Below are 57,671 nucleotides of genomic sequence, written 5' to 3' on the forward strand. Positions count from 1 at the left end.
TAACTGTACCTTTACGGATAGCAGCTTTTAATTCATCAGTAGTGATTTCCTCACCACCAAGATATTTTTCCATTAACTCTTCATCAAGTTCAGCTACAGCCTCAACCAATTTCTCATGGTATTCTTCTGCTAACTCTCTGTAGTCTTCTGGAATTTCACGTTCTTGAATATCTGTTCCTAGGTCATTTCCGTAGAAAGTTGCTTTCATTTCAACTAAGTCAATGATACCTTCGAATTGATCTTCAGCACCAATTGGTAGTTGAATTGCATGAGCGTTTGCTTGTAAACGTTCATGTAAAGTTTTTAATGAATAAAGGAAGTCTGCACCGATTTTATCCATTTTGTTTACGAATACTACACGAGGTACACCATATGTTGTAGCTTGACGCCAAACTGTTTCTGTCTGTGGTTCAACACCAGATTGTGCATCAAGTACTGCAACAGCACCATCAAGTACGCGTAGGGAACGTTCAACTTCAACAGTGAAGTCTACGTGTCCTGGAGTATCGATGATGTTTACACGGTTACCTTTCCATTGTGCAGTTGTTGCTGCTGATGTGATGGTAATTCCACGCTCTTGTTCTTGCTCCATCCAGTCCATTTGAGATGCACCTTCGTGAGTTTCACCAATTTTGTGGATACGACCAGTGTAGTAAAGTACACGCTCAGTTGTAGTCGTTTTACCAGCATCAATATGTGCCATGATACCAATATTACGAGTGTTTTCTAAGGAGAACTCTCTTGCCATTTGGTCTTTCTCCTTTCATAATGAAAGTATTTTTGTAAATTATAATATTACCAACGGTAGTGAGCAAACGCTTTGTTCGCTTCTGCCATTTTGTGTGTATCTTCACGTTTCTTAACTGATGCACCAGTGTTGTTAGCTGCATCTAAGATTTCGTTAGCTAATCTCTCTTCCATTGTTTTCTCTCCGCGAAGACGAGCATAGTTAACTAACCAGCGAAGACCTAAAGTAGTACGTCTTTCAGGACGAACCTCCACTGGAACTTGATAGTTAGAACCACCAACACGGCGTGCTCTTACTTCAAGAACTGGCATGATATTCTTTAATGCTTGATCAAATACTTCAATCGCTTCTTTTCCAGAACGCTCAGCAACGATTTCGAATGCTGAATATAGGATAGCTTGCGATTTCCCTCTTTTACCATCAATCATCATTTTGTTGATTAAACGAGATACAAGCTTTGAATTGTAAATCGGATCTGGTAATACGTCTCTTTTTGCTACAGGACCTTTACGTGGCATTTGATTTCCTCCTTTCAATTATGCTATAAATTCTATTTTATTATTTTTTTGCTGCTTTTGGTTTTTTAGTACCGTATTTAGAACGACCTTGCATACGGTTGTTAACTCCAGCAGTATCAAGCGCACCGCGTACGATATGATAACGTACCCCCGGTAAGTCTTTTACACGTCCTCCACGGATTAGTACAACACTATGTTCTTGTAGGTTGTGACCAATACCAGGAATGTATGCTGTTACTTCGATACCGTTTGTTAAACGAACACGTGCATATTTACGTAATGCAGAGTTTGGTTTTTTCGGTGTCATTGTACCAACACGAGTACATACCCCACGTTTTTGAGGTGAAGATACGTTTGTTTGTGCTTTTTTGAAACTGTTATAACCTTTGTTTAACGCAGGAGACTTCGACTTCTCTTCAGTAGATTGACGAGGCTTGCGCACTAATTGGTTAATTGTTGGCATTTCTTTTTCCTCCCTTCCTTTATGTTTGAAGCCCACACATCCAGGTGGTTCATATTAGGGCAAAAACAAAGTTCTCATGGTTAATTCCATAAAAACAGTTTTAAATAATTATGGCAACAGTTGCTGCGCCTACTTCTATTCCGCATGATTCGCCAAGCTTCTTCATGGATTCAACAAGTATAATAGGAATATTCACTTCTTCAGCTACCTCAGATACCTTTCTAATGATCATCGGATCGGCATCCTCTGCAACGATAACCTCAGTTGCAATCCCTTTTTTTAACGCTTTTACTGTTTGCTTTGTTCCTACTACTATTTTACTTGCCTGTCGTACTTTTTCATAAGACATTTTTATATCCTCCAAAGCAACAGGTGAATAGGAGCACCTTTGATATAGTATCATCTATAAAATTAGATGTCAATTATTTTCCTAAAAAACTTTCCTTTAATACCTAGATCTGTTTATCAAAGCTATGGATGTTGACCTATCTATTAATTCATAAATGATAGATAGGTCAACATAATAACCATATGCCTTTTTAGGAAAGATTCTAATTTATCGCTATTACTCTACAGTAACAGACTCTTCTGTCAGTTCTTCTGCAGTAATAGGTTCAGCATGACGATATCTTGGCATACCAGTACCAGCAGGAACTAATTTACCAATAATTACATTCTCTTTCAATCCTAGTAATTCATCGCGTTTACCTTTAATCGCAGCATCTGTCAGAACTCTTGTAGTTTCTTGGAAAGATGCAGCTGATAAGAATGAATCTGTTTCCAGAGATGCTTTTGTGATACCAAGTAATACTGGTCTTCCTGTTGCAGGAAGTTTTCCTTCTCTTAAAGCTTTTGCGTTTGCATCAGTGAATTGGTGAATATCTAATAGAGTACCTGGTAATACATCTGTCTCACCAGCGTCTACTACTCTGATTTTGCGAAGCATTTGGCGAACCATTACTTCTACGTGTTTATCACCAATTTCTACCCCTTGCATACGATAAACCTTTTGTACTTCACGAAGTAGATATTCTTGTACTGCTGTAACGTTTTTCACTTTAATTAATTCTTTCGGATCAATAGAACCTTCTGTTAATTCCTGCCCTTGCTCTACTACATCATCAACTTTTACTTTAAGCCTTGCTGTATAAGGAGCAGTATATGTTCTAGTTTCTAATTCACCTTGAACAACAATCTCATGTTGACGGTCTCTGCCTTCGTTGATACCAACAACAACCCCTGCCATTTCCGTAATAACCGCTTGCCCTTTTGGATTACGAGCTTCGAATATTTCTTGGATACGAGGTAAACCTTGTGTGATATCGTCTCCAGCAACCCCACCAGTATGGAATGTACGCATTGTTAACTGTGTACCCGGTTCCCCGATAGATTGTGCTGCAATAATACCAACAGCTTCTCCTACTTCCACTTCTTGACCAGTTGCTAGGTTGCGACCATAACATTTTTTACATACACCATGACGAGTATTACATGTAAACGCAGAACGGATCCATACTTCTTCGATATTAGCTTCAACAATTTCTACTGCTAAATCTTCTGTAATAAGTCCGTTTTCTGGAACAATAACTTCATTCGTTTCTGGGTGTTTAATTGATCTTCTTGCATATCTTCCGATTAAACGCTCATCTAGTGATTCGATAATTTCTGTACCTTCTTTAAGCGCAGAAACTAATAATCCTCTGTCCGTACCACAATCATCCTCACGAACAATGACATCTTGTGCTACGTCAACAAGACGACGAGTTAAGTAACCAGAGTCTGCTGTTTTCAGTGCTGTATCGGCAAGACCTTTACGCGCACCATGTGTAGAGATAAAGTACTCTAATACAGTTAAACCTTCACGGAAACTTGAGATAATCGGTAATTCGATGATTCTACCAGCCGGGTTGGCCATCAAACCACGCATACCAGCAAGCTGTGTGAAGTTAGATGCATTACCACGGGCTCCAGAGTCACTCATCATAAAGATTGGATTACGTTTATCTAAAGATTTCATCAGTTTTGCCTGGATAGTATCTTTTGCAGCACTCCAGATAGAAATAACGCGATCATAGCGCTCTTCTTCTGTGATTAATCCACGTCTAAACTGTTTCATTACATTATCTACTTTACTTTGTGCTTCTTCGATAATTTCTTGTTTTTCGCCTAATACTACAATGTCAGCTACACCAACAGTAATACCAGCTTTAGTAGAATGCTTAAATCCTAAGTCTTTCATTCTGTCCAACATCTTAGAAGTTTCCGTTATCTTGAAACGTTTAAATACTTCAGCAATTATATTACCTAAAATTTTCTTTTTGAACGGTTCGATAATTGGCAGCTCCCTAATTGCGGCAGGTACATCTACACCTGGCTCAACAAAGTATCTTTCAGGAGTTTTTTCTTCTAAGTTTGTTTTCGTTGGTTCGTTAATGTACGGGAAAGATTTTGGTAAAATTTCATTGAACACTAACTTACCTACTGTTGTTAATAACAATTGTTTATTCTGTTCTTCTGTAAATGTTTCGTTATTTAAAGAACTAGCACGTACTGCCACACGAGTGTGTAGATGCACGTAACCATTTTGATAAGCTAATAAAGCCTCATTTGTATCATTGAAGATCATACCTTCTCCAACTGCACCTTCACGCTCTAATGTTAGGTAGTAGTTTCCTAATACCATATCTTGTGAAGGAGTAACAACTGGCTTACCATCTTTAGGGTTCAAGATGTTTTGAGCCGCAAGCATAAGTAAACGAGCTTCTGCTTGTGCTTCAGATGATAATGGAACGTGAACCGCCATTTGGTCTCCGTCAAAGTCCGCGTTGTAAGCTGTACATACTAACGGATGAAGACGAATTGCACGGCCTTCTACTAGTGTTGGTTCAAATGCTTGAATACCTAATCTGTGTAAAGTCGGTGCACGGTTAAGTAAAACAGGGTGATCCTTAATAACTTCCTCCAGCACATCCCAAACTTCCGGTTGAAGTCTTTCGATTTTTCTTTTCGCAGATTTGATATTGTGAGCAATACCCTTTTCTACTAACTCTTTCATTACGAAAGGCTTAAATAATTCAATCGCCATTTCTCTAGGCAGACCACATTGATACATCTTTAAGTTCGGACCTACAACAATAACAGAACGACCAGAGTAATCAACACGTTTTCCTAATAAGTTTTGACGGAAACGTCCTTGTTTACCTTTAAGCATATGTGACAATGATTTAAGTGGTCTATTACCAGGACCAGTTACCGGTCGTCCACGACGGCCATTATCAATCAACGCATCTACAGCTTCTTGAAGCATACGTTTTTCGTTTTGCACGATAATGCTTGGTGCACCTAAGTCTAATAATCTTTTCAGACGATTATTACGGTTAATAACACGGCGGTATAAATCATTTAGGTCAGAAGTCGCAAAGCGGCCACCATCTAATTGAACCATCGGGCGCAATTCTGGAGGAATCACTGGAAGTACGTCAAGAATCATCCAAGAAGGCTCATTCCCAGAACCACGGAACGCTTCTAATACTTCTAGTCTTTTAATCGCACGAGTTCTTCTTTGCCCTTGTGCCGTTTTTAATTCTTCCTTTAAAGCATCTACTTCTTTATTTAAATCAATATCTGATAATAACTTCTTAATAGATTCAGCACCCATTGAAGCTTGGAACTTCACACCGTATTTATCACGGTATGCTCTATACTCTTTCTCTGAAAGAAGTTGTTTCTTCTCAAGAGCAGTGTCACCTGGATCTGTTACAACATAAGAAGCAAAGTAAATAACTTCTTCCAGTGCACGTGGAGACATATCTAACACTAGACCCATACGGCTTGGGATTCCTTTGAAATACCAAATATGTGATACTGGAGCCGCTAATTCAATGTGTCCCATACGTTCACGACGAACCTTTGCACGGGTAACTTCTACTCCACAACGGTCACAGACTACTCCTTTGTATCTAACACGCTTGTATTTACCACAGTGACATTCCCAGTCTTTTGTAGGACCAAAAATACGCTCACAGAACAAGCCATCTTTTTCCGGTTTTAAAGTACGATAGTTAATTGTTTCTGGCTTTTTAACTTCACCAAATGACCATGAACGGATTTTATCTGGCGAAGCTAGGCCTATTTTCATATATTCAAAATTATTAACATCCAACAAGGGTCCTACCTCCCTTTCGATCTTCAGGCTTTTGCCTTACTTAAAAACTTCTAAAAACTTATATAATCAAAGACAGGCCGTCACAAAAGGGTCTGACTTCACTTGAATAATCTATTTTAAAAGATATAAAAGGATCTTCTATTTAGATGTCTTCGCAGTGGAGTCTGACCCTTTCGTTTTTAGACAGGCCATGTTCATTACTTTATTATTCTTGCATGCCTACCTTTTCTGACTCAGGCTCTTGTGTTTCGGAAACAATTGTCAGAGATTCAGCTTGATGAATATCATCATCATCGTCTGTGTCTCTCATTTCAATTTCTTCTTCCGTGCTAGATAAGATTTTTACATCTAACCCTAAACTTTGCAACTCTTTCATTAATACGCGGAATGATTCAGGAACTCCAGGTTCTGGAACGTTTTCTCCTTTAACAATAGCTTCATATGTTTTCACACGACCAACAACGTCATCTGATTTAACAGTAAGAATTTCTTGTAAAGTATAAGCAGCTCCATAAGCCTCAAGCGCCCAAACCTCCATCTCTCCAAAACGCTGACCACCGAATTGAGCTTTTCCTCCTAGTGGTTGTTGCGTTACTAAAGAATATGGTCCTGTTGAACGAGCATGTAGCTTATCATCAACCATATGAGCAAGTTTGATCATATACATAACTCCAACGGATACACGGTTATCAAAAGGTTCACCTGAACGTCCGTCATATAGTACTGTTTTCGCATCTTGCGCCATTCCGGCTTCTCTAATTGTTTCCCATACATCTTCCTCACGAGCACCATCGAATACTGGAGATGCAACATGGATATTTAAGCTTCTTGCAGCCATTCCAAGATGCAATTCTAACACCTGACCGATATTCATACGTGATGGTACACCTAGTGGATTTAACATGATATCAACTGGTGTTCCGTCTGGTAAGTATGGCATATCTTCTTCAGGTAGAATTCGGGAGATAACCCCTTTATTACCGTGACGACCTGCCATCTTATCGCCTTCATGGATTTTACGTTTTTGAACAATATATACACGTACTAATTGGTTAACACCTGGTGGTAATTCGTCTCCATCTTCTCTATTGAAGACTTTAACATCGTGGACGATACCGCCGCCACCATGTGGAACACGTAAACTTGTATCACGTACTTCACGTGCTTTTTCACCAAAGATAGCATGTAATAATCGTTCTTCTGCCGTTAATTCAGTTACCCCTTTAGGTGTAACTTTACCAACAAGCAAGTCACCATCTTTTACTTCAGCACCGATGCGAATAATTCCGCGATCATCTAAGTTGCGTAAAGCATCTTCTCCGACATTCGGAATATCACGCGTAATTTCTTCCGGTCCTAATTTTGTATCACGAGATTCTGATTCATATTCTTCAATATGAATAGAAGTATAAACATCATCTTTTACCAAGCGTTCGCTCATGATAATAGCATCCTCGTAGTTGTATCCGTCCCATGTCATAAAGGCAACTAATACGTTACGTCCAAGGGCTAATTCACCAAGTTCCATAGAAGGACCATCAGCTAAAACCTCGCCTTTTGTTACTTTATCACCTACAGCAACAATCGGGCGTTGATTATAACAAGTACCTTGGTTTGAACGAACAAACTTAAGCATTTTATATTTATCAAGATTTCCTTTTACTTCTTGACCATCTACTTCAGAAATACGTCTAACCCACACTTCACGTGCTTCTACATGTTCAACAATACCAGGATGCTTACAGATAACAGCTGCACCTGAGTCTTTTCCTGAAACATATTCCATTCCAGTTCCTACTCTTGGAGCTTCCGGCTGCATTAAAGGTACTGCTTGACGCTGCATGTTCGCACCCATTAAGGCACGGTTAGAGTCATCATTTTCTAAGAATGGGATACACGCTGTCGCAGCAGATACAACCTGCTTTGGAGATACGTCCATATAGTCTACACGATCACGCTTAACAACAACGTTCTCATCACGGAAACGTGCTACAACATCTTCATCTAAGAAGGAACCATCTTCACCTAAACGAGCGTTCGCTTGGGCAACAACATAGTTATCTTGTTCATCAGCTGTTAAATAATCTATTCGCGACGATACTTTACCTGTCTCAGGATCAACACGTCTGTACGGTGTTTCGATAAATCCGAAACGATTTACTTTTGCATAAGAAGATAAGGAGTTAATCAAACCAATGTTTGGCCCCTCAGGTGTTTCAATCGGACACATACGGCCATAGTGAGAATAGTGAACGTCACGAACTTCCATTCCTGCACGCTCTCTTGTTAAACCACCAGGTCCTAACGCAGACAAACGACGTTTGTGTGTTAATTCTGCTAATGGATTTGTTTGGTCCATGAATTGAGAAAGCTGAGAGCTTCCAAAGAATTCTTTGATAGATGCAATAACAGGTCTGATATTAATTAGCTGCTGCGGTGTAATAGTATTCGTGTCTTGAATAGACATTCTTTCGCGAACAACACGCTCCATTCTAGATAAACCAATACGGAATTGGTTTTGCAACAATTCGCCTACAGAACGAAGACGTCTGTTACCTAAATGGTCAATATCATCTGTTAGACCTACTCCATGCAATAAATTAAAGAAATAACTGATAGAAGCAATGATATCTGAAGGAGAGATGTTTTTCACAGCTTCTTCTACATATGCATTACTAATAACATTAATTTCTTTATCCCCTTCATCTAGTGGTGAATAAATTTTCACCGATTGTACAACAACATCATCTTCTAATACTCCGCCATATGGGCTCAGCTTTTTAAAGCCGATATTGTTTTCTAGATTAGGAATAATACGGTCAAGCGCACGGCGATCTAAAAGAGTTCCTTTTTCAGCGATAATCTCGCCAGTTTCAGGATCCACTAATGTTTCTGCTAAACGCTGATTAAATAATCTATTTTTAATATGAAGCTTTTTATTAATTTTATAACGACCTACATTCGCAAGATCGTATCTTTTTGGATCGAAAAATCTTGATACCAATAAACTTTTTGCATTTTCCACAGTAGGTGGTTCTCCCGGACGAAGACGCTCATAAATTTCTAATAGCGCTTTGTCTGTTCCTTCTGTGTTATCTTTTTCTAAAGTGTTACGCAAATACTCATTGTCACCAATCAATTTAATAATCTCTTGATCGGAACCAAATCCTAAAGCGCGTAACAGAACAGTAACAGGAAGTTTACGTGTACGATCAATACGTACATATACTACATCCTTTGCATCTGTTTCATACTCTAGCCATGCTCCACGGTTAGGAATTACTGTAGCAGTAAATCCTTTTTTACCGTTCTTATCAAGTTTTCCATTATAATAAACACTTGGAGAACGTACTAATTGAGAAACGATAACCCGTTCCGCACCATTAATAACAAAAGTACCAGTTTCAGTCATAAGCGGGAAATCACCCATGAATACATCTTGGTCTTTTACTTCTCCTGTTTCTTTATTCACAAGACGAACCTTCACACGCAAAGGTGCAGAATATGTAACATCTCGCTCTTTCGATTCTTCCACTGAATACTTAGGATCTCCTAAGCTATAATCAATGAAATCAAGTGATAAATTGCCAGTAAAATCTTCAATAGGTGAAATGTCCTGGAACATTTCTCGCAATCCCTCATCTAAAAACCATTGATAGGAAGAGGTTTGGATTTCAATAAGATTTGGTAATTCTAAAACCTCACTAATTCGTGCGTAGCTTCTCCGCTGGCGGTGTCGTCCATACTGAACAAGTTGACCTGTCAACTGATTCACCCCTCAAATCAAACGTTATAGTACATCTATTAACATCTTATAAAAAAGGATATTAGACCCATTTTTATAAGACAAAAAGAAAAAGGGTTTTCCAATCAAAAAACCACATTTTCATATTTCTAATATTATTCTGTTAGTTTTTCCTTCTTACACCAATTTTATACAGTAACTTAGATAAAATTGCGAGTTTCAGAAAAATATTATATTGGCATTATACAATGCTATCACAACAAAAAGGACTAGTCAATCTTTTTTGCTTGAATTATAAAATAGCCTTTTTTCTTTTCTACTACGTTTACCTCTTTAAAGAATTCTTCTAATTTTGCAATAGCAGAGGGTGCTCCTTGTTTCTTTTGAATCACAACCCATAATTCCCCATTAGGTACTAAGCAGTCATAGCTTTGCTCAAAAATATCATGAACTACTTTCTTCCCCGCTCTTATTGGCGGATTGGTTAAAATAGAGGCAAATTTTTTTCCCTTTACACGAAGAAGTCGATCACTTTCATAAATACGAACATTTTCAACGCCGTTTTGTCTGGCATTTTCTTCTGCTAATTCAATAGCACGTAAATTAACATCAACCATATGGACCATTCTATTTGGGGAAGTCTTCGCAATAGATAAACCTATCGGGCCATATCCACAACCTACATCTAATATATCTCCATCTAAATCAGGCAAGGTATACGTCTCTATCAATAATCTGGATCCAAAGTCCACTTCCTTTTTAGAAAAGACTCCATTATCTGTTTTAAAACGTATTGTATTACCTTTAAGCGTAAAATTCCAGTAATTTGGATCGCTATTTACATTTTGGGTTCGGGAATAATAATGTTCCGTCATACGAACACCTCCTTAGGAGAATTTATTTAAGGAAGACTACTTGAGGATTGACTACAAAACTTAGATTGTAATCAATAAAAAAGCGCAGACGACTTATCCTAAAGCTATCATATACCAACAGTAGCTTATTTAGAGACTCCTTAGAAGATAATTCTCCCAGCAGTTCATATTTCACTTCTAACTTGGTAAATTGCGGCTAACTTTTCTTAAGTCCTTCTCACTTTCAGGAAAAAAAAGCCCGCTAAAATAGCGAGCTTCTTTTTAACTAACATTACTTAACTTCAACGTTAGCTCCAACTTCTTCAAGTTTAGCTTTGATTTCTTCAGCTTCTTCTTTAGAAGCTCCTTCTTTAACTGCTTTTGGAGTGTTGTCAACAAGTTCTTTTGCTTCTTTAAGACCAAGACCTGTGATTTCACGTACAACTTTGATAACTTTGATTTTTTGATCTCCAGCAGATGCAAGAACTACATCAAACTCAGATTTTTCAGCAGCAGCTTCTCCGCCACCTGCAGCTACAGCTACAGGAGCAGCAGCAGTTACTCCAAATTCTTCTTCAATTGCTTTTACTAAATCGTTTAATTCTAAAACAGTCATATTTTTAACTGCTTCTAAGATTTGTTCTTTAGACATTATATGTTTCCTCCTTGTTTTTTGGGGTTTTATGATACGTTTCCGTATAAAAGATTATGCGCCTTGTTCTTCTTTTTGATCTGCAACTGCTTTTGTAGCAAGAGCAAGGTTGCGGATTGGTGCTTGAAGAACGCTGAGTAACATAGAAAGTAAACCTTCGCGTGATGGAAGTTCAGCTAGAGCTTTTACTTCTTCAACTGTTGCTAAGTTCCCTTCGATTACTCCCGCTTTAATTTCTAATGCTTCATGGTTTTTAGCGAAGTCATTTAGAATTTTTGCTGGTGCAACAACATCCTCATTACTGAACGCAATAGCGTTTGGACCAGTTAAGGATTCGTTTAAACCTGCTAATTCAACAGATTCTGCAGCACGGCGAGTTAAAGAGTTTTTGAAAACTTTAAACTCGATTCCTGCATCACGAAGTTGTTTACGAAGTTCAGTTACTTCTGAAACAGTCAAACCACGGTAGTCAACAACGATAGTTGATTTACTTGCTTTGAATTTCTCCGCAATATCAGATACTATTTGTTTCTTTTGTTCGATTACGCTGCTCATCTTTACACCTCCTGTAGAATTTCTACATTCATACCGACAAATAAAATCCTCCATATCTTTCAGACATGGAGGTGTATACAATAGTCGTTCTCACAACTGATCAAATAATCTATCGTATTACCTCGGCAGGGAATTAAGCTAAAAAATTAGCACCTACTGTCTACGGTACAAATGTTATTTATTTTTTCAACAAGATGAAGTATATGCTATCCATCTTATTTTGTCAAATACCAATTTTTATCAAACAGTAGATGGATCTACTTTTACGCCAGGTCCCATTGTTGAAGTAACAGATACGTTCTTCATGTAAGTACCTTTTGCAGCAGCTGGTTTTGCTTTTGACATTGTATCAAAGATAGTTTTGAAGTTCTCAACTAGTTTAGTTTCATCGAAAGAAACTTTACCGATTGGAACATGTACGTTACCAGCTTTGTCTACACGGTATTCTACTTTACCAGCTTTGATTTCGTTAACTGCTTTTGTTACATCAAATGTAACTGTACCAGTTTTAGGGTTTGGCATTAAACCTTTAGGTCCTAATACACGACCAAGTTTACCAACTTCACCCATCATATCTGGAGTTGCAACGATTACGTCAAAATCAAACCAACCTTGTTGGATTTTATTTATATATTCAGCATCGCCTACATAGTCTGCACCTGCTGCTTCTGCTTCTTTTAATTTTTCACCTTTAGCGAAAACTAAAACGCGTTGAGTTTTACCAGTACCGTTTGGAAGAACTACTGCTCCACGGATTTGTTGGTCTGCTTTCTTAGGGTCTACTCCTAGACGGAAAGCAACTTCAACTGATGCATCAAATTTTGTAGTGCTAGTTTTTTTCACTAACTCAATTGCTTCTTGAATTGGGTAAGCTTTAGTACGATCAACAAGTTTGATAGCTTCTAAATACTTCTTACCTTTTTTAGCCATAACTATATTTCCTCCTTGAATTGTGGTTTTAGCGGAATTACCTCCCACGAATAAAGGTTGCGACTAAAGATTCACCGTCGTCACAACCTTAATCAACACTAACCATATATAGGTTTAGTCTTCAATAACAATACCCATGCTGCGGGCAGTACCTTCAACCATGCGCATAGCAGATTCAACACTAGCTGCATTTAAATCAGGCATTTTTGTTTCAGCAATCTCGCGTACTTTATCACGCTTAACAGTTGCTACTTTATTACGATTTGGTTCACCAGAACCAGACTCGATACCAGCTGCTTTTTTAAGTAAAACTGCAGCAGGTGGAGTTTTTGTAATAAATGTAAATGAACGGTCTTCGAAAACCGTAATCTCAACAGGAATGATTAAACCAGCTTGTTCAGCTGTACGAGCGTTAAACTCCTTACAGAATCCCATAATATTTACGCCAGCTTGACCCAATGCAGGACCAACTGGTGGTGCCGGATTCGCTTTAGCTGCTGGGATTTGCAATTTAACAACTTTAATTACTTTTTTAGCCACGAGACACACCTCCTTAAAGTCCGTGATGTGGTAATAGGGGTTTCCCCTCCCACTCAACTTATCGTCTTTATATGAAATAAAGAAATTTGACAATATCTTATCTCTTTATGAGATATACTGACCTATGAAATAGTAACACTTTTTCAATACCATTTCAAGTTTTCTAGTTAAAATTTTTCAATTTGTGTAAAATCGAGCTCTACAGGAGTATCTCTACCAAACATATTTACTAGTACTTTAACCTTTGCTTTATCCTTATCAATTTCCTCAACTGTACCAGTGAAATTAGCAAATGGACCTTCATTTACTTTTACTGTTTCTCCTAATTCAAACTCAATTTCAATTCTTTGTTCTTCTACGCCCATTCTTTTCAGAATTACTTGGACTTCTTCTGGTAAAAGCGGCGTTGGTTTTGATCCAGACCCAGCGGAACCAACGAATCCAGTTACACCAGGGGTATTACGTACGACATACCAAGAATCATCGGTCATAACAATTTCTACCAACACATAACCTGGGAATACTTTTCTTTTTACTACTTTTGTTTTACCGTTTCTGATATCTGTTTCTTCTTCTTCAGGTACAACCACGCGAAAAATTTTATCTTGCATCGCCATTGTTTCTACCCGTTTTTCTAAATTAGCTTTCACCTTATTCTCATATCCAGAGTACGTATGCACTACATACCAGTTTTTTTCCATAAAAGAGGACTACTTCGTCCGTCCCTCCCTGCAACATTATTTTTTTCGTGCTGTTTTTTATAGTATCTGTAAGGAACAAGTCATTTATTTTTCAGCAAATGAAAAAACCCGTTACCGGGCTTTTGTAAATGTTTCCTATCGTTTTACCATTATACCATGAGTAGACAACTGTTATTCAAGTATTAAACGAATAAGTTCGGAAATTCCTAAATCAACAACAGCAAAGAAGATAGCAAAAAAGACAACTGTCACAAGGACTGTGAGTGTATAATTAGTTAACTCCTTTTTTTTCGGCCAGCTAACTTTCTTTAATTCTCTACCAACTTCACGAAAATACTTAACAGCACTTTGCATTTTTGTTACCTCCATCTTTAAGAGCGGGCATTATCCAAAATCATTATTTTGTTTCTTTATGAACAGTATGAGCATTACAATTTTGACAAAATTTCTTTACTTCTAAACGTTCTGTACCATTGTTACTCACAGTAGAATAATTTCTTGACCCACATTTTTCACATGCTAATACAATCTTTTTTCTCATTCGACCTACACCTACTACGTCCTTTATATCTTCTCAAACTGTATCATGGACAGGCGTAAGATGTCAATATCAGTAAATATTTGCTATTTCAACCTTTTACGCTTATAGCGAGAATTCTCTTATTTCTAAATACCGCTCCAATTTTCTTTTCACCCGCTGAAGGGCATTATCAATAGACTTCACATGCCTATTCAATTCCTCAGAAATTTCTTGATAGGATTGACCATCAAGATATAGAGACAATACTTTTCTTTCTAAATCACTCAATAATTCAGACATTTTGATCTCAATGTGATCATATTCTTCCTGATTAATGATCAATTCTTCTGGATCAAGAACCTTTGCTCCAGAGATAATATCCATTAACGTTCGATCAGATTCTTCATCGTAAATGGGCTTGTCCAAAGAGACATAAGAATTTAAAGGAATATGCTTCTGCCTAGTGGCCGTTTTGATCGCAGTAATGATTTGTCTTGTTATACACAATTCAGCAAATGCCTTAAAGGAAGAAAGCTTGTCCTCTTTAAAATCGCGTATTGCCTTATAAAGGCCGATCATTCCCTCTTGCACAATATCTTCTTTGTCCGCTCCGATTAAGAAATAGGATCTGGCTTTAGCTCGCACAAAGTTACGATACTTTTGAATTAAATAATCCAAAGCATCACTTTCCCCTTGATGCACCAATTCCACCAACACTTCATCTTCAAGTTCCATATAATTTCCAATATACTTGTTACTCTTAGTCCAGCTGTCAGTACTCATACAGATCCCCCCGACCGTGCAATCATGGATAAATCCATTATACTCTAGCCTTTTTTTGAGCGTCAACAACTCATTTCTCTCCACGTCGCCATTTTTCGAAAATTTCTTCCACTTCTCTTGAAAGCGGAATCTTTGCAGCTGGTTTTTTTTCTTTAATTTTTTTTACTTTCTTTCCGATTTCCTGTTCCATCCCAGCCATTTCTAACAATAATTCGCGCGCTGATTTCCGCAGGGCACCTTGTCCAAAAATAGCCCATTGCTCTGTAAAATCTGAAGTTGCAACATGAATTTGTGTTTTTCTGTTATTTAGTTCAATAGCTAGTTTTTCGATACGCTCGTCAGCCGTTTCATTTTCACGGGTAAAAATGACTTCCACCTTGTAATCTTTATATTTTTTCTCTGTGCCTTTTACATAGTATGCATCAAAAACAACCATTACTCTGTATCCGGAATAGCCCTGATATTCTGCCATTTTCGCTACTAAAGCATCTCTTGCTGCTGCAAGGTCTCTATTCTTTAGTGCATTTAATTCTGGCCAAGCACCAATAATGTTATAGCCGTCAACAATAAGAATGTCCATTATTATCCCTCAAGCGGATGGCGTTTCCGATATACCTCATACATTAAAAGTGCCGCTGCAACAGAAGCATTTAAAGACGTAACAGCTCCAGCCATTGGTAAATGAATAAGAAAATCGCATTTTTCCTTAATCAATCTTCCCATGCCTTTTCCTTCACTGCCAATCACTAATCCTAATGGTATCGTTCCATCAAATTTGCGATAATCTTCACTTCCTTTTGCATCCGTTCCTGCAATCCATATTCCTCTCGTTTTAAGTTCCTCTATCGTCCTTGCCATATTTGTTACTCGTGCAACGGGAATATGCTCGATAGCACCAGTAGATGCCTTTGCAACTGTAGCTGTTAACCCAACCGCTCTTCTCCGTGGAATAATAATTCCATGAGCACCCACCGCATCAGCCGTTCGCATGATGGATCCTAAGTTATGAGGATCCTCAATTTCATCAAGCAACAAGAAAAAAGGCGTTTCCTGCTTCTTTTCTGCTAGTGCAAATAAATCATCTATTTCAGCATATTGATAAGCAGCAACTTGTGCTACTACACCTTGGTGATTTGCGTCTACTAAGCTATCCAATTTCTTTTTAGGAACAAACTGAACAAGCACATTTGCTTGTTTAGCTAAACCAATTACTGTTTGCATTTGACCTTTTTGGGAACCTTCCGCAATAAGTATTTTATTTACATCTCTTTCTGATTTTAACGCTTCAATAACAGCATTTTTTCCAACAATAAAGTCACTTGACACTTTTGCTCCTCCTATTTGCTTTCAATGATAGAAAAAGCAGCTTTGATTATTTCCTCAAGACGCTCTTCTCGCTTCGCTAAATATAAATAACCCAAAACCGCTTCAAAACCAGTACTATATCGGTAGGTTTGCACATCGGTATTTTTAGGAATTGTGCCTGATTTCGCATTTCGCCCTCGCTTTAATACCGCAATCTCTTCTTCAGAGAAAAATCCTTTTTCCAAAAGACCATGCACTACCTTTGCCTGTCCCTTCGCTGAAACATATTTTGTCGCTTCTCGATGAAGTTGATTAGGCTTCACCTTTCCGCTATACAATAAATGCCTTCTTACATATATTTCAAGAACAGCATCGCCCATATAAGCAAGGGCAAGGCTGTTCAATTGTTTTTCATCTACTTTTTTATCATAGAGGAGCATCTTTTACCCTCTTTTCCATCGTATACCTTGTGCGGTGTCTTCTAAAATGATGTTCATTGCTTTTAATTGATCCCTAATTTGATCGGCAAGCACAAAATCCCTATCCTTTCTTGCTTGCGTTCTTTTTTCTATTAGCGCCTCGATTTCATCATCTAATAATTCCTCATTCGCAGATAAAGATAAACCAAGCACTGCAAATAATTCTTCAAACTCATTCATAAAAGCATGAATAACAGCAGGAGAGGTGGTTTTTTCAAGCAGGTAATAATTTGCTTGCTTCGATAGTTCAAAAAGAACAGAAATACCATTCGCTGTGTTAAAATCATCATCCATACTATCAACAAATTGTTTTCGAAGATCGGTAATTTTTGCAATCCATTCCTCATTTGTATCTGTAAGATCCGTACTCGCGATACTGCGATGTTTTAAATTTTCATAAGATGTTCTGATTCTCTCTAACCCTGCTCTCGTATTTTCCAATACTTCTTCGCTATAATTAATTGGATTACGGTAATGCACAGAAAGCATAAAGAATCTTAACACTTGTGGATCATGAATCTTAATAATATCGTTTACAGTAATAAAATTCCCTAATGATTTAGACATCTTTTCATTATCAATATTAATATAACCATTATGCATCCAATAATTAGCAAAGGTCTTACCTGTTAATGCTTCAGACTGAGCAATTTCATTCTCATGATGTGGAAATGCTAAGTCCTGCCCACCTGCATGGATATCAATTGTATCACCTAAATATTTGCGCACCATCGCAGAGCATTCAATATGCCAGCCTGGACGCCCTTTCCCCCAAGGACTCTCCCAGAAAATCTCGCCATCTTTTGCCTTCTTCCATAGGGCAAAATCTAATGAATCTTGTTTCTTCTCCCCAACTGCAATTCTTGCACCTGAGCGAAGTTCATCAATAGATTGATGAGAAAGCTTTCCATATCCATCAAAAGCTCTAGTGTGATAATACACGTCACCATCTGACTCATAAGCAAACCCTTTATCTATTAATGCTGCAATAAAATCGATAATAATATCCATATTTTCTGTTACACGCGGATGAGAATCAGCCTTTTTGCAGCCTAACGCGGAAACATCTTCAAAATATGCGTCAATAAAGCGGTCAGCGATAACCGGCACCGTTTCTCCTAGCTCATTGGCCGCTTTTATTAACTTATCATCTACATCGGTAAAATTAGATACGAATTGTACATCGTATCCACGAAACTCTAGATAACGGCGCACAGTATCAAAGACAATTGCTGGGCGAGCATTTCCAATATGGATATAGTTATAGACAGTTGGTCCACATACATACATTTTTACCTTTCCCTCTTCTAGCGGAACAAAATCCTCCTTTGCTCGTGTTAATGTGTTATATATTTGAATAGGCATTACTTATAACTCCTTTCTTCCTGTAATTCTTTTAGTTGTTCTCTTAAATAGCTAATTTCCAATTCCATTTCTTTCAGTCGATCTGCAATCGGATCTGGTAAATCACAATGATTTAAGTCTTTCTTTATTTTAATACCATCTTGTACTTTAACTCTTCCTGGAATACCTACTACAGTCGAATTTGCAGGAACATCTTTTAATACAACTGATCCTGCACCAATTTTGGCATTTTCCCCAATTACAATAGATCCTAATACTTTTGCACCAGAGGCAATAAGAGCATTATCTTTAACGGTTGGATGCCTTTTTCCTTTTTCTTTTCCCGTTCCCCCAAGCGTTACTCCCTGAAAAATAGTGACATTATCCCCTATCTCACAGGTTTCCCCTATCACCACACCCATACCATGATCAATGAATAGACGATTGCCGATCTTTGCTCCTGGATGTATTTCCACCCCTGTCATAAAGCGGCTAAATTGCGAGATAACTCTTGCTAAGAAAAAACGATTGTGTCTAAAAAAGAAATGAGCAATTCTGTGAAACCATATAGCATGCAACCCAGAATAAGTTAAAATAACTTCTATCGAGCTCCTTGCAGCAGGATCTTGTTCAAACACTACAGCAATATCCTCTTTCATGCGCCGAAACATACAAATCTCCCCCCCTGTTTTGCAACTCCAATGCTGCTTTCTAGCAATCATCACACTCGTAAAAGATGTCATTTCCTTTACCACTGTTTCCCTTTAAATGTCTATATATCTTATATACAAGAAAAACATTTTAATCCCTATTTTTTACTACTCCATTTTTATCCCAAAACTCCAGCCAAAAAAGTAAAACTACTGCGTCTCTTCCCCTTGATCTCACCGAAGCTTTTTATCCATATAAAAAGCGTCTCTGTCTAAAAGACAGAGACGCTTATTTAGGCGCGGTTCCACTCTGTTTAGATTACTGCTTTTAAGCAATAATCTCCACTCATCCCTGTTAACGGATAGGTTCCGCCTCTATCTACTAAAATAAATTCTTTTTCGATACAGGACTCTGAGGCGCACTTCAAAAAAGAGGTTACTTGAATCACTTTCAGCCGGGTGATGATTCTCTCTAATAAGCTTCTCCTTTTTTACTTTTCCTCATCTTCGTTTTTTCTATATAGCTTTCCTACTACTATATTATATTTTCTCCAAAATGTTAACTAATTAATGCTGTTAATCGCGCATCAATTTTTTCTTTACCTAATAGCTCGATCGCTTTTGGTAAATCAGGACCATGTGTCTGACCTGTTGTAGCCACGCGTATCGGCATAAATAAGTTTTTGCCCTTTTGACCAGTAGCTTTTTGAACCACTTTAATAGCGGCTTTAATTTGCTCTGCACTCCACTCTGACATTTCAGCTAATGCTTCTTTAAATGCTTGGACTACAGCCGGAACATGTTCACCAGCTAAAACCTCTTTTGCCTCTTCATCATATTGCAATTCATCACTGAAGAATAACGTAGATAAGTTTACAATATCAGCACCGCAGCTCATTTGCTCTTGATATAAACCAACCAAATTATTTACCCATGCCTCTTCATCAGCTGAGCGATTTTCACTTACTAAGCCTGCTTTCTCTAAATGAGGAACAGCTAGACGAACAACCGTTTCTAAATCAGCCTTTTTGATATATTGATTATTCATCCATGCTAATTTATTTTGATCAAATAACGCAGGAGACTTAGACAACCTTGCTGGATCAAAGATGCGGATAAATTCTTCTATAGAGAATAATTCCTCTTCTCCCTCTGGAGACCATCCTAATAAAGCAATGAAATTGAACAATGCTTCAGGCAAATAGCCTAATTCTTCATATTGCTCAATAAATTGAATAATGGATTCATCCCGCTTACTCAATTTCTTTCTGCTTTCATTGACGATTAAAGTCATATGTCCAAAAATAGGTCTGTCCCAACCTAGTGCATCATAGATCATTAATTGTTTTGGTGTATTGGTAATATGATCATCTCCACGCAATACATGTGTGATATCCATTAAATGATCATCAATTGCTACTGCAAAATTATAGGTAGGAGTACCATCCTTTTTCACAATAACATAATCGCCAATTGTTGCTGATTCGAATGAAACTTCTCCTTTAACCATATCATTAAATTCATAAACAACATTTTCAGGAACACGAATTCGAATACTCGGCTGTCTTCCTTCCGCTTCTAATGCCGCTTGCTGTTCCTTTGTTAAATGACGACATTTGCCAGAGTACTTAGGTGTTTCCCCTCTACTTACTTGTTCTTCTCTTTCTGCTTCAATTTCCTCTTCTGTACAGTAACACTTATAAGCAAGTCCCTTTTCTAGTAATTCTGTGTAATACTTCTTATAAATGTCATTTCTTTCAGATTGACGATACGGACCGTATTCTCCACCCACATCCGTACTTTCATCCCAATCCATTCCAAGCCATTTTAAATATTTTAATTGGCTTTCTTCTCCACCTTCAATATTTCTTTTTTTGTCCGTATCTTCAATTCGGATAATAAATTTTCCGCTTTGACTACGTGCAAATAAATAATTAAATAACGCTGTACGCGCATTCCCTATATGCAAATGCCCTGTTGGACTTGGAGCATAACGAACACGAATTTCGTTAGACATGCTTGTGCCTCCTTGATTACTTACGCTTTTTTCTAATCTATTCTATCACTTTGCTTTTTCCTTTAAAAGGTGTTCGCCTCTATAATTGGTTATCATTTATACATTTCTTTTTTGGAGCAATACAACTGCTTGGGAAGCAATCCCTTCTCCTCTTCCGGTAAATCCTAATTTCTCTGTTGTTGTTGCTTTTACATTAATATTATCTTGTTCTGTCTCCAGCAATTCTGCAATTCTCGCTTGCATTGCTTGAATATGTGGCGCCATTTTCGGCTGTTGAGCCATTATCGTACAATCAGCATTCACTAATTCATAACCCTTTTCCTTTACTATTTGCCATACATGCTGCAATAATTTTGCAGAATCAGCATCTTTAAAGGCTTCATCTGTATCAGGAAAATGTTTTCCGATATCTCCTTCACCAATAGCACCCAAACAAGCGTCAGCAATCGTATGTAGTAAAACATCTGCATCAGAGTGTCCTAGAAGACCCTTTTCATATGGTATCTCTATCCCTCCGATAATCAGTGGCCTTCCACTTACTAATTGATGAACATCAAACCCTTGTCCTATGCGAAACATCTTTAACTCCTCCATTCATTTGCTTATGTTAAAACTTTTCAAAACTTATTTATTACTATCTGCTATATTTTCTTTTCGCTTTGCCACAATTGCTTCGGCAAAGTATAAATCTTCTGGTGTCGTTAATTTAATATTGTCATAGTTTCCTTCTACGATTTGAACAGCTTGTCCTAATCGTTCCACCAAACTAGCATCATCTGTACCTATATATGTATCGACAATCGCCTTTTCATGTGCTTCTTTTAAAATGGAAACGCGAAAAGCTTGTGGGGTCTGAATCGCCCACAAGCTTGAACGCTCAACTGTTTCCACTACCAAATCACCATCAACTTTTTTGATCGTATCTTTAATTGGTACTGCTAAAACAGCTGCGCCGCTTTCTACTGCAACCTTTGTTAATCTAGCTATTTGCTCTGTTTGAATAAAAGGTCTCGCCGCATCATGAACAAGAACAATTGTATCGTCCGATAATTCCTTTACTGCATGGTAAACACTATGCTGTCTTTCTGTACCACCCTCAATAAGAGCAATAACCTTTGTAATTGCATATTTTTTTACTAGTTCATTCATTTCTTTTTTATCATCTGAACTAACTACCAACCAAATTCCATTACAGTTTGGATCATTTTCGAAAACAATTAAGGTATGAATAAATACTGGTAAACGGTCTAGCTCAAGAAATAATTTGTTTTTTCCTAGTCCCATTCGTTTCCCTTGTCCTGCTGCCGGAATAATGACTTCATAAGTCATATAACTAACCCCTATTCTTACAATGCTTTTTCTAATAATTTTGGTTTTGCAAAGATCATTCGACCTGCAGACGTTTGCAATACGCTCGTTACGAGAACATCTATATGTTTTCCAATATAATTGCGACCTTCTTCTACTACAATCATCGTGCCATCATCTAGATAGGCAACACCTTGATTATGTTCTTTTCCATCTTTAATAATTTGTATTTTCATTTCTTCCCCTGGAAGAACCACTGGCTTTACAGCATTTGCCAAATCATTAATATTAAGAACAGCAACCTTCTGCAGTTCACAAACTTTATTTAAATTAAAATCATTTGTAACAACAACACCATTTGTTAATTTAGCTAATTTGACTAGTTTACTATCTACTTCCGTGATATCTTCAAAATCACCTTCGTAAATTTCTACTTTAATCGCTAATTCCTTTTGAATTCGATTTAGAATATCTAGCCCTCTTCGTCCACGATTACGTTTTAGCGCATCAGATGAATCTGCTATATGCTGAAGTTCTCCCAGTACAAATTGCGGAATAACAATTGTGCCCTCCAGGAAACCTGTTTGACAAATATCAGCTATTCTTCCATCAATAATAACACTAGTATCCAATATTTTTAAATTACTTTTCTCAACTTTTGTGGGTTCCTCTTCCACTACCTTCTTCTTTCTAGTTGTGAAGAGTGTTAATAGCTCATCTCTCTTTTTAAACCCAACTTGAAAGCCTAAATATCCAAAAAGTAATGATAAAAGGATTGGAGCGACAGTATTAAGCACAGGAACAGATGTTAATGCATAGCCTACTAAAAAGGCTAGAGTTAACCCAAATCCTATTCCAAGACTACCGAAAATTATATCCGTTATCGGAGCCTTTACAATTGATTCTTCTAAAAACTTAATAAAGTTAACAATATAATCAATCGCCCAAAAAGTAATAAGATAAAAAATAATGGCACCAAGTATTGCAGACACATATGCGTTATTAATAAGATCATGATCGATAGACATTACCGAGAATAAATCAGGAATAAATAAAAACCCGATTGTTCCTCCAATAATTAAAAAACAAACTTGAACAATGCGTTTTAACAATACTTCCACCTCCTCTTTCACATTATAAACAAATTCCCAGTTTTGAAACCTAATATTACAGGAATTTTTTATTTGTAATGAAAAAGTTATTTTTATAGATATGATGACTATGTCATATACTAGTGTTAAAAATGCCCTTTTTCCATTGCTCGGGAAATAATGCCCGATTATCTATATTCAATAGAAACATTTAATAATAACTCAGCAAAAATCCTTAAACCCTTACAAAAATGGAAATATAACACAGACAAAGAGATAAATACCTATTTTATTTATAAAACTAGATTAGCATTAAAAATAAACGCAAGTCAAATAATTAAATATTACATTTTAACACAACTAAAAATTCACATCAATGTATTTTTTCCAAAAAGCTAATCACCTAAAGCCGCTTTTAAAGCATCCGCAACCGTATGAACGCCAACGACCTCTAAGCCCTTTGGAGCCTTCAAACCACTTAAATTATTAGCTGGAATAATAACACGCTCAAAACCTAATTTAGCAGCCTCCTGCACCCTTTGCTCAATACGGGATACTCTTCTAACTTCTCCAGTTAAGCCAACTTCCCCAATAATACAATCAGTTGCTCTTGTCGGTTTATCTCTAAAACTCGAGGCAATGCTTACAGCAATCGCCAAATCAATGGCAGGCTCATCTAGTTTTACACCACCAGCTACTTTTAAATAAGCATCTTGATTCTGCAATAACATACCAACTCTTTTTTCTAATACCGCCATTAACAACGGCACTCTATTATGATCTATGCCCGTTGCCATCCTTCGTGGATTCCCAAAACTAGTCGGTGAAATCAATGCTTGGATTTCAACCAGAACTGGTCTTGTTCCTTCCATTGATGCTACAACAGTGGAACCAGCGGCACCCTGTGATCGCTCTTCTAAGAAAATTTCAGAGGGATTCTCTACCTCTTCCAGTCCAAATTCCTTCATCTCAAAAATACCCATCTCATTAGTAGAGCCAAAACGGTTCTTTACAGCGCGTAAAATACGATATGTATGATGTCTTTCTCCTTCAAAATACAGTACAGTATCAACCATATGCTCCAATAATCTTGGTCCTGCAATCGATCCTTCCTTTGTGACATGTCCTACAATAAAGATTGCTATTCCTTTTGTTTTTCCTATCCGCATTAATTCTGCTGTACATTCTCTAACTTGAGAAACACTTCCTGGGGCAGAGGTGACCTCCGGATGATAGATTGTCTGAATCGAATCAATAACCACAAATTCCACATTCGTATTTTCAATGGTTCTACTTATTTCCTCTAGATTGGTTTCTGAATACACAAGCAAATGATCGGAAACTACACCCAATCGGTCTGCTCTTAACTTTGTCTGCTTTTGCGATTCTTCTCCAGAAACATATAAGACAGAATGTTTCTTATGTGCTAACTGCGAGGATACTTGTAAAAGAAGCGTTGATTTTCCAATCCCGGGATCTCCACCTATTAATACAAGAGAACCACGCACGACTCCTCCGCCAAGAACACGGTTTAACTCCATTAAGTCGGTATATATTCTTGGCTCATTAACCGTTTCAATGCTTGTTATAGGAATAGGCTTTGCTGCAACAGTACTAGCTGCAGTGTGAGCAAACGCACCTTTTCTTTGAACAGCACTCTTCTCTACTTCTTCCACCATTGTATTCCAGTTTCCACAACCAGGACATTTCCCCATCCATTTTGCTGATTCATATCCACATTCCTGGCAAAGAAACTTTGTTTTTCTTTTGGCCATATTCAGCCTCCTTCCCCTTTTATTACTAACGTCTCCAACCCAAACAATAGATATTTAATTTTTTCTATTTTATCTTAAATAAAGAAAGGACACACGTAAAGCTGTAATACGTGTGTCACTTTATAATTGTTCTTGGTATTATTTTTGTAGATTTACCGCTGGCTCTGCACCGTTCACCTTCACAGTAAACTCACCATTTTCGACATCCAATTCAATTTGCTGACCAGTTAATACTGTGCCCTTTAGAAGTTCTTCAGATAATCGATCTTCTATATGTTTTTGTATTGCACGACGAAGTGGTCTCGCTCCATACTCCGGATCATAGCCTTCTTCCGCAATTTTTTCTTTGGCCGCTTCTGTGATAGTCAATTGAATATCCTGTTCTGTTAGACGTTTAACTAACTGATCTGCCATTAAAGTAACAATTTCTTTTAAATGCTTCTTCTCTAATGCATGGAAAACGATTGTTTCATCGATACGGTTTAAGAACTCTGGACGGAATGCTCTTTTCAGCTCTTCCATTACTTTGCCCTTCATATCTTTATAATCTTGATCTCCATCTTGCACATTAAATCCAACATATTTATTTTGTTTTAATGCAGAAGCTCCAACGTTGGAAGTCATAATTAATACAGTGTTTCGGAAATCAACCGTTCTTCCTTTCGAATCTGTTAGACGGCCATCCTCCAGCACTTGAAGTAAAATATTAAATACATCGGGATGCGCTTTTTCAATTTCATCTAAAAGAACAACAGAATATGGTTTTCTTCTAACCTTCTCTGTCAATTGTCCGCCTTCTTCATATCCTACATAACCAGGAGGAGATCCAACCAATCTAGAAGTAGAATGTTTCTCCATATATTCAGACATATCAATACGGATCATGGCATCTTCATCACCAAACATGGACTCTGCCAGCGCTCGAGCAAGTTCAGTCTTCCCTACCCCAGTAGGACCAAGGAAAATAAAGGAACCTATTGGTCTCTTCGGATCTTTTAAACCAGCTCTTGCACGTCTTACTGCTTTAGAAATAGCAATAACTGCTTCTTCTTGACCAATTACGCGATTATGAAGGATATTTTCCATGTTCAGTAATTTATCGGTTTCTGTTTGCGCAAGCTTAGATACAGGGATTCCAGTCCAGCTAGATACTACACTCGCAATATCTTCTACTGTCACCTCTGTATTTTCTTGTCCTTGCTTCTCTTTCCAATTTTTCTTCGTTTCTTCTAACTGTTCTCTTAATCTTTGTTCTGTATCCCGTAAAGAAGCAGCCTTTTCGAACTCTTGACTTTGCACAGAAGCATCCTTCTCTTTACGTACTTCTTCTAACTTCACTTCTAATTCTTTCAAGTTTGGTGGAGTTGTATAAGATCTTAATCGAACCTTAGAACCAGCTTCGTCAATTAAGTCAATTGCTTTATCTGGTAAGAAACGATCTGAAATATAGCGATCAGATAATTTTACAGCTGCTTCAATTGCATCGTCTGTAATTGATACCCGATGGTGCGCCTCATAACGGTCTCTTAAGCCTTTTAAAATTTGAATAGATTCATCACTAGTAGGTTCATCAACCGTGATCGGCTGGAATCTTCTTTCTAACGCTGCATCTTTTTCAATATATTTACGATATTCATCTAATGTTGTGGCACCAATACATTGAAGCTCTCCTCTAGCTAAGGATGGCTTTAGAATATTTGAAGCATCAATAGCACCTTCTGCACCACCTGCACCGATTAATGTATGCAGCTCATCAATGAAAAGAATGATATTACCAGCCTGGCGAATTTCATCCATCACCTTTTTCAAGCGATCCTCAAATTCACCACGGTATTTCGTACCAGCAACAACTGTTCCCATATCTAATGTCATTACACGTTTATCTCTCAAAATTTCTGGAACTTCATTTTGAACAATTTGTTGTGCAAGACCTTCCGCAATAGCAGTTTTACCAACACCAGGTTCCCCTATTAATACAGGATTATTTTTTGTCCGTCTGCTTAATACTTCAATAACACGTTGGATTTCTTTGCTTCTCCCTATAACAGGATCAAGACTTCCTTCTCTTGCAATAGCAGTTAAATCTCGAGCTAAACTATCAAGCGTTGGTGTATTAGCACTAGCAGCAGAGCCGCCTGGATGGTTTCCTGATTCACTACTGCCAAGCAACTGGAGGACTTGTTGACGCGCTTTATTTAGGCTTACACCTAAATTATTTAATACTCTGGCAGCTACCCCTTCACCTTCTCGAATTAAGCCTAAAAGAATATGTTCTGTGCCCACATATGAGTGACCTAATTTTCTTGCTTCATCCATGGATAGTTCAATCACTTTTTTTGCTCTTGGTGTATAATGTGGTACGGTTTGCGTTGAATCTTGACCACGACCAATTAAGTTTTCTACTTCCTCTTGGATTTTTTCAGCACCTAATCCAAGTGCTTGCAATGCCTTTGCAGCAATTCCCTCTCCTTCACGAACTAATCCTAATAAGATATGCTCTGTACCAATATTATTGTGACCTAATCGAATTGCTTCTTCCTGGGAAAGTGCTAATACTTTCTGCGCTCTTTCTGTAAATCGGCCAAACATCATACTTTCATCCTCCTTAGAATCTCTATTCTGTTTCCAATTTTAATCTTTCTCTTATTAAGACTGCACGACGAATATCGCGTTCATTTGGATTCATCTCTTCTCCAGCATATAGTTGTAAAAATCCAGGCTGGGTAAGAATCATTAATTCATTCAGGATGCTTTTCGATATATTTTTTATATATCCCATATCAATTCCTAACCGAACATCGGATAGACATTTAGCTGCTTCCTTTGTTTCCATAATACGACTATTACACAGTATACCGTATGAACGAAAAACCCTATCTTCTAATTGTATGTTTGAGGTTTGCGCTAATGCATTCCTTGCTTCTTTTTCTTGCTCAATTAATTGAGTAACAACGCTTTTTAGTTCCTCGATGATGTCTTTTTCTGATCTACCTAGTGTTATCTGATTAGAAATTTGAAAAATATTTCCGAGGGCTTCGCTGCCTTCTCCATAGATTCCTCTAACTACTAATCCAAGCTGTTGAATCGCTGGAATAATTCGGTTCATTTGCTGGGTTAATACCATTCCCGGTAGATGCATCATAACAGAAGCTCTTAATCCTGTTCCGATATTAGTTGGACAGCTTGTCAGATATCCCATTTCTACATGGTAAGCATAATTGACCTTTTTTTCTAATAAATCATCAATTGTATTAGCTTCTTTAATCGCTTCTTCTATTTGAAGACCAGGCTTTATACACTGAATACGAATATGATCTTCCTCATTAATCATAATACTTACTTCTTCATCCTCTGATAAGATGGCTGCTCCATTAGGAGACTGCTCTGCCAGCTGAGGACTAATTAAATGTTTCTCCACAAGGACTCTTTTTTCCAATGTATTTAAATTATTCATCGAAAGAAGTTCCAATTGACCAAAAGGTTGATTGGACTCATTTATGATTGCACCCTCAACCTGTTGAATCACATTCTCAGCTTCTTCTTTTGAAAATAAAAGAGGAAATTTCACGCCCTCTATATTCCTTGCTAATCGGATTCGAGAGGTAAGAACGATTTCAGAATCAGGACCATCGGAACACATCCATGAAGTTCGTGCTTTACTTATAAATTTTTCTAAAGACACGTTACTCCCCTCCCTCAGTAAAAGAAGTTAACTGCTTTTCTTTATCTTTTATTTCATCTCGAATGACTGCTGCCTTTTCAAATTCTTCGTTGTTTATTAGTTCTTTTAACTCTATTCGCAACTGCTCAATTTCCTTTTTAATGAGAAAATGGCCTCCAATACGCTCTGGAATTTTTCCTTTGTGCTCAATATTCCCACCATGGAGCCGCTTTATAAATGGCAGCAGCTGGTCTTTAAATGTATCGTAGCAATGAGGACAACCTAGTTTACCCAATTTCCTGAATTGAGAAAATGTCATATTACACTCTTTGCACTGTAAAGGCTGCTGTCTCTTATAGGTATCTTCTGTGATATGTTGAAAACTTGGCTCTATATTTAATAACCCAGCTAATAAACTATTCAAAGATAAACCAGATGAGCCATTCGTCATAAATATATCACCATTTTCCTTTGCACAATGCTCACACAAATGAAACTCTGTTATTTTGCCATTGATATTTTTAGAAAAATGTAAAGTAGCTGGTCTTTGATTACATTCGGAACACATCATAATCCTCACCTCAATTTATGCACAGGGATATTATTTATATTTTAATGAAGTTAACATCGCCTTTAATAATCTTGCTCTTAATTCATCTCTATATGGTAATTCTAAATATAATACAGAACGATCAATTACGCTTAACATTATCTTCGCTTCTCGCTTATTGATAACATCTTCTTCTACTAATCGAAGAATTAAATCTTCTGCACTATTTTGAGGTATCCGACTTTGAATAAGGGATAGTAATTGGTCAATTAAATGGGCATGATCATATGTTTGGACTTTCATAATTCGAATAAAACCACCGCCACCACGTTTACTTTCCACCACATACCCTTTTTCTATCGTAAAACGAGTATTGATTACATAATTAATCTGTGATGGTACGCACTCAAATTTATCAGCGATTTCACTTCGTTTTATTTCTACTAATGATTTTTCGCTCATTTCTAATACTTCTTTTAAGTAATTCTCAATTATATCCGAAATATTTCTCACCAAGCCTCCCCCTTCTGACTTTGACTATATTTGACTATAATTATACACGATAAAAATATTATTTAGCAAGGAAGACGTTTTATTAATTTTCCCATTTTTTAGTTATTCCAAACCTGCTATCCCCATTCTTTCATGGAAGAAAAAGCATATGTTTAAAGATTATATTAACTATAGTCTGATTTATTGCAATTTTCAAGTTTAATAATTTGTGTAATGTATATCTTTTAGTGTGATAAAAAAGAGAGGCTTTTTTACATAGTATGGGGGAATTGAAAGAAAGTCATTTATCGATAAAAGCAATAAAAAAAGCCCTAAAAGCTTAACGCTTTTAGAACTTTTTGGCAGCCTGGCGACGTCCTACTCTCACAGGGGGAGAACCCCCAACTACCATCGGCGCTGAGAAGCTTAACTTCCGTGTTCGGTATGGGAACGGGTGTGACCTTCTCGCTATCGCCACCAGACTATTTATTTTTGAGGTTATTCCCTCAAAACTAGATTATGAAGTAAAAGAAAGAATGAGTAATCTTTCTTAGCTTACGCTAAGATTATTTTAGTTAAGTCCTCGATCTATTAGTATCAGTCAGCTCCACATGTCGCCACGCTTCCACCTCTGACCTATCAACCTGATCATCTTTCAGGGATCTTACTAGCTTGCGCTATGGGAAATCTCATCTTGAGGGGGGCTTCATGCTTAGATGCTTTCAGCACTTATCCCTTCCGCACATAGCTACCCAGCGATGCCTTTGGCAAGACAACTGGTACACCAGCGGTGCGTCCATCCCGGTCCTCTCGTACTAAGGACAGCTCCTCTCAAATTTCCTACGCCCACGACGGATAGGGACCGAACTGTCTCACGACGTTCTGAACCCAGCTCGCGTACCGCTTTAATGGGCGAACAGCCCAACCCTTGGGACCGACTACAGCCCCAGGATGCGATGAGCCGACATCGAGGTGCCAAACCTCCCCGTCGATGTGGACTCTTGGGGGAGATAAGCCTGTTATCCCCGGGGTAGCTTTTATCCGTTGAGCGATGGCCCTTCCATGCGGAACCACCGGATCACTAAGCCCGACTTTCGTCCCTGCTCGACTTGTAGGTCTCGCAGTCAAGCTCCCTTGTGCCTTTACACTCTACGAATGATTTCCAACCATTCTGAGGGAACCTTTGGGCGCCTCCGTTACTTTTTAGGAGGCGACCGCCCCAGTCAAACTGCCCACCTGACACTGTCTCCCACCCCGATCAGGGGTGCGGGTTAGAATGTCAATACAGCCAGGGTAGTATCCCACCAATGCCTCCACCGAAGCTGGCGCTCCGGCTTCCAAGGCTCCTACCTATCCTGTACAAGCTGTACCAAAATTCAATATCAGGCTGCAGTAAAGCTCCACGGGGTCTTTCCGTCCTGTCGCGGGTAACCTGCATCTTCACAGGTACTATAATTTCACCGAGTCTCTCGTTGAGACAGTGCCCAGATCGTTACACCTTTCGTGCGGGTCGGAACTTACCCGACAAGGAATTTCGCTACCTTAGGACCGTTATAGTTACGGCCGCCGTTTACTGGGGCTTCAATTCAGAGCTTCGCACTAACGTGCTAACCCCTCCTCTTAACCTTCCAGCACCGGGCAGGTGTCAGCCCCTATACTTCGCCTTGCGGCTTCGCAGAGACCTGTGTTTTTGCTAAACAGTCGCCTGGGCCTATTCACTGCGGCTCTCGCAGGCTTGCACCCGCAAGAGCACCCCTTCTCCCGAAGTTACGGGGTCATTTTGCCGAGTTCCTTAACGAGAGTTCTCTCGCTCACCTTAGGATTCTCTCCTCGCCTACCTGTGTCGGTTTGCGGTACGGGCACCCTAAATCTCGCTAGAGGCTTTTCTTGGCAGTGTGGAATCAGGAACTTCGGTACTATATTTCCCTCGCCGTCACAGCTCCGCTTATGTGGTAATGGGATTTGCCTCATTACCAGCCTAACTGCTTGGACGTGCTAATCCAACAGCACGCTTACCCTATCCTCCTGCGTCCCCCCATTGCTCAAACGATTTAAAGGTGGTACAGGAATATCAACCTGTTGTCCATCGCCTACGCTTTTCAGCCTCGGCTTAGGTCCCGACTAACCCTGAGCGGACGAGCCTTCCTCAGGAAACCTTAGGCATTCGGTGGATGAGATTCTCACTCATCTTTCGCTACTCATACCGGCATTCTCACTTCTAAGCGCTCCACCAGTCCTTACGGTCTAGCTTCAACGCCCTTAGAACGCTCTCCTACCACTGACATCATAGATGTCAATCCACAGCTTCGGTGATACGTTTAGCCCCGGTACATTTTCGGCGCAGAGTCACTCGACCAGTGAGCTATTACGCACTCTTTAAATGGTGGCTGCTTCTAAGCCAACATCCTGGTTGTCTAAGCAACTCCACATCCTTTTCCACTTAACGTATACTTTGGGACCTTAGCTGGTGGTCTGGGCTGTTTCCCTCTTGACCACGGATCTTATCACTCGTAGTCTGACTCCCAAGAATAAGTATTTGGCATTCGGAGTTTGTCTGAATTCGGTAACCCGATGGGGGCCCCTAGTCCAAACAGTGCTCTACCTCCAATACTCTAAATCTTGAGGCTAGCCCTAAAGCTATTTCGGAGAGAACCAGCTATCTCCAAGTTCGATTGGAATTTCTCCGCTACCCACACCTCATCCCCGCACTTTTCAACGTGCGTGGGTTCGGGCCTCCATCCAGTGTTACCTGGACTTCACCCTGGACATGGGTAGATCACCTGGTTTCGGGTCTACAACCACATACTATTTCGCCCTATTCAGACTCGCTTTCGCTGCGGCTCCGTCTCTTCAACTTAACCTCGCATGTAATCGTAACTCGCCGGTTCATTCTACAAAAGGCACGCTATCACCCATAAATGGGCTCTAACTACTTGTAGGCACACGGTTTCAGGATCTATTTCACTCCCCTTCCGGGGTGCTTTTCACCTTTCCCTCACGGTACTGGTTCACTATCGGTCACTAGGGAGTATTTAGCCTTGGGAGATGGTCCTCCCTGCTTCCGACGGGATTTCTCGTGTCCCGCCGTACTCAGGATACACTCAAGAGGGAACGAAGTTTCGACTACAGGGTTTTTACCTTCTACGACTGACCTTTCCAGATCGATTCGTCTACCCCGTTCCTTTGTAACTCCATATAGAGTGTCCTACAACCCCAAGAGGCAAGCCTCTTGGTTTGGGCTAATCCCGTTTCGCTCGCCGCTACTCAGGGAATCGCGTTTGCTTTCTCTTCCTCCGGGTACTTAGATGTTTCAGTTCCCCGGGTCTGCCTTCAGTACCCTATGTATTCAGGTAAAGATTCTATCCCATTACGGATAGAGGGTTTCCCCATTCGGAAATCTCTGGATCAAAGCTTACTTACAGCTCCCCAAAGCATATCGGTGTTAATCCCGTCCTTCATCGGCTCCTAGTGCCAAGGCATCCACCGTGCGCCCTTTCTAACTTAACTAATTGGCTTAAAAGCCTTAGTTTTTTTAATTCTTCTATTTAAAATAAAGAATCTAAGATGGCGATTACTCGGTTTCTTTCTTGGTTCTTACTTTTCATAATCTAGTTTTCAAGGAACAATCAGGCTTATTCAGCCTATCATTTTGAGGAATTGCTCCCTCAAAACTGAACAATCAAATCGTCAACAATCTTTGATGGAATGTAAATTCCATTTTCCTTAGAAAGGAGGTGATCCAGCCGCACCTTCCGATACGGCTACCTTGTTACGACTTCACCCCAATCATCTATCCCACCTTAGGCGGCTGGCTCCAAAAGGTTACCCCACCGACTTCGGGTGTTACAAACTCTCGTGGTGTGACGGGCGGTGTGTACAAGGCCCGGGAACGTATTCACCGCGGCATGCTGATCCGCGATTACTAGCGATTCCAGCTTCATGTAGGCGAGTTGCAGCCTACAATCCGAACTGAGAATGGTTTTATGGGATTTGCTCGACCTCGCGGTTTTGCTGCCCTTTGTACCATCCATTGTAGCACGTGTGTAGCCCAGGTCATAAGGGGCATGATGATTTGACGTCATCCCCACCTTCCTCCGGTTTGTCACCGGCAGTCACCTTAGAGTGCCCAACTGAATGCTGGCAACTAAGATCAAGGGTTGCGCTCGTTGCGGGACTTAACCCAACATCTCACGACACGAGCTGACGACAACCATGCACCACCTGTCACTCTGTCCCCCGAAGGGGAACGTCCTATCTCTAGGAGTGTCAGAGGATGTCAAGACCTGGTAAGGTTCTTCGCGTTGCTTCGAATTAAACCACATGCTCCACCGCTTGTGCGGGCCCCCGTCAATTCCTTTGAGTTTCAGCCTTGCGGCCGTACTCCCCAGGCGGAGTGCTTAATGCGTTTGCTGCAGCACTAAAGGGCGGAAACCCTCTAACACTTAGCACTCATCGTTTACGGCGTGGACTACCAGGGTATCTAATCCTGTTTGCTCCCCACGCTTTCGCGCCTCAGCGTCAGTTACAGACCAAAGAGTCGCCTTCGCCACTGGTGTTCCTCCACATCTCTACGCATTTCACCGCTACACGTGGAATTCCACTCTTCTCTTCTGCACTCAAGTCCCCCAGTTTCCAATGACCCTCCACGGTTGAGCCGTGGGCTTTCACATCAGACTTAAAGGACCGCCTGCGCGCGCTTTACGCCCAATAATTCCGGACAACGCTTGCCACCTACGTATTACCGCGGCTGCTGGCACGTAGTTAGCCGTGGCTTTCTGGTTAGGTACCGTCAAGGTACAAGCAGTTACTCTTGTACTTGTTCTTCCCTAACAACAGAGTTTTACGATCCGAAAACCTTCATCACTCACGCGGCGTTGCTCCGTCAGACTTTCGTCCATTGCGGAAGATTCCCTACTGCTGCCTCCCGTAGGAGTCTGGGCCGTGTCTCAGTCCCAGTGTGGCCGATCACCCTCTCAGGTCGGCTACGCATCGTCGCCTTGGTGAGCCGTTACCTCACCAACTAGCTAATGCGCCGCGGGCCCATCTGTAAGTGACAGCGTAAACCGTCTTTCAGCTTTTCCTCATGAGAGGAAAAGGATTATCCGGTATTAGCTCCGGTTTCCCGAAGTTATCCCAGTCTTACAGGCAGGTTGCCCACGTGTTACTCACCCGTCCGCCGCTAACTTTAAAAGCAAGCTTTTAAAGTCCGCTCGACTTGCATGTATTAGGCACGCCGCCAGCGTTCGTCCTGAGCCAGGATCAAACTCTCCAATAAAGAGTTGATTAGCTCATTGCTAAACTCTAGCCTTTTATTACTTTTTTTGTTTTACAACATTCGTTATAAAACGATTATTGTTGACGTTTGTTTGTTCAGTTTTCAAAGAGCAATTTATCGTTGCATCAGAGGCAACTTTTATATAATAACAGTTATAAATAAACCTGTCAATATATTTTTTGGTGGAGCCTAGCGGGATCGAACCGCTGACCTCCTGCGTGCAAGGCAGGCGCTCTCCCAGCTGAGCTAAGGCCCCATATAATGAAAATAATGGTCGGGAAGACAGGATTCGAACCTGCGACCCCTTGGTCCCAAACCAAGTGCTCTACCAAGCTGAGCTACTTCCCGAAATATAATGGCGCGCCCGAAAGGAGTCGAACCCATAACCTTCTGATCCGTAGTCAGACGCTCTATCCAATTGAGCTACGGGCGCATTAATATAAAAACAATGGTGCCGAGGACCGGAATCGAACCGGTACGGTAGTCACCTACCGCAGGATTTTAAGTCCTGTGCGTCTGCCAGTTCCGCCACCCCGGCATTGTTTTATGGAGCGGAAGACGGGATTCGAACCCGCGACCCCCACCTTGGCAAGGTGGTGTTCTACCACTGAACTACTTCCGCATCTATTTAATCGATAGTAAATTGGTGCGGGTGAAGGGAGTCGAACCCCCACGCCTTGCGGCGCTAGATCCTAAGTCTAGTGCGTCTGCCAATTCCGCCACACCCGCAGACAAAAATAAGATGAGCCATGGAGGATTCGAACCTCCGACCCTCTGATTAAAAGTCAGATGCTCTACCAACTGAGCTAATGGCTCATAAAGTGGTGCCGGCTAGAGGACTTGAACCCCCAACCTACTGATTACAAGTCAGTTGCTCTACCAATTGAGCTAAACCGGCGTAAATATAGTTGTCCAATAATAAATGGTGGAGGATGACGGGATCGAACCGCCGACCCTCTGCTTGTAAGGCAGATGCTCTCCCAGCTGAGCTAATCCTCCATTTATAACGCCTGGCGACGTCCTACTCTCACAGGGGGAGAACCCCCAACTACCATCGGCGCTGAGAAGCTTAACTTCCGTGTTCGGTATGGGAACGGGTGTGACCTTCTCGCTATCGCCACCAGACTATTTATTTTTGAGGTTATTCCCTCAAAACTAGATTATGAAGTAAAAGAAAGAATGAGTAATCTTTCTTAGCTTACGCTAAGATTATTTTAGTTAAGTCCTCGATCTATTAGTATCAGTCAGCTCCACATGTCGCCACGCTTCCACCTCTGACCTATCAACCTGATCATCTTTCAGGGATCTTACTAGCTTGCGCTATGGGAAATCTCATCTTGAGGGGGGCTTCATGCTTAGATGCTTTCAGCACTTATCCCTTCCGCACATAGCTACCCAGCGATGCCTTTGGCAAGACAACTGGTACACCAGCGGTGCGTCCATCCCGGTCCTCTCGTACTAAGGACAGCTCCTCTCAAATTTCCTACGCCCACGACGGATAGGGACCGAACTGTCTCACGACGTTCTGAACCCAGCTCGCGTACCGCTTTAATGGGCGAACAGCCCAACCCTTGGGACCGACTACAGCCCCAGGATGCGATGAGCCGACATCGAGGTGCCAAACCTCCCCGTCGATGTGGACTCTTGGGGGAGATAAGCCTGTTATCCCCGGGGTAGCTTTTATCCGTTGAGCGATGGCCCTTCCATGCGGAACCACCGGATCACTAAGCCCGACTTTCGTCCCTGCTCGACTTGTAGGTCTCGCAGTCAAGCTCCCTTGTGCCTTTACACTCTACGAATGATTTCCAACCATTCTGAGGGAACCTTTGGGCGCCTCCGTTACTTTTTAGGAGGCGACCGCCCCAGTCAAACTGCCCACCTGACACTGTCTCCCACCCCGATCAGGGGTGCGGGTTAGAATGTCAATACAGCCAGGGTAGTATCCCACCAATGCCTCCACCGAAGCTGGCGCTCCGGCTTCCAAGGCTCCTACCTATCCTGTACAAGCTGTACCAAAATTCAATATCAGGCTGCAGTAAAGCTCCACGGGGTCTTTCCGTCCTGTCGCGGGTAACCTGCATCTTCACAGGTACTATAATTTCACCGAGTCTCTCGTTGAGACAGTGCCCAGATCGTTACACCTTTCGTGCGGGTCGGAACTTACCCGACAAGGAATTTCGCTACCTTAGGACCGTTATAGTTACGGCCGCCGTTTACTGGGGCTTCAATTCAGAGCTTCGCACTAACGTGCTAACCCCTCCTCTTAACCTTCCAGCACCGGGCAGGTGTCAGCCCCTATACTTCGCCTTGCGGCTTCGCAGAGACCTGTGTTTTTGCTAAACAGTCGCCTGGGCCTATTCACTGCGGCTCTCGCAGGCTTGCACCCGCAAGAGCACCCCTTCTCCCGAAGTTACGGGGTCATTTTGCCGAGTTCCTTAACGAGAGTTCTCTCGCTCACCTTAGGATTCTCTCCTCGCCTACCTGTGTCGGTTTGCGGTACGGGCACCCTAAATCTCGCTAGAGGCTTTTCTTGGCAGTGTGGAATCAGGAACTTCGGTACTATATTTCCCTCGCCGTCACAGCTCCGCTTATGTGGTAATGGGATTTGCCTCATTACCAGCCTAACTGCTTGGACGTGCTAATCCAACAGCACGCTTACCCTATCCTCCTGCGTCCCCCCATTGCTCAAACGATTTAAAGGTGGTACAGGAATATCAACCTGTTGTCCATCGCCTACGCTTTTCAGCCTCGGCTTAGGTCCCGACTAACCCTGAGCGGACGAGCCTTCCTCAGGAAACCTTAGGCATTCGGTGGATGAGATTCTCACTCATCTTTCGCTACTCATACCGGCATTCTCACTTCTAAGCGCTCCACCAGTCCTTACGGTCTAGCTTCAACGCCCTTAGAACGCTCTCCTACCACTGACATCATAGATGTCAATCCACAGCTTCGGTGATACGTTTAGCCCCGGTACATTTTCGGCGCAGAGTCACTCGACCAGTGAGCTATTACGCACTCTTTAAATGGTGGCTGCTTCTAAGCCAACATCCTGGTTGTCTAAGCAACTCCACATCCTTTTCCACTTAACGTATACTTTGGGACCTTAGCTGGTGGTCTGGGCTGTTTCCCTCTTGACCACGGATCTTATCACTCGTAGTCTGACTCCCAAGAATAAGTATTTGGCATTCGGAGTTTGTCTGAATTCGGTAACCCGATGGGGGCCCCTAGTCCAAACAGTGCTCTACCTCCAATACTCTAAATCTTGAGGCTAGCCCTAAAGCTATTTCGGAGAGAACCAGCTATCTCCAAGTTCGATTGGAATTTCTCCGCTACCCACACCTCATCCCCGCACTTTTCAACGTGCGTGGGTTCGGGCCTCCATCCAGTGTTACCTGGACTTCACCCTGGACATGGGTAGATCACCTGGTTTCGGGTCTACAACCACATACTATTTCGCCCTATTCAGACTCGCTTTCGCTGCGGCTCCGTCTCTTCAACTTAACCTCGCATGTAATCGTAACTCGCCGGTTCATTCTACAAAAGGCACGCTATCACCCATAAATGGGCTCTAACTACTTGTAGGCACACGGTTTCAGGATCTATTTCACTCCCCTTCCGGGGTGCTTTTCACCTTTCCCTCACGGTACTGGTTCACTATCGGTCACTAGGGAGTATTTAGCCTTGGGAGATGGTCCTCCCTGCTTCCGACGGGATTTCTCGTGTCCCGCCGTACTCAGGATACACTCAAGAGGGAACGAAGTTTCGACTACAGGGTTTTTACCTTCTACGACTGACCTTTCCAGATCGATTCGTCTACCCCGTTCCTTTGTAACTCCATATAGAGTGTCCTACAACCCCAAGAGGCAAGCCTCTTGGTTTGGGCTAATCCCGTTTCGCTCGCCGCTACTCAGGGAATCGCGTTTGCTTTCTCTTCCTCCGGGTACTTAGATGTTTCAGTTCCCCGGGTCTGCCTTCAGTACCCTATGTATTCAGGTAAAGATTCTATCCCATTACGGATAGAGGGTTTCCCCATTCGGAAATCTCTGGATCAAAGCTTACTTACAGCTCCCCAAAGCATATCGGTGTTAATCCCGTCCTTCATCGGCTCCTAGTGCCAAGGCATCCACCGTGCGCCCTTTCTAACTTAACTAATTGGCTTAAAAGCCTTAGTTTTTTTAATTCTTCTATTTAAAATAAAGAATCTAAGATGGCGATTACTCGGTTTCTTTCTTGGTTCTTACTTTTCATAATCTAGTTTTCAAGGAACAATCAGGCTTATTCAGCCTATCATTTTGAGGAATTGCTCCCTCAAAACTGAACAATCAAATCGTCAACAATCTTTGATGGAATGTAAATTCCATTTTCCTTAGAAAGGAGGTGATCCAGCCGCACCTTCCGATACGGCTACCTTGTTACGACTTCACCCCAATCATCTATCCCACCTTAGGCGGCTGGCTCCAAAAGGTTACCCCACCGACTTCGGGTGTTACAAACTCTCGTGGTGTGACGGGCGGTGTGTACAAGGCCCGGGAACGTATTCACCGCGGCATGCTGATCCGCGATTACTAGCGATTCCAGCTTCATGTAGGCGAGTTGCAGCCTACAATCCGAACTGAGAATGGTTTTATGGGATTTGCTCGACCTCGCGGTTTTGCTGCCCTTTGTACCATCCATTGTAGCACGTGTGTAGCCCAGGTCATAAGGGGCATGATGATTTGACGTCATCCCCACCTTCCTCCGGTTTGTCACCGGCAGTCACCTTAGAGTGCCCAACTGAATGCTGGCAACTAAGATCAAGGGTTGCGCTCGTTGCGGGACTTAACCCAACATCTCACGACACGAGCTGACGACAACCATGCACCACCTGTCACTCTGTCCCCCGAAGGGGAACGTCCTATCTCTAGGAGTGTCAGAGGATGTCAAGACCTGGTAAGGTTCTTCGCGTTGCTTCGAATTAAACCACATGCTCCACCGCTTGTGCGGGCCCCCGTCAATTCCTTTGAGTTTCAGCCTTGCGGCCGTACTCCCCAGGCGGAGTGCTTAATGCGTTTGCTGCAGCACTAAAGGGCGGAAACCCTCTAACACTTAGCACTCATCGTTTACGGCGTGGACTACCAGGGTATCTAATCCTGTTTGCTCCCCACGCTTTCGCGCCTCAGCGTCAGTTACAGACCAAAGAGTCGCCTTCGCCACTGGTGTTCCTCCACATCTCTACGCATTTCACCGCTACACGTGGAATTCCACTCTTCTCTTCTGCACTCAAGTCCCCCAGTTTCCAATGACCCTCCACGGTTGAGCCGTGGGCTTTCACATCAGACTTAAAGGACCGCCTGCGCGCGCTTTACGCCCAATAATTCCGGACAACGCTTGCCACCTACGTATTACCGCGGCTGCTGGCACGTAGTTAGCCGTGGCTTTCTGGTTAGGTACCGTCAAGGTACAAGCAGTTACTCTTGTACTTGTTCTTCCCTAACAACAGAGTTTTACGATCCGAAAACCTTCATCACTCACGCGGCGTTGCTCCGTCAGACTTTCGTCCATTGCGGAAGATTCCCTACTGCTGCCTCCCGTAGGAGTCTGGGCCGTGTCTCAGTCCCAGTGTGGCCGATCACCCTCTCAGGTCGGCTACGCATCGTCGCCTTGGTGAGCCGTTACCTCACCAACTAGCTAATGCGCCGCGGGCCCATCTGTAAGTGACAGCGTAAACCGTCTTTCAGCTTTTCCTCATGAGAGGAAAAGGATTATCCGGTATTAGCTCCGGTTTCCCGAAGTTATCCCAGTCTTACAGGCAGGTTGCCCACGTGTTACTCACCCGTCCGCCGCTAACTTTAAAAGCAAGCTTTTAAAGTCCGCTCGACTTGCATGTATTAGGCACGCCGCCAGCGTTCGTCCTGAGCCAGGATCAAACTCTCCAATAAAGAGTTGATTAGCTCATTGCTAAACTCTAACTTTTTATTACTTGTTATCATTCTATAACGTTAGTTATAAAACGATTTATTGTTGACGTTTGTTTGTTCAGTTTTCAAAGAGCAATTTCATCGTCGTCATCGGCGACTTTTTAATATTACCAGAAGCCATTTTCGATGTCAACACTTTTTTCATTTTCTTTTTTGTTTCATCGTCGCTTGTTTCAGCAACGAATATTAATATACCACCGTTTAACTCTCTATGCAACTACTTTTTAAAAGAAAAAATATTCTTATTATTCTTCTGCGTATTCTCTCTTTATTCAGATAATATAATAAGCGATAAATAAGTTCTCCTGCTAACCTTATACTATTTTTCTTATCCCTTTCCCCCTCCCTTCTATATAGTTCAACATCATTACTAATATAAAAATACGGCACCTTTTAAGGGTGCCGTATCCTATTTAGCGATGTCTCATTAACGGGAATAATAGTACATCTCTAATAGAAGGAGAATTTGTTAACAGCATTACTAGGCGGTCAATACCAATACCTAATCCACCTGTTGGAGGCATCCCATATTCTAATGCCTCTACAAAATCCTCATCCATTAAGTGTGCTTCATCATTTCCTTGCTCACGTTCTTTTAATTGTGCTTCAAATCTTTCACGTTGATCAATAGGATCATTTAATTCAGTGAAGGCATTTGCATGCTCTCTTCCTACTATGAACAGTTCAAAACGATCTGTAAAACGAGGATCTTTTTCATTTTTCTTCGCTAATGGCGAAATCTCTAAAGGATGACCATAAATGAAAGTAGGCTGAATTAATTTTTCTTCTACTCTTTGCTCAAAAAACTCATTAACAATATGGCCATACGTCATATTTTCATTAATTTCAATATCATTTTCTTTCGCTAATCTCCTAGCCTCTTCCACACTCATCTCTGGCCAGAAGTCTACACCTGTGTATTCCTTAATCGCATCTACCATATGAAGTCTTGTCCATTCTGGTTTTAAATCAACTTGGTAGTCTCCGTATGTTACAGTTGTAGAGCCATGGATTTCTTGTGCAATATGAGCAACTAAGTTTTCTGTAAGACTCATAATATCACGATAATCAGCATAAGCTTCGTAAAGCTCAATCATCGTAAATTCTGGATTATGTCTTGTTGATACTCCTTCATTACGGAATACGCGGCCAATTTCGTATACTTTTTCTAATCCGCCAACTATCAATCTTTTCAAATGAAGCTCAATAGCGATACGCATATATAAAGGCATATCTAACGCGTTATGATGTGTAATAAACGGACGTGCAGAAGCTCCACCTGCAATAGAATGCATCATTGGCGTTTCTACTTCTAGATAGCCATGGCTATCTAAATAACGGCGCATGGATTGAATGATCTTGCTGCGCAGAATAAATGTATTCTTACTTTCTTCACTTGAAATTAAGTCTAAGTATCGTTGGCGATAACGTTGCTCAATATCTTTCAAACCATGGAATTTATCAGGTAAAGGACGAAGAGCCTTTGTAAGTAAAGTAAAATCTTGAACCTTAACAGAAAGTTCCCCTACGTTCGTTTTAAATAAAACACCTTCTACACCAACAATATCTCCTAAATCCACAGAGTTAAAAATAGCGTATTGCTCTTCGCCTACATTGTCTTTACGAACATACAGTTGAATTTGTCCTTCAAGATCTTGAATATGAGCAAATCCAGCTTTCCCTTTTCCTCTTTTTGTCATTACTCTTCCCGCAATAGAAACAGAGATATTCTTTTCCTCTAGTTCTTCTTTATCTAGAGATTCATATTGTTTTTTTAAAGCTTCAGATAAATGAGTTCTATCAAAACGTTTACCAAACGGATCTATTCCTTGTTCACGCAACTCATTCATTTTGTTACGTCTAACTAGTAATTGGTCATTTAAGTTTAATTCTTCATGACTCATGCTTAATCATCTCCAACATCTTTTTTATGTATGATCACCTAAAAAAGGAATCGTTCAATTTATACATACTTTATTATTCTACACAATGTCACGAATACAGACACTAAAAAAGAAAAAAAACTGTTAGATTTTTTGTCTAACAGCTTTATTTTTACACATATTACAGGAAATTTAAACAGTTACGTTCAAAATTAACCTACTTCGATTTCAGAATGTCCTCTTGCTTCTACTTCCAAGACTAATGCATTCAAGATCGTTACTAATTGTTCCCTAGTCTCACATTCATTAATAGCACTTCTTGTTTTCGCATTTCCTTTAATGCCCTTCAAATACCAAGCAGCATGTTTTCGCATTTCTCGAACGGCTACATACTCCCCTTTTAAATGGATTAACCGATCTAGGTGCAAGATGCATACATCCATCTTCTCTCGAACCGATGGATCACTAACTAACGCACCCGTTTCTAAATACTTAACCGTACTATAAATCATCCACGGATTTCCAAGCGCAGCTCTTCCAATCATAACACCATCACAGCCAGTTTCATCTAACATTCTTTTCGCATCTTGGGGTGTATTTACATCTCCATTCCCCATTAAAGGAATATTGATTGATTGTTTTACTTCACGAATAATATCCCAGTTTGCAGTCCCTTCATAAAGCTGGACACGAGTTCGGCCATGCAGGGCAACCGCCGCTCCACCTGCGCGTTCAACCGCTTGAGCATTTCTTACTGCATATATATGGTCTTCATCCCAGCCCATACGCATTTTAACCGTTACTGGTTTACGAACATTTTCTACAACAGCAGAAACCATATCATAAATTTTATCCGGATCTAACAGCCATTTAGCCCCTGCATCACATTTTGTAATCTTTGGAACCGGACATCCCATGTTAATATCGATAATATCTGCATTGGTATTCTGATCAACAAATTGCGCCGCTTCTACTAATGTTTCCTTTTCTCCGCCGAAAATCTGTAAACTCATTGGATTTTCACGCTCATCAATATAGAGCATGTTCATTGTTTTTTTGTTTTTTAAAACAATCCCTTTATCACTAATCATTTCCGCACAAACAAGACCCGCTCCAAATTCCTTCACTGTTAGACGAAAAGCAGAATTTGAAATACCAGCCATTGGCGCAAGAACAACACGGTTACTAATTTCAACATTTCCTATTTTAAACAATCTTTTACCTCCCTGATGAACCGTGCTTATTTATTTTGAAGTGGATCTAACTCTTCTCTCGTTATCTTTAGCACATCTACAATAGAATCAATCATTTCTTCTGAAGGCATCCGATTACCTCGCTCAATCTCTCCTAAAATAGAAACTGAAACGAGTAACTCTTTTGCTAAACCTTCCTGTGTATATCCTTTTAGCTTCCGAAAAGCCCGAATACGTCTTCCCCATTTTTCCGTTGTTTCCATACCCTTACTCCTTCTCTATCTCGCAAAAGCTGCAAACTTTCTTTTAAAAGTATTGGTTTATTTGGTAACTTTATGTCTGGAGCAACTTCTATTAATGGCACTAAAACAAATGCTCTCTCTTCTATTCTTGGATGTGGAATAATCAGCTTCTCTGATACTATATTTTCTTGATTATACAATAAAATGTCAAGGTCTATTGTTCTTGGCCCCCATCTAATTATCCTTTTTCTTCCAAGTTCACTTTCGATATTTTGACATTGTTCTAATAAGGAACATGGATTTAAGGAAGTTTCAACCTGTATGACAATATTCAAAAATAGTGCTTGTTCCTCATATCCAACTGGATCCGTCTCATAAACAGATGAAATATTTACCACCTTTATCTCTTCCTGATTATGTAGCATTTGTACAGCTTCATGTATATATTCCAACCGATTTCCTATATTCGACCCTAAAGATAAATAAACTTTATTCATTCTTTTCTTTTCCTTGTGATTTCTACCGCAACTGATTTATAGTGTCCTGGAATCGGTGGATCTGGCTTAATGATCCGAACTGTTAAACCTTCAATAAGAGAGTAGGATTCTAATAATTTCTTTGCAATATTCTCCGCTACCGCTTCAATCAATTTATATGGCTCCCCTTCCACAATCTCCTTTACATCGAAGAATAGCTGGCCATAATTAACCGAATATTGTAAGTCATCTGTTGCTCCCGCTTTTGCTAAATCTACATCTGCTTGTAAATCCACTATAAAACGCTGGCCTAACTTAGTCTCTTCTTTAAACACACCATGGTAACCATAGAACTCCATTTGGTTTAATATTATTTTATCCACTGTACTCACCCTTTCCCATCAAAGCATCCATCATCCGCGCCATTCTTGTCATTTCTTTCACATCATGAACGCGAATTAACTGACATCCTTTTTGAATGCCATAGCATATAGTTGCACCTGTTCCTTCTAATCGTTCGCTAACAGGTAAATTTAATACATGGCCAATCAATGATTTCCTCGAGGTTCCCAACAAGACAGGATAGCCCATTTCAACAAGCTTATCTAAGCCGCGCATCATGTCCAAATTCCCCTTTAAATCTTTCGCAAATCCAATACCTGGATCAAGAATGATTTTCTCCGCAGAAACTCCAACTCCCTTTACCATATCAATACTTTCCTGCAAATCAGACACTACATCTTCCAAAAAAGAAGTATAGCTAAGATTATCTCTATTATGCATTAAGATAATAGGAGCTTGATATTCAGCTGCAACCTCAGCCATACTAGGGTCTCTTTTTGCTCCCCATATATCATTGATAATATGAGCACCCGCCTGTAAAGATTGTCTCGCCACTTCTCCTTTATATGTATCAATCGATAGAGGAACATTCACTTCGTTAGCTAATCGTTCAATAATTGGAATTACCCGTTCTAATTCTTCCTCAATCGATATTTCTGTATAACCTGGTCTGGTGGATTCCCCTCCTATATCAATAATATCTGCTCCATCCTCCACCATCTGGACGGCATGTTTAACAGCTCTATCCATTTCGTTATATTTTCCTCCATCAGAAAAAGAATCAGGATTCACATTTAAAATTCCCATGATGATTGTTTTTTGATCATAGTTTAACGTATATGGACCACAATCAATTTTATTTACCATTCCCTTATTCCCTCCAACTCTTTTACAGACCATAATTGATTCGTATGTTTTCTATATTCATTATATAGCATTGTAACAACAGGACCCTCTTTTCCCTTATATTCATACTTATCGATTCTTTTAATCGGAATAATTTCCTGAATGGAATTTGTTGCAAATATCTCTTTGGCACTTGCAAGAATATCTCGTGAAAAAATGCCTTCTTTCACAGCAACCCCATAAACCTGTGCAAGTTTTACAATAAACTGCCTTGTGATGCCATTTAATATTCCTGTCTGCAAGCTAGGAGTATAAAGCTCTCCATCTACAACCCAGAAAATATTAGAGGTAATACCTTCTGCTAAATATCCTTCCTTCGTCAAAAAAATTCCTTCCCTCGTCGGCTCTGGCCCAATCTCTCTCTTGGCAAAAATATTATTTAAATAATGATGTGATTTTAAGCGAAAGAATCCCTCTGGTGTATTCCTTGGAACTGTGACTATTTGCCCTGTTTTTTCAACCATACCAGCTGCCTTTGGAAGAGGTTTTATATACACAATCGTATTTGGTTGTGTATACGGCTCTGTTTGCAGTCCAATCATGCCATTTCCTGCTGAAACATTCCAGCGGATATAGGCATTTTCTATGTTATTTATACTGAGCAGTGCTTTTATAATAGATACTGCTTCTTCTCGCTCATAAAATTTTTCTATATTCAGCTCCGATAACCCATCATTTAATCGTTTAAGATGATCATCTAATAAGAAAGGATGTCCATCATATACACGCAATGTTTCAAATAAGCCTAAGCCATACATAAATCCATGGTCAAAAACAGAGATAACCGCTTCTTCCTGACGAATTATTTGTCCATTTAAATATATATACATCTTCTACTTAGTTCCTTTTTGATAAAATTGGATAAAATTATGTAAGATTTCCATCCCAGCCTTAGTCATGATAGATTCTGGATGAAACTGAACTCCTTCGATAGGAAGTTCTTTATGTCTAAGCCCCATAATCTCTCCTTCTTCCGTCCAAGCAGAGATCTCTAAACACTTTGGCAATGATTCCTTTTTTACAATCAGCGAATGATAGCGCGTAGCTGGGAAGGGATTAGGTAAACCATGAAAAATTGTTTGATTATCATGATAAATAAGGGATGTCTTTCCGTGCATTAAATTGGTCGCTTTCACAACCTCTCCTCCAAAAACCTGTCCAATTGCTTGATGACCAAGGCACACACCAAAAATCGGTATTTCACCAGCAAAAGTACGAATCGCTTCCAAACTAATACCTGCATCATTGGGCGTACATGGTCCAGGAGAAACCATTAAGTACATTGGCTTTTCCCCTTTAATCTCCTCGATAGAAGTCTCATCATTTCTTTTCACTTGCAGTTCCTGCCCTAATGAACCTAAGTATTGGACTAGATTATAGGTGAAGGAATCATAATTATCAATCATATAAATCAATTGCCATCACCTAATTTCTCTTCTGCTAATTCTTTTGCATTCCATAACGCTCTGGCCTTTTTCATCGATTCTTTATATTCATTTGCAGGAATAGAATCAATTACAATCCCCGCACCTGCTTGTACATATGCTTGGTTTTCCTTCACCAACATAGTTCTGATCATAATATTCAATTCTATATCATGGTTAAAACCAATCCATCCTAATGAACCGGTATATGGGCCTCGTCGCACCGGTTCTAGTTCCTCAATAATTTCCATTGTTCTTATCTTTGGCGCACCCGTAATGGTTCCACCAGGAAACATACTATCAATAAGATCATACTCATCTTTATTGTCCGCAAGCTGCCCTTTTACATTAGACACAATATGCATAACATGAGAATACTTTTCTATTACCATAAATTCGTCTACTTGAACACTTCCGTACGCACATACTCTCCCTAAATCATTTCTTTCAAGGTCTACTAACATTACATGCTCTGCTCTTTCCTTTTCACTCTCGATTAATTCACGAGCAAGCTCTGAATCCTCTGCTTCATCTCTCCCACGGGACCTTGTTCCTGCTATAGGTCTTGTACTTACGTCCTTTCCCTTCTTTTTAACTAGTAATTCTGGTGATCCACTAACTAGCTGAAATTCAGGTGTATGAAAATACCCCATATAGGGAGAAGGATTTAAAACTCTTAGCTGCTGGTAGACATCAAGCGCAGATACATGCAGTGGTTTAGCCTGCCGAACAGACAAGTTAACCTGAAACACATCTCCTTCAGAAATATAGTTCTGAATTCTGCGGACAGATTGTTGAAATTCATTGTCTTCCATCGATACTTTTAATTCTGACGATTTCTCTGCATGTCCTTGAACTATCTCTTCCTTCTCTTCATCTATCCAGCCTAGCATATAGGATTCTACTTTATCTTGAATCATCGCTAACTGATTTTCTTCATATAAGGCTGAAATCCATAATTTATTTTCTTTATGATCATAAGTAAACCATTCTTCGAATAACAAAAAGAAAACATCTGGTATTTCCATATCATCTGTCGTCAGGTTGGGGATTTTTTCAATATAACGGATATAATCATAACTAATGAATCCTATCGCTCCACCTTGGAAATCTGGCAGCTCTGGATTAGTCTCTACAACATACTTATTCATCACTTCTTTTATAGAATGAAGGGGATTTCCTTCGATTCGTACAGTTCCTTTTCCGTCTATCACTTCTAAACCATTATTTCTGCCTATCATTTTCACTATAGGTGAAATTCCGCCAATACTATACCTGCCACCACGTCCACTTTCTAATAGAACATAATGGGACTTATCTTCAGCAAGGGTTAAAAAGCGCCTAAAAAACTGGTCATATGATAGAGGAATAGTCTTACTATATACTTTGTAATTTTTCAAACAGACTTCGCTCCTTATCTTTTATCTGTTCTCATCATACAAGATGTACCGAGAGAAATACAAAAAAATCACCTATTTGTCAGATAGCTGCATAACAGGAGTTTTTTAATCAAAAAAAACAAAAAGCCCCCTTTTCAAAGGAGGCCTATTTCCAAGGCTGATTTTTATCCTTATTCTTCATCAAATTGATAAAGAGGTGTGCTTAGGTAACGTTCTCCATTACTTGGGATAATTGCAAGTACTTTTTTACCTTTTCCTAGCTCTTTTGCAACTTGTAATGCTGCATAAATAGCCGCACCAGAAGAAATTCCACCTAATACGCCTTCTTCTTTCCCTGCACGACGAGCATATTCAAAAGCGTCTTCATTTGTAACCTTAATAATACCGTCATAAACTTCACTATTTAAAATTTCCGGAACAAATCCAGCACCGATACCTTGGATTTTATGCGGTCCTGGTTTTCCACCTGAAAGTACAGGAGAATCAGCAGGTTCTACTGCATATATTTTAATATCGCTATATTTTTCTTTTAGTACTTCCCCAGCACCAGTAATGGTTCCACCTGTACCGATACCAGCAATAAACGCATCTAAGCCTTCCTCACCAAAGGCCTCCACAATTTCAGGTCCAGTTGTTAATCTATGTACTTCAGGATTAGAGATATTTTTAAACTGCTGCGGAATAAAGTAACCATTTTCTTTTGCTAATTCTTCCGCTTTACGAATAGCTCCACCCATGCCCTCTGGTCCAGGAGTTAATACTAATTCAGCACCGTAAGCTTTCAATAGTCGTCGACGTTCCACACTCATCGTTTCAGGCATAACTAAAATCGCACGGTAACCTTTTGCCGCAGCAACCATCGCAAGGCCAATACCAGTATTTCCACTTGTTGGTTCAATAATCGTACTGCCTGGTTTTAAATCCCCGCTTTTTTCCGCAGCTTCAATCATCGCAAGCGCAATTCGGTCTTTTACACTGCTTCCTGGATTCATATATTCTAACTTCAAATAAACATCTGCACTTGAATCGTCCACTAAACGATTTAATTTAACAATGGGTGTGCCACCGATAAGATCTACTACAGAATTTGCGATTCTTGACATTTTCTATCTCCCCTTATCTTTATTCCGAGTATTTTAATTGGTTTTATAATATTAATTTACCAAATACCTCCTTTGTTTGTCAATCGATATGTTTGTATTTTCGGAAAAATTAATCATTAGTTCTTTTCTGTCGAAGTTTTTACTTAAATCAGGGACAAAGTGGTTAAACACATGGAAGTATGAGCCAAATCGTTGAGTATATAAACCAAATTTGTTTTTCAACCAAGCTATTGGACTTCAAGACAAAAATTTCCTTTTTTTAACCGACCACATCATCTCCACCCCATTACAAAAACGGAAAACATTCTTCATAAAAAACACCTGCAAGGAATAATGAATCCCAATTCTGCAGGTGTCTAATAACTATTTTGCTTCTTCTAATAATGTTTCTAGCTCATCCTTTGTAAACAGATATTTCTCATTACAAAAATGGCATTCTGCTTCGGCTTGTCCGTCTGTGTTGATAATATCTTCGATTTCTGCTTGACCTAAACTAATAATTGCACTTGAAAATCTTTCTTTCGAACATGTGCATGTAAAAGAAATTGGCATATTTTCAATTATTTTCACATTATCTTTTCCGCAAATTTCTTCTAAAAGCTCTTCTGGCGTTAAACCTTTTTCAATTAATTTCGAAATGGGCGGAATTTCACTTAATCTTTGTTCAATCTTTGTAATCGTTTCATCTTTCGCTCCAGGCATTAATTGAATAATGAAACCGCCAGCAGCTAAAATGCTGTTATCTGGGTTTACTAAAACTCCTACTCCAACAGAGGAAGGCACCTGTTCTGAATTAAACAAGTAATAAGTAAAATCCTCTCCAAGCTCTCCAGAAACAATCGGCACCTGTCCAGTGAAGTAATCACGCATTCCAATATCCTTTACAACAGATAGTGTGCCCTCTGTTCCTACAGCTCGTTTAACATCTAATTTTCCATGTTCATTTAAATCGAAATGAACTTGCGGGTTAGTAACGTAGCCGCGTACTTCCCCTTTAGCATTTCCGTCTACTAGGATAAGACCAATCGGACCGCCGCCATCGATTTTCACTGTTAGTTTTTGATCTCCCTTTAGCATAGCTCCTAGCATTGCTGTAGCTGTTAATGATCTTCCTAGAGCAGCTGATGCTGTTGGCCAAGTATGATGTCTTCTTTGTCCTTCTCCTACTGTTTCTGTACTTCTGACTGCATATGCACGAACTTCACCATCAAACGCTAACGCTTTTACTAAATAATCGCTCATTGTTTACTCCTTATCTTTAATCAGTTAATGAACGGAATGAAAGTTCCGTTTAAACATATTTTATTTTAGTGTATCCTTATTCTTCTTATAAATAAGCTGTAACCCTTTTAAAGTAAGAAACGGGTCTACTTCATCAATAATATTTGACTCTTTTGCAATAAGGTTCGCTAATCCACCTGTAGCAATAACCTTTGGTTGTAAATTGCTTTCTGCCTTCATCCTTTTCACAATGCCTTCCACCTGGCCTACATACCCAAAAAGAATTCCTGACTGCATAGCTGAAACGGTATTTTTACCAATTACTCCTTCTGGTCTTGCAATTTCAATACGCGGTAATTTGGCCGCTTTTGAATACAATGCCTCTGTCGCAATATTAATACCAGGCGCTATCGCTCCACCCATGTATTGCTTTTGCTCATTTATATAACAAAATGTTGTAGCAGTCCCGAAATCAACAATAATCAACGGGCTCCCATATTCATGAATAGCCGCAACTGCATTAACAATTCGATCAGCTCCGACTTCCTTAGGATTATCATATTTTATGTTTAGTCCCGTTTTTGTTCCTGGACCCACAACTAACGGTTTTAAGTGAAAATACTTTTGACACATTCTTTCTAAAGAAAACATAATTGGAGGAACAACGGAAGAAATAATTATTCCATCAATATCTGAAAACGTTAAACCGACATGATCAAATAGGGATTTAATGATCATACCATATTCATCTTCCGTTTTATAACGATTTGTTTCAATTCTCCAATGATGCTTTAATTCTTCTTTATCATAAACACCTAATACTATATTTGTATTTCCAATATCAAAGACAAAAATCATTATAGTCACCACTTTTTATTAATTTCATTTTCCCGTCATTATCTCGTATCACTTTATTTACTTAGGAAAGCTATACCTAGAGTCTATCCAATACTGGAAATATCATAACATACAACCAGAAAGAGACAAAGCCTAAAGCAATGACTGTTTCCAAAAGATACGGTTGTAAAGGTTTTGACAAAAAAAAGACACGCTCGAAAGCGCATCTTTTTCCAACGATTACTCGTTATCATCTTTTTTGTTAATATTTACTTTTAGATCTTCCGTGCCTAAGGTAGTATCGGCCTTTTTCGTACGGTCAGGCAAGACACCATCTTTGTATAAGCTATTGATTTGTTCTGCATCCAACGTTTCAATTTCAAGAAGTGTTTCAGCGATTAAGTTCAACTTCTCACGGTTTTCTGTAAGAATTTGTTTTGCTCTTTCGTAACATTCTTTTATAATTCGTTGAATCTCTAAATCAATGTCATATGCAATTGCATCTGAATAATTTTGTTCATTATTTAAGTCACGACCTAGGAATACTTGACTTTGCGCTTGACCAAATTGTAATGGTCCAAGTTTATCACTCATTCCATATTCTGTTACCATTTTACGGGCAATACCTGTAGCTCGTTGGAAATCATTATGAGCTCCAGTACTTACTTCCCCAAATACGATATCCTCAGCAACACGACCGCCAAGTAATCCAGTAATCTTATCAAGAAGCTCTTGTTTCGTCATTAAGAAACGATCTTCCTTAGGAAGCATAACTGCATATCCACCAGCTTGGCCTCTAGGTACGATTGTTACTTTATGAACCATATCCGCCTCATCTAATACAACACCAATAATCGTATGTCCAGCTTCATGGTAAGAAACAATGTTTCTTTCTTTTTTGGAAATAACACGACTTTTCTTGGAAGGTCCAGCAATAACACGATCTGTCGCTTCATCCATGTCTTCCATGTCGATTTTCTTTTTATCCGCTCTCGCTGCAACAAGTGCAGCTTCATTTAGAAGGTTTTCTAAATCCGCACCAGAGAATCCTGGAGTACGTTGAGCGATGCTTTTTAAATTAACAGACTCATCTAACGGCTTATTACGAGCATGTACACGTAATACCGCCTCACGACCATTAACATCTGGTCTATCTACCGTAATTTGTCGGTCAAAACGACCTGGACGTAACAATGCAGGGTCAAGAATATCAGGACGGTTTGTAGCAGCAATGATAATAATCCCTTCATTTGCACCGAATCCATCCATTTCAACTAATAGTTGGTTTAACGTTTGTTCACGTTCATCGTGTCCTCCGCCTAAACCAGCGCCACGCTGACGACCTACAGCATCGATTTCATCAATAAAGATAATACAAGGAGCATTTTTCTTCGCATTTTCAAATAAATCACGAACTCGAGAAGCCCCTACCCCAACAAACATTTCCACGAAGTCAGAACCACTGATAGAGAAGAAAGGTACACCAGCTTCTCCCGCTACAGCTCTAGCAAGTAATGTTTTACCTGTTCCTGGAGGTCCATTAAGCAGGACACCTTTTGGTATTCTAGCACCTAGCTCAGCAAATTTCCGTGGATCTTTTAAGAATTCCACCACTTCTACCAGCTCTTGCTTTTCTTCATCTGCGCCCGCTACATCATTAAAGCGAACCTTTTTCTTTTCTTCATTGTACAGTTTTGCTTTACTCTTACCAAAGTTCATTACACGGCCGCCGCCGCCACCTTGGGCTTGATTTAACAAGAAGAAAAATAAGATAAAAATAATCACAAACGGAATAATTGAAGTAAAGAATGTGATCCATCCACTTGTTTCTTGTGCAGGCTTGACATCGATTTTGGAACCTTCTGTAGCAGCCTTTAAGATCACTTGAGCATTTGTTTCATTATTAGTTACATAAGAAACAAACGTTTCATTTTCTTTATAGCCTTTTAATTTCCCGCGTATTTCAAGGACACCTCTTTCAGGCTGCTGCGTTATTTCGGCAACATCACCAGCATCAAGGTGATTTATTAATTCAGTATATGTTAATTGCTTGGTAGGCTGATTATTCCCATTGAAAAAACTAACCACACCGATAATTACTAAAAATATTAATAAATAAAAAATGGTATTACGAAAAATACGGTTCATCCCTTACCTCCTCCCACGGTAAACAAACTATAGAGTATAGTAACATAGAAAATTAAGTAAATTCAAGGAATTACCCTCTCCGGGCTAGAATTCCTCTTTTCATGTACTTATTCACTGTCACTCGTATAAACTTCCGGTTTTAAAACACCAATATATGGTAGATTTCGATACCTTTCCGCGTAGTCTAATCCATAGCCAACAACAAAAGCGTCTGGTACGATAAATCCTACATAATCAGCTTTAAGATCTGTCTTTCTACCAGTTGGTTTATCAAGAAGTGTCACAATTTTGATTGATTTTGCTTTACGATAACGGAACAACTCTACAAGATAGCTTAAAGTTAAACCACTATCAATAATGTCCTCGATAATTAGTATGTCTCTTCCTTCCACAGAAGTATCCAAATCTTTTAAGATTTTTACTTCTCCAGAAGATACAGTAGAATTACCGTAGCTTGACACATCCATAAAATCCATTTCAAGGTATGTATCCACGCGCTTTAAAAGATCTGCCATAAAGGGCATAGCACCTTTTAATACTCCAATTGCCAAAGGAAATTTATCTTGATATTCCTCTGTAAGCTGAAATGCCAAATCTTTGATTTTACCTTGTATTTCCTCTTCAGATATCAATATTTTTTCAATATCGTGTTTCATTTCTTGTGTGCCCCCTAGAAGATCATTGCTTTTTATATGTTATTAATAGATTACTACCACTATTCGTATTACTATGAGAATATATCGATTTTTTTAGTCCTGGAATCCAAAGAATTTCACCTTTGCTATCCGTAACGATCGGCCAATTCTCCCTCTTATGGATTGGAATCTTTTCATCGATAAAAATACGGTTCACTTTTTTCCTTCCATTCATCCCTTTCAAATGAATTCTATCGCCATCTCTTCTAGTACGGATAATAAGAGGAAAGGAAATAGAAGATGCATCCAAAAGAATACAATGGTCATCAATAATCGTTTCACCGTCTATATATTCTACCTTAATATTGTACCCATTTGGTAATAATAACTCTCCCATTTTTGATAATTCATAATAAAAGGATTGTGCTGGAGAAAAATTAAGTTGAAAATGAAGAAAATGATACGACTTTTTCACTTTCAAACCATTCGGGAGATCAATATTTCCAGAAGAATGAGGACTCTTAAGTAATATCATCATTTGCTCAGTATGTAATGCGGATAATGAAATAGGTATCTCGTCATAGAGATAATTTAATATTAGTTGAATACATCTTCTTTGTAAAGGAATAGCTATTAAAAGAAAACGATTAATATCAACTACTACTTCCGCAGCCTTTTTTTCAACCATTACATCAGAAAGCTTTTCTTCAGCCTGCTTCATTAAATAGGTTTCATCGTCTGTTAATTCTTCACTAAACCGTTGAAAATGCTTCGCCGCATGAATATTTTCTTTTTTTAAAAAGGGCACAACGTGTTTTCTGTATCTATTGCGGCTATAGGTATCTTTTTCATTGCTTGGATCTCTTCTTGGATTAAGATTATGTACTTTACAATATTCCTCAATGTCTTCCCTTTCTAAACATAAAAAGGGACGAATAATTTTCCCTGTACCAAAAGGACGCATAAAAGGAATTCCAGCCCTTGCTTTCCCTAAACTTCCTCTCGTTAATCGCATTAAGATAGTTTCTATTTGGTCATCTCCATGATGACCTAACGCTAAGTAATCTAAGTTATGCCTTTTCATTACTTTTTCATAGAAGGAATACCTGCATTCTCTTGCTGCTTTTTGTGAATTCATTCCTGTTTTTTGGATAAATGCTGGTAAATCTATTCGCTCCCAAGAAAAAGGAATGTTTCTTTCTTCACAGAACGATTTTACAAACTCAGCTTCATCGAGCGACTCCTCCCCTCTAAACATATGATCCACATGTCCAGCAAAAACCTTGATTTTCCATTCTTCTTGTTTTGTCCATAAAAAATGAAGAAGCGCTAAAGAATCTGGTCCTCCAGAAACTCCAACCAAGATTTTCTTACCTTCTAGGTTCATATTTTTTCCTTGCAGGTAATTTAAAATTTGATCCTCAAACATTTTTCATTACTTCCTTATCACTATCACTATTCTACCGGCCTTGATGTTATTACTTTTTCATCAGAGGTTGTAGTTACTATAGTCAAGGATATCACTTTTTTAAAAGTGATACCAAAGACTATTCTCTAAAAATTGCTGAAAATCCTCTTTTCAAGTTAATTGACCATATATATACAAAATATAACAAATAGAGATAAGGATAATGATGAGTATAGATTCAGCCCATCCTGCCTTTTTCTTCTTTTTAACCAATTTACTTCTTGTTTGAGCAGATGGAGCAGGTTGAATGTTCACTTGGCGAGCTTTACTTCTATTCGTTCCAGCTGTTATCGTGCTTCTACTTGTTTTTTTTGATTCTCCACTTGTTAATTTTAAATAATCTAATCGCATTTCTTTTGCAGATAGATATTTTCCTGTTAACGCATTTAGTAGAATCCCCTCGAAACGCATTAATTCCTGCTTTTGTCGAATCATCATATGCAGCTGTTTGATCCCGCCCTCTTTTTTATTAAAGCGCTTTGGATAATAAAGATTTAGTATAATCATCGCAACAGCAAACAAATCATAGCTTGGCTCTGCCTTTCTTGTGCCTGCCCCCCAGTATCCTCTATCAAAGAACTCGGTAAATTCTTTAATCGCTCTCCCTTTTATGGTTGTCCCCCCTACATCAATACATCTAATTCTTGTTGGAGGTCCTGTAATAATCAGGTTTTCTGGTTTTAAATCTCCAAACACCCAATTATTTTCATGAAGATTTTGTAAGTCCTTTAATAATTGGATCATTAGCACATCGATCCATAAGTCTTCCTTATTATGGATAAAGGTTAGTAAATCAGGTCCATTAATATACTCCATTACATAAAAAGAAATAGTTCCTCTATTTGTTACCCAATCATCTACATCTATTAAAGAAGGTCCAAGGCTATAACCTTGGACCTTTGCGAAGGATTTCAAAACATTTACTTCAGAAGTTATAGATACACTGTTGTTGCTTAATTTCAAAGCAACTCTTCCTATTTTGGAATCTGCTAAAAAAACTGTCCCATTCGCTCCATAGCCAAGTTCCTTTAAGATTGTATATTGCTTGTTATGCCACTTTCCTTTTATTACTGTTCCACTATTTATTTTAAATTGACTCTTCGATGTATTCATCATCACTTGAAATCAAGCTCCTTAATGAGCGCTTATGCTTAAAGTAACGAATGGCTTCCTTTAAAGCTGGACCTGTTGGTGTAATGCCTCCTGTCGATAACTTTGGAAAGATACTTGTTAAAGATTCAAGACGAGGTGTCCAATCCATTAATTTTTCGACATCTTTCTTTTTCCCGGGAAATACAAACACAGAGTAGCGATT

46 protein-coding genes, 9 tRNA genes, 6 rRNA genes and 2 other annotated features (2 of these 63 running past the window's edge) are annotated in these 57,671 nt (G+C 39.6%); all 61 genes read right to left on the bottom strand.

What is annotated here, in order from left to right:
• Positions 1–748, bottom strand: partial view of an elongation factor G gene (fusA, locus tag NSQ89_RS22320; protein ID WP_047943713.1) — the 5' end (the start) only. Its footprint begins 1,328 nt before the window's first position; the window shows 748 of its 2,076 coding nt (coding positions 1–748); its start codon is at positions 746–748; its stop codon lies beyond the left edge, outside the window.
• Between the two features lie 47 nt (positions 749–795).
• Positions 796–1,266: a 30S ribosomal protein S7 gene (gene rpsG, locus NSQ89_RS22325; RefSeq protein ID WP_016204554.1), complete on the bottom strand. Its 471-nt coding sequence runs from the start codon at positions 1,264–1,266 to the stop codon at positions 796–798.
• Between the two features lie 40 nt (positions 1,267–1,306).
• Entirely contained in the window at positions 1,307–1,729 is a 423-nt protein-coding gene (rpsL, locus tag NSQ89_RS22330) for a 30S ribosomal protein S12 (RefSeq protein ID WP_047943712.1), read from the bottom strand.
• A 100-nt stretch (positions 1,730–1,829) separates the two neighbouring features.
• Positions 1,830–2,078 (bottom strand): 50S ribosomal protein L7ae-like protein, encoded by a 249-nt coding sequence (locus tag NSQ89_RS22335; RefSeq protein ID WP_047943711.1) that lies wholly within the window; start codon positions 2,076–2,078, stop codon positions 1,830–1,832.
• 216 nt (positions 2,079–2,294) lie between these two features.
• A complete protein-coding gene (gene rpoC, locus NSQ89_RS22340; RefSeq protein WP_341133319.1) occupies positions 2,295–5,894 on the bottom strand; it encodes a DNA-directed RNA polymerase subunit beta' in 3,600 nt (1,199 codons plus the stop codon).
• 205 nt (positions 5,895–6,099) lie between these two features.
• Complete coding sequence (gene rpoB, locus NSQ89_RS22345; RefSeq protein WP_341133320.1) at positions 6,100–9,660, bottom strand: DNA-directed RNA polymerase subunit beta; 3,561 nt, start codon at positions 9,658–9,660, stop codon at positions 6,100–6,102.
• A gap of 248 nt (positions 9,661–9,908) precedes the next feature.
• Positions 9,909–10,514, bottom strand: coding sequence for a class I SAM-dependent methyltransferase (locus tag NSQ89_RS22350; protein WP_047943708.1), 606 nt, complete (start codon positions 10,512–10,514; stop codon positions 9,909–9,911).
• Positions 10,515–10,785: 271 nt separating this feature from the next.
• Entirely contained in the window at positions 10,786–11,145 is a 360-nt protein-coding gene (gene rplL, locus NSQ89_RS22355) for a 50S ribosomal protein L7/L12 (protein WP_047943707.1), read from the bottom strand.
• A gap of 54 nt (positions 11,146–11,199) precedes the next feature.
• Entirely contained in the window at positions 11,200–11,700 is a 501-nt protein-coding gene (gene rplJ / locus NSQ89_RS22360) for a 50S ribosomal protein L10 (RefSeq protein WP_047943706.1), read from the bottom strand.
• 32 nt (positions 11,701–11,732) lie between these two features.
• Positions 11,733–11,884, bottom strand: a sequence feature (ribosomal protein L10 leader region).
• Between the two features lie 56 nt (positions 11,885–11,940).
• Positions 11,941–12,630 carry a 50S ribosomal protein L1 gene (gene rplA / locus NSQ89_RS22365; protein WP_047943705.1) on the bottom strand — a complete coding sequence of 230 codons (690 nt, stop codon included), beginning with the start codon at positions 12,628–12,630 and terminating at the stop codon, positions 11,941–11,943.
• Positions 12,631–12,744: 114 nt separating this feature from the next.
• On the bottom strand, positions 12,745–13,170 hold the full coding sequence (gene rplK / locus NSQ89_RS22370; RefSeq protein WP_031537888.1) for a 50S ribosomal protein L11: 426 nt from the start codon (positions 13,168–13,170) through the stop codon (positions 12,745–12,747).
• A gap of 167 nt (positions 13,171–13,337) precedes the next feature.
• Positions 13,338–13,871 carry a transcription termination/antitermination protein NusG gene (gene nusG, locus NSQ89_RS22375; protein ID WP_016204544.1) on the bottom strand — a complete coding sequence of 178 codons (534 nt, stop codon included), beginning with the start codon at positions 13,869–13,871 and terminating at the stop codon, positions 13,338–13,340.
• Between the two features lie 171 nt (positions 13,872–14,042).
• Positions 14,043–14,225 (bottom strand): preprotein translocase subunit SecE, encoded by a 183-nt coding sequence (secE, locus tag NSQ89_RS22380; RefSeq protein WP_047943704.1) that lies wholly within the window; start codon positions 14,223–14,225, stop codon positions 14,043–14,045.
• 43 nt (positions 14,226–14,268) lie between these two features.
• Positions 14,269–14,412 (bottom strand): 50S ribosomal protein L33, encoded by a 144-nt coding sequence (rpmG, locus tag NSQ89_RS22385; RefSeq protein ID WP_047943703.1) that lies wholly within the window; start codon positions 14,410–14,412, stop codon positions 14,269–14,271.
• 102 nt (positions 14,413–14,514) lie between these two features.
• Positions 14,515–15,174 carry an RNA polymerase sporulation sigma factor SigH gene (gene sigH, locus NSQ89_RS22390; protein WP_047943702.1) on the bottom strand — a complete coding sequence of 220 codons (660 nt, stop codon included), beginning with the start codon at positions 15,172–15,174 and terminating at the stop codon, positions 14,515–14,517.
• Positions 15,175–15,244: 70 nt separating this feature from the next.
• Positions 15,245–15,754 (bottom strand): NYN domain-containing protein, encoded by a 510-nt coding sequence (locus NSQ89_RS22395; protein WP_061800915.1) that lies wholly within the window; start codon positions 15,752–15,754, stop codon positions 15,245–15,247.
• A gap of 2 nt (positions 15,755–15,756) precedes the next feature.
• Positions 15,757–16,500 (bottom strand): 23S rRNA (guanosine(2251)-2'-O)-methyltransferase RlmB, encoded by a 744-nt coding sequence (gene rlmB / locus NSQ89_RS22400; protein WP_047943700.1) that lies wholly within the window; start codon positions 16,498–16,500, stop codon positions 15,757–15,759.
• An 11-nt stretch (positions 16,501–16,511) separates the two neighbouring features.
• Positions 16,512–16,919: a Mini-ribonuclease 3 gene (locus NSQ89_RS22405; RefSeq protein WP_047943699.1), complete on the bottom strand. Its 408-nt coding sequence runs from the start codon at positions 16,917–16,919 to the stop codon at positions 16,512–16,514.
• Positions 16,920–16,922: 3 nt separating this feature from the next.
• Complete coding sequence (gene cysS / locus NSQ89_RS22410) at positions 16,923–18,323, bottom strand: cysteine--tRNA ligase (RefSeq protein WP_095259478.1); 1,401 nt, start codon at positions 18,321–18,323, stop codon at positions 16,923–16,925.
• Complete coding sequence (gene cysE / locus NSQ89_RS22415; RefSeq protein ID WP_047943697.1) at positions 18,323–18,973, bottom strand: serine O-acetyltransferase; 651 nt, start codon at positions 18,971–18,973, stop codon at positions 18,323–18,325. The genes cysS and cysE overlap by 1 nt, the downstream gene beginning before the upstream one ends.
• 257 nt (positions 18,974–19,230) lie before the next feature.
• Positions 19,231–19,469 (bottom strand) — a binding site (T-box leader).
• A 42-nt stretch (positions 19,470–19,511) separates the two neighbouring features.
• Positions 19,512–20,969, bottom strand: coding sequence for a glutamate--tRNA ligase (gene gltX / locus NSQ89_RS22420; RefSeq protein ID WP_047943696.1), 1,458 nt, complete (start codon positions 20,967–20,969; stop codon positions 19,512–19,514).
• A 96-nt stretch (positions 20,970–21,065) separates the two neighbouring features.
• Positions 21,066–21,548 carry a 2-C-methyl-D-erythritol 2,4-cyclodiphosphate synthase gene (gene ispF, locus NSQ89_RS22425; protein ID WP_061800919.1) on the bottom strand — a complete coding sequence of 161 codons (483 nt, stop codon included), beginning with the start codon at positions 21,546–21,548 and terminating at the stop codon, positions 21,066–21,068.
• 45 nt (positions 21,549–21,593) lie between these two features.
• Positions 21,594–22,298 carry a 2-C-methyl-D-erythritol 4-phosphate cytidylyltransferase gene (ispD, locus tag NSQ89_RS22430; protein ID WP_047943694.1) on the bottom strand — a complete coding sequence of 235 codons (705 nt, stop codon included), beginning with the start codon at positions 22,296–22,298 and terminating at the stop codon, positions 21,594–21,596.
• Between the two features lie 17 nt (positions 22,299–22,315).
• Positions 22,316–23,389, bottom strand: coding sequence for a PIN/TRAM domain-containing protein (locus tag NSQ89_RS22435; protein ID WP_047943693.1), 1,074 nt, complete (start codon positions 23,387–23,389; stop codon positions 22,316–22,318).
• Between the two features lie 374 nt (positions 23,390–23,763).
• Complete coding sequence (radA, locus tag NSQ89_RS22440) at positions 23,764–25,143, bottom strand: DNA repair protein RadA (protein WP_047943692.1); 1,380 nt, start codon at positions 25,141–25,143, stop codon at positions 23,764–23,766.
• A gap of 138 nt (positions 25,144–25,281) precedes the next feature.
• Positions 25,282–27,735 (bottom strand): ATP-dependent protease ATP-binding subunit ClpC, encoded by a 2,454-nt coding sequence (gene clpC, locus NSQ89_RS22445; protein WP_061800921.1) that lies wholly within the window; start codon positions 27,733–27,735, stop codon positions 25,282–25,284.
• 22 nt (positions 27,736–27,757) lie between these two features.
• The gene (locus NSQ89_RS22450) at positions 27,758–28,825 is read right to left on the bottom strand and encodes a protein arginine kinase (RefSeq protein WP_061800922.1); all 1,068 of its coding nucleotides are present in this window, start codon (positions 28,823–28,825) and stop codon (positions 27,758–27,760) included.
• Position 28,826: 1 nt separating this feature from the next.
• The gene (locus NSQ89_RS22455) at positions 28,827–29,375 is read right to left on the bottom strand and encodes a UvrB/UvrC motif-containing protein (protein WP_047943689.1); all 549 of its coding nucleotides are present in this window, start codon (positions 29,373–29,375) and stop codon (positions 28,827–28,829) included.
• Positions 29,376–29,405: 30 nt separating this feature from the next.
• A complete protein-coding gene (locus NSQ89_RS22460) occupies positions 29,406–29,867 on the bottom strand; it encodes a CtsR family transcriptional regulator (protein WP_047943688.1) in 462 nt (153 codons plus the stop codon).
• A 344-nt stretch (positions 29,868–30,211) separates the two neighbouring features.
• A 5S ribosomal RNA gene (gene rrf, locus NSQ89_RS22465) occupies positions 30,212–30,328 on the bottom strand.
• Positions 30,329–30,417: 89 nt separating this feature from the next.
• Positions 30,418–33,353 (bottom strand): 23S ribosomal RNA (locus NSQ89_RS22470).
• A 220-nt stretch (positions 33,354–33,573) separates the two neighbouring features.
• Positions 33,574–35,121: ribosomal RNA gene (locus NSQ89_RS22475) — 16S ribosomal RNA — on the bottom strand.
• 180 nt (positions 35,122–35,301) lie between these two features.
• Positions 35,302–35,377: transfer RNA gene (locus tag NSQ89_RS22480), tRNA-Ala, on the bottom strand.
• Positions 35,378–35,392: 15 nt separating this feature from the next.
• Positions 35,393–35,469 (bottom strand) — tRNA-Pro (locus NSQ89_RS22485).
• Positions 35,470–35,477: 8 nt separating this feature from the next.
• A tRNA-Arg gene (locus tag NSQ89_RS22490) sits at positions 35,478–35,554 on the bottom strand.
• Positions 35,555–35,570: 16 nt separating this feature from the next.
• Positions 35,571–35,659: transfer RNA gene (locus NSQ89_RS22495), tRNA-Leu, on the bottom strand.
• A gap of 9 nt (positions 35,660–35,668) precedes the next feature.
• A tRNA-Gly gene (locus tag NSQ89_RS22500) sits at positions 35,669–35,743 on the bottom strand.
• A gap of 22 nt (positions 35,744–35,765) precedes the next feature.
• A tRNA-Leu gene (locus NSQ89_RS22505) sits at positions 35,766–35,850 on the bottom strand.
• A 14-nt stretch (positions 35,851–35,864) separates the two neighbouring features.
• A tRNA-Lys gene (locus tag NSQ89_RS22510) sits at positions 35,865–35,937 on the bottom strand.
• Between the two features lie 6 nt (positions 35,938–35,943).
• Positions 35,944–36,019 (bottom strand) — tRNA-Thr (locus NSQ89_RS22515).
• A 25-nt stretch (positions 36,020–36,044) separates the two neighbouring features.
• Positions 36,045–36,120 (bottom strand) — tRNA-Val (locus tag NSQ89_RS22520).
• A 9-nt stretch (positions 36,121–36,129) separates the two neighbouring features.
• A 5S ribosomal RNA gene (gene rrf, locus NSQ89_RS22525) occupies positions 36,130–36,246 on the bottom strand.
• 89 nt (positions 36,247–36,335) lie between these two features.
• A 23S ribosomal RNA gene (locus tag NSQ89_RS22530) occupies positions 36,336–39,271 on the bottom strand.
• A 220-nt stretch (positions 39,272–39,491) separates the two neighbouring features.
• Positions 39,492–41,039, bottom strand: a 16S ribosomal RNA gene (locus NSQ89_RS22535).
• Together the 16S, 23S and 5S rRNA genes with 9 tRNA genes alongside form the textbook arrangement of a ribosomal RNA operon.
• Before the next feature lie 452 nt (positions 41,040–41,491).
• Positions 41,492–42,982: a lysine--tRNA ligase gene (lysS, locus tag NSQ89_RS22540; RefSeq protein WP_047944408.1), complete on the bottom strand. Its 1,491-nt coding sequence runs from the start codon at positions 42,980–42,982 to the stop codon at positions 41,492–41,494.
• A gap of 191 nt (positions 42,983–43,173) precedes the next feature.
• Positions 43,174–44,175, bottom strand: a complete 1,002-nt coding sequence (gene dusB, locus NSQ89_RS22545) for a tRNA dihydrouridine synthase DusB (protein ID WP_047944407.1) — start codon at positions 44,173–44,175, stop codon at positions 43,174–43,176.
• Positions 44,176–44,201: 26 nt separating this feature from the next.
• Positions 44,202–44,417, bottom strand: coding sequence for a helix-turn-helix domain-containing protein (locus NSQ89_RS22550; RefSeq protein WP_047944406.1), 216 nt, complete (start codon positions 44,415–44,417; stop codon positions 44,202–44,204).
• The gene (gene folK / locus NSQ89_RS22555) at positions 44,366–44,893 is read right to left on the bottom strand and encodes a 2-amino-4-hydroxy-6-hydroxymethyldihydropteridine diphosphokinase (RefSeq protein ID WP_341133321.1); all 528 of its coding nucleotides are present in this window, start codon (positions 44,891–44,893) and stop codon (positions 44,366–44,368) included. The genes NSQ89_RS22550 and folK overlap by 52 nt, the downstream gene beginning before the upstream one ends.
• Positions 44,890–45,255: a dihydroneopterin aldolase gene (gene folB / locus NSQ89_RS22560; RefSeq protein ID WP_047944404.1), complete on the bottom strand. Its 366-nt coding sequence runs from the start codon at positions 45,253–45,255 to the stop codon at positions 44,890–44,892. Before folB ends, folK begins: the two co-directional genes overlap by 4 nt.
• Positions 45,248–46,081, bottom strand: coding sequence for a dihydropteroate synthase (gene folP, locus NSQ89_RS22565; RefSeq protein ID WP_144581539.1), 834 nt, complete (start codon positions 46,079–46,081; stop codon positions 45,248–45,250). Before folP ends, folB begins: the two co-directional genes overlap by 8 nt.
• Positions 46,075–46,950 carry an aminodeoxychorismate lyase gene (gene pabC / locus NSQ89_RS22570; protein WP_144581540.1) on the bottom strand — a complete coding sequence of 292 codons (876 nt, stop codon included), beginning with the start codon at positions 46,948–46,950 and terminating at the stop codon, positions 46,075–46,077. Before pabC ends, folP begins: the two co-directional genes overlap by 7 nt.
• Positions 46,951–46,953: 3 nt before the next feature.
• Positions 46,954–47,535, bottom strand: a complete 582-nt coding sequence (pabA, locus tag NSQ89_RS22575) for an aminodeoxychorismate/anthranilate synthase component II (protein WP_047944401.1) — start codon at positions 47,533–47,535, stop codon at positions 46,954–46,956.
• Positions 47,532–48,944: an anthranilate synthase component I family protein gene (locus NSQ89_RS22580; protein WP_095259494.1), complete on the bottom strand. Its 1,413-nt coding sequence runs from the start codon at positions 48,942–48,944 to the stop codon at positions 47,532–47,534. Before NSQ89_RS22580 ends, pabA begins: the two co-directional genes overlap by 4 nt.
• A gap of 170 nt (positions 48,945–49,114) precedes the next feature.
• The gene (gene cysK, locus NSQ89_RS22585) at positions 49,115–50,047 is read right to left on the bottom strand and encodes a cysteine synthase A (RefSeq protein WP_047944399.1); all 933 of its coding nucleotides are present in this window, start codon (positions 50,045–50,047) and stop codon (positions 49,115–49,117) included.
• A gap of 363 nt (positions 50,048–50,410) precedes the next feature.
• On the bottom strand, positions 50,411–51,289 hold the full coding sequence (gene hslO / locus NSQ89_RS22590; RefSeq protein WP_095259495.1) for an Hsp33 family molecular chaperone HslO: 879 nt from the start codon (positions 51,287–51,289) through the stop codon (positions 50,411–50,413).
• A 60-nt stretch (positions 51,290–51,349) separates the two neighbouring features.
• Positions 51,350–52,126 carry a type III pantothenate kinase gene (locus NSQ89_RS22595; protein WP_047944396.1) on the bottom strand — a complete coding sequence of 259 codons (777 nt, stop codon included), beginning with the start codon at positions 52,124–52,126 and terminating at the stop codon, positions 51,350–51,352.
• Positions 52,127–52,345: 219 nt separating this feature from the next.
• Entirely contained in the window at positions 52,346–54,253 is a 1,908-nt protein-coding gene (ftsH, locus tag NSQ89_RS22600) for an ATP-dependent zinc metalloprotease FtsH (RefSeq protein WP_047944393.1), read from the bottom strand.
• A 107-nt stretch (positions 54,254–54,360) separates the two neighbouring features.
• Positions 54,361–54,909 (bottom strand): hypoxanthine phosphoribosyltransferase, encoded by a 549-nt coding sequence (gene hpt, locus NSQ89_RS22605; protein ID WP_047944392.1) that lies wholly within the window; start codon positions 54,907–54,909, stop codon positions 54,361–54,363.
• Positions 54,910–54,931: 22 nt separating this feature from the next.
• Complete coding sequence (gene tilS / locus NSQ89_RS22610; RefSeq protein ID WP_095320978.1) at positions 54,932–56,317, bottom strand: tRNA lysidine(34) synthetase TilS; 1,386 nt, start codon at positions 56,315–56,317, stop codon at positions 54,932–54,934.
• Between the two features lie 150 nt (positions 56,318–56,467).
• On the bottom strand, positions 56,468–57,475 hold the full coding sequence (locus NSQ89_RS22615) for a protein kinase domain-containing protein (protein WP_341133322.1): 1,008 nt from the start codon (positions 57,473–57,475) through the stop codon (positions 56,468–56,470).
• On the bottom strand, positions 57,444–57,671 hold the end of the coding sequence (locus NSQ89_RS22620) for a vWA domain-containing protein (RefSeq protein WP_047944388.1). Its footprint extends 507 nt past the window's final position; only the last 228 of its 735 coding nucleotides appear in the window; the start codon falls outside the window, past its right edge — the gene reads right to left on this strand; its stop codon occupies positions 57,444–57,446. The genes NSQ89_RS22615 and NSQ89_RS22620 overlap by 32 nt, the downstream gene beginning before the upstream one ends.

The sequence above is a fragment of the Niallia sp. FSL R7-0648 genome (assembly GCF_038007005.1).
Lineage (GTDB): Bacteria > Bacillota > Bacilli > Bacillales > Cytobacillaceae > Niallia > Niallia circulans.

Excerpts from the sequence above, each read along its gene's own strand:
- rpsG (WP_016204554.1), bottom strand. The coding sequence starts at position 1,266 with ATGCCACGTAAAGGTCCTGTAGCAAAAAGAGACGTATTACCAGATCCG.
- rpsL (WP_047943712.1), bottom strand. The coding sequence starts at position 1,729 with ATGCCAACAATTAACCAATTAGTGCGCAAGCCTCGTCAATCTACTGAA.
- NSQ89_RS22335 (WP_047943711.1), bottom strand. The coding sequence starts at position 2,078 with ATGTCTTATGAAAAAGTACGACAGGCAAGTAAAATAGTAGTAGGAACA.
- NSQ89_RS22350 (WP_047943708.1), bottom strand. The coding sequence starts at position 10,514 with ATGACGGAACATTATTATTCCCGAACCCAAAATGTAAATAGCGATCCA.
- rplL (WP_047943707.1), bottom strand. The coding sequence starts at position 11,145 with ATGTCTAAAGAACAAATCTTAGAAGCAGTTAAAAATATGACTGTTTTA.
- rplJ (WP_047943706.1), bottom strand. The coding sequence starts at position 11,700 with ATGAGCAGCGTAATCGAACAAAAGAAACAAATAGTATCTGATATTGCG.
- rplA (WP_047943705.1), bottom strand. The coding sequence starts at position 12,630 with ATGGCTAAAAAAGGTAAGAAGTATTTAGAAGCTATCAAACTTGTTGAT.
- nusG (WP_016204544.1), bottom strand. The coding sequence starts at position 13,871 with ATGGAAAAAAACTGGTATGTAGTGCATACGTACTCTGGATATGAGAAT.
- secE (WP_047943704.1), bottom strand. The coding sequence starts at position 14,225 with ATGCAAAGTGCTGTTAAGTATTTTCGTGAAGTTGGTAGAGAATTAAAG.
- rpmG (WP_047943703.1), bottom strand. The coding sequence starts at position 14,412 with ATGAGAAAAAAGATTGTATTAGCATGTGAAAAATGTGGGTCAAGAAAT.
- sigH (WP_047943702.1), bottom strand. The coding sequence starts at position 15,174 with ATGAGTACTGACAGCTGGACTAAGAGTAACAAGTATATTGGAAATTAT.
- NSQ89_RS22395 (WP_061800915.1), bottom strand. The coding sequence starts at position 15,754 with ATGGACATTCTTATTGTTGACGGCTATAACATTATTGGTGCTTGGCCA.
- NSQ89_RS22405 (WP_047943699.1), bottom strand. The coding sequence starts at position 16,919 with ATGCTCCTCTATGATAAAAAAGTAGATGAAAAACAATTGAACAGCCTT.
- cysS (WP_095259478.1), bottom strand. The coding sequence starts at position 18,323 with ATGCCTATTCAAATATATAACACATTAACACGAGCAAAGGAGGATTTT.
- cysE (WP_047943697.1), bottom strand. The coding sequence starts at position 18,973 with ATGTTTCGGCGCATGAAAGAGGATATTGCTGTAGTGTTTGAACAAGAT.
- gltX (WP_047943696.1), bottom strand. The coding sequence starts at position 20,969 with ATGTCTAACGAAATTCGTGTTCGTTATGCTCCAAGTCCAACAGGGCAT.
- ispF (WP_061800919.1), bottom strand. The coding sequence starts at position 21,548 with ATGTTTCGCATAGGACAAGGGTTTGATGTTCATCAATTAGTAAGTGGA.
- ispD (WP_047943694.1), bottom strand. The coding sequence starts at position 22,298 with ATGACTTATGAAGTCATTATTCCGGCAGCAGGACAAGGGAAACGAATG.
- radA (WP_047943692.1), bottom strand. The coding sequence starts at position 25,143 with ATGGCCAAAAGAAAAACAAAGTTTCTTTGCCAGGAATGTGGATATGAA.
- clpC (WP_061800921.1), bottom strand. The coding sequence starts at position 27,735 with ATGATGTTTGGCCGATTTACAGAAAGAGCGCAGAAAGTATTAGCACTT.
- NSQ89_RS22455 (WP_047943689.1), bottom strand. The coding sequence starts at position 29,375 with ATGATGTGTTCCGAATGTAATCAAAGACCAGCTACTTTACATTTTTCT.
- lysS (WP_047944408.1), bottom strand. The coding sequence starts at position 42,982 with ATGAGTCATGAAGAATTAAACTTAAATGACCAATTACTAGTTAGACGT.
- NSQ89_RS22550 (WP_047944406.1), bottom strand. The coding sequence starts at position 44,417 with ATGGAAACAACGGAAAAATGGGGAAGACGTATTCGGGCTTTTCGGAAG.
- folK (WP_341133321.1), bottom strand. The coding sequence starts at position 44,893 with ATGAATAAAGTTTATTTATCTTTAGGGTCGAATATAGGAAATCGGTTG.
- folP (WP_144581539.1), bottom strand. The coding sequence starts at position 46,081 with ATGGTAAATAAAATTGATTGTGGTCCATATACGTTAAACTATGATCAA.
- pabC (WP_144581540.1), bottom strand. The coding sequence starts at position 46,950 with ATGTATATATATTTAAATGGACAAATAATTCGTCAGGAAGAAGCGGTT.
- cysK (WP_047944399.1), bottom strand. The coding sequence starts at position 50,047 with ATGTCAAGAATCGCAAATTCTGTAGTAGATCTTATCGGTGGCACACCC.
- hslO (WP_095259495.1), bottom strand. The coding sequence starts at position 51,289 with ATGAGCGATTATTTAGTAAAAGCGTTAGCGTTTGATGGTGAAGTTCGT.
- NSQ89_RS22595 (WP_047944396.1), bottom strand. The coding sequence starts at position 52,126 with ATGATTTTTGTCTTTGATATTGGAAATACAAATATAGTATTAGGTGTT.
- ftsH (WP_047944393.1), bottom strand. The coding sequence starts at position 54,253 with ATGAACCGTATTTTTCGTAATACCATTTTTTATTTATTAATATTTTTA.
- hpt (WP_047944392.1), bottom strand. The coding sequence starts at position 54,909 with ATGAAACACGATATTGAAAAAATATTGATATCTGAAGAGGAAATACAA.
- tilS (WP_095320978.1), bottom strand. The coding sequence starts at position 56,317 with ATGTTTGAGGATCAAATTTTAAATTACCTGCAAGGAAAAAATATGAAC.